Raw genomic sequence first — 57,671 nt, 5'->3', positions numbered from 1 at the left:
GGGTGAATTGGCCGAGCGGGCTCCCGGGTTGCGTGCAGAGACCCTGAAAGCCCTGCAATTGCTGCCCAAGCTATACGGCGGGCCGGAAGTGCTGCAGGAGGCGCGCCGTGAACTCCCTCTGCTGCCGGGTGTCGTGGCTGCGCTGGACGCGCTGCAGTTGGTGGTCGACGCCATGCCCAATGTGGCGTTCGGCGTGGACCTGGCCGACGTGGGCGGCTATGGCTACCATTCCGGCGTGAAGTTCGCGCTGTATGCCGAAGGCTGGCGCGATGCGCTGGTCAGCGGCGGCCGTTATGACGATGTCAGCCGTGCGTTTGGCCGGGCCCGTCCCGCCACCGGCTTCAGTCTTGATTTACGCAAGCTGGCGGCGGGTTTGCCGCCGGCGGAAAGGGCGCGTGCGGTACGTGCGCCCTGGGGGCAAGCCCCCGCCCTGACCGAGGCGGTGCGCCGCCTGCGCCGGTCGGGGGAAATTGTCGTTCAGGTATTGCCCGGTCACGAGCAGGATCAGGACGAATTCGTTTGCGATCGCGAGCTGGCGCTGCAGGATGGCGCCTGGACGGTCAGAACGCTGTGACTAACCCCCTCTCGGCAACGAGAGGGCCGCGGGGAGATTTCCGGATTTCCCGAGAAACTCGATATTGATTCGTAACATGAGCAAGAACGTAGTCGTAATCGGCACCCAGTGGGGTGACGAGGGCAAGGGCAAGATCGTCGACTGGCTGGCGGAATCCGTCCAGGGCGTGGTCCGCTTCCAAGGCGGTCACAATGCCGGCCATACGCTGTGGATCAACGGCAAGAAGACGATTCTCCGCCTGATCCCGTCGGGCATCATGCATCCCGGCGTCACCTGCTTCATCGGCAACGGCGTCGTGCTGTCCCCGGAAGCCCTGCTCAAGGAAATCGAAGAGCTTGAGGCCGCCGGTCTGGACGTGCGTTCGCGCCTGCAGATTTCCGAAATCTGCCCGCTGATCCTGCCGTACCACGTCGCCATCGACAAGGCGCGCGAGGCGCGCAAGGGCGACGGCAAGATCGGCACGACCGGTCGCGGCATCGGCCCGGCCTATGAAGACAAGGTCGCCCGCCGCGCGCTGCGCGTGCAGGACCTGTTCAATCCCGCGCTGTTCGACGAAAAACTCGCCGAAGTGCTGGATTACCACAACTTCGTGCTGACCAAGTACCTGGGCGCCGAGGCGGTTTCCGCCAATGAAGTGCGCGACCAGGCCATGGCGCTGGCTCCGGCCATCGCCCCGATGGTCAAGGACGTGTCGAGCAACCTGTACGCCATGCAGCAGGAAGGCAAGCGCCTGTTGTTCGAAGGCGCGCAAGGCGCTTTGCTGGACGTCGACCACGGCACCTATCCTTTCGTCACCAGCAGCAATTGCGTTGCTGGCGCCGCCTCGGCAGGCGCGGGCGTCGGTCCGCAGCAACTGGACTACGTCCTGGGTATCACCAAGGCCTATACGACTCGCGTCGGTTCGGGTCCGTTCCCCACGGAGCTGGTCGACGAGATCGGTACCCGCCTGGCCACGATCGGCAAGGAATTCGGTTCCGTCACGGGCCGTCCGCGCCGCTGCGGCTGGTTCGACGGCGCCGCGCTCAAGCGCTCGGTCCGCCTGAACGGCATCACCGGCCTGTGCATCACCAAGCTGGATGTGCTTGATGGTCTGGAAACCATCCAGCTGGGCGTCGGCTACCGCGTCAACGGCGAATTCCGCGATGTGCTGCCTTATGGCGCGCATGCCGTGGCGCAGGCGCAGCCGGTGCTGGAAGAGCTGCCGGGTTGGAGCGAATCCACCGTCGGCATCACCGAGTACGACAAGCTGCCCCAGGCGGCGCGTCGCTACCTGGAGCGCGTGGCCGAAGTTTGCGGCGTGCCCATCGACCTGGTGTCGACCGGCCCGGACCGCAATGAAACCATTGTGCTGCGTCATCCCCTGAAGGGCTGACATCGGGTTATTATTCGCAAGGCCGCCGCCGGTCTCATACCGGCGGCGGCCTTTTCGTATTTATTAAGCAGGAGATGCTTGCCTATGAGCACGCCGACCAATGATGACAGCCATCTGTGGGTGACGTGGGACGACTACAACCGCCTGATCGAGCGCCTTACCTTGCAGGTGCATCAATCGGGTTGGAAGTTCGACAAGATTCTTTGCCTGGCGCGCGGCGGCATGCGCGTCGGTGACGTTATGTCCCGTATTTTTGACGTGCCGCTGGGCATCCTGGCCACGAGCAGCTATCGCGAAGCGGCCGGCACCAAGCAGGGCGACATGGATATCGCCCAGTTCATCACCATCACGCGCGGCACGCTGTCCGGGCGAGTGTTGCTGGTGGACGACATGGTCGATACCGGCAAGACCTTCAGCAAGGTCTACGATCACCTGAAAAGCCAGTTTGCCGACATCACCGAGCTGCGCAGCGCGGTGCTGTGGTGGAAGGGGCATTCCCAGGCGACGCCGGACTACTACGTCGACAAGCTGCCGACGAACCCCTGGATCCACCAGCCTTTCGAAGACTACGACAGCCTGCGTCCGCACCAGCTCGAGGCCTGGATCCGCAAGGGCTCCAAGAGCTGAGCATGGCGTTTCGGCAGGAGAGGGCATTCTGGCCGCCCAGGGCGCCAGACTGTCCCTCCAGTAGTCAAAACAGCCATGACCATGCTAGAATCGCTGGTTATCGCTAAACCGAACTTGGCTTGTTACTCTTTGGGTAGTCTTTGGGTAACGGAAACAGCCAGCGGAAATCCGGGATGGGTCTGTGGTTCAGGGCTGCCAAGCAGCGCTGAAGCCGGAGTCCGGCGCCTGGATTGCGCTTTCAAGGTTCCCCGTTCGCGGTGCCTGCCTCTGTTGGTATGATTTTGGTATCCACGAGGCCGTTTACGCGTACCTGGACCCGCGCAGCGTTGCTGGTAAGCAAGCCAGGTTTGTCATCAACTTTTGTTACCCTACAAGCAGGCCAATCACTTTATGCCTATCGTTCGACTGAAGGAAAACGAACCGTTTGAAGCCGCTCTGCGCCGCTTCAAGCGCACCATCGAAAAGACCGGTTTGCTCACCGAGCTGCGTTCGCGCGAGTTCTATGAGAAGCCCACGGCTGAGCGCAAGCGCAAGCACGCCGCCGCTGTGAAGCGCCACTACAAGCGCATCCGTAGCCAACAACTGCCCCCGCGCCTGTATTGATTTTTGATTCCCGAATCTATTGATTCCAGAATCATTCATCCAGGATTTGCTCGCCCGAGTCGACGTCGTCGACATAGTCGGGCGATACGTGCAGTTGAGAAAGGGCGGGGCCAACTTGCTTGGCCTGTGCCCTTTTCATAACGAAAAAAGTCCCTCGTTCACTGTCAGCCCCACCAAGCAGTTCTATCACTGCTTCGGTTGCGGAGCGCATGGCAGCGCCATCACCTTCCTGATGGAACACACGGGCGCCAGTTTCCCCGATGCCGTGCGCACGCTCGCGGCATCGGCGGGAATGACGGTCCCCGAAGAAAATCGCAGTCCACGCCAGCAGCAGGAAACCGCGCGCCGCAAGGCCGAGGAATCCCGCCACACGCAGGTGCTGGATGCCGCTCAGGCGCATTACCTCAAGCAATTGCGGGCCTCGCCCGCGGCGATCCGCTATTTGAAGCAGCGCGGCCTGACCGGTGAAATCGCGGCGCATTTCGGCCTGGGATGGTCGGGCACCGACCGCCACGGCCTGTCGCAGGTCTTCCCGAATTACGAGGCCCCTGTCCTGGTGGAATCCGGACTGGTTATCGAATCCGAAGACGGACGTCGCTACGACCGTTTCCGGGAACGCGTCATGTTCCCGATCCGCAATGCGCGGGGCAGTCTCATCGGCTTCGGCGGGCGCATCATCGGCAAGGGCGAACCCAAGTACCTGAATTCGCCCGAAACCCCGCTGTTCTCGAAGGGGCACGAGCTCTACGGGCTGTGGGAGGCGCGCCAGGCCATACGCCAGGAAGGGCAGGTCATTGTGGTCGAAGGCTACATGGACGTGGTCGGCCTGGCTCAGCAAGGCATCGCCAACGCGGTAGCGACGCTGGGTACGGCTACCACGCCGGACCACGTCAAGAAGCTGCTGCGCGCCAGCGACAAGGTCATCTTCAGCTTCGACGGCGACGGCGCGGGTCGGCGCGCCGCGTGGCGTGCACTGCAGGCTTGCCTGCCCGTGCTGCGCGACGACATTGCGATCCGCTTCCTGTTTCTGCCGTCAGAGCACGATCCCGACTCGTATGTGCGCGAACTGGGCGCGGAAGCTTTCCGGGCGTGCCTGGGAGAGGCCGTGGCGCTGTCCCGCTTCCTGCTGGACGAGTTGGCCTCGCGGCACAACATGAACGAAGCCGAAGGGCGGGCCAGTTGCCTGCACGAGGCCAAGCCATTGCTGGCTGCCATTCCCGAATGCGCGTTGCGCGTGCAGATCGAGCGGGAAATGGCAAAGCTGGTACAGCTGACGCCCGAGGAAATGGCGCAGGTGCTGGCTCAGCAGCCCGCAAAACCCTTCGCGCCCGCGCCCAAGCCGGGCGCCACGGGGGGGGATGCCGGCGCGGTTGCGGCGCCGAGCCACGAGCCGGGCTATACGGACGCTGGCTACGATTTCGCCGGACACGATTTTCATGATATCCCGGCCGACGAGTCCGACTACGCGGACCAGGTTCATCTACCGTCCCAGGGTTCCGACTTTGGTGGCGGAGGAGCTCAGCGCGGCGGCGGAAAGCAGGAGTGGAAGGGCAAAAGCGACTGGAAGGGCAAGGGTGACTGGAAGGGCGGCAAAGGCGGCTGGAAAGGCAAGCGCGACAACGATGTGGGCGGGTTTGAAGGCCGCCGCACCATGCCGTCGCTGGCCAAGCGCCTGCTGGGCTTGCTGCTGGCGCATCCCGAACTGGTCGACTCCATGGGTGATCAGCAGCTTGAAGTCATCGACCACGGCCCCCATCTAGGTCTTGTAAGAGACCTGATCATGCTGGCGCAGTCCAGCGGCGCCCGCCATGTCGGCGCCCTGCTGGAAGCCGCGGAGCCGGATTCGGATCTGGCGACGGTGCTGAAGGGCCTGCGGGCCGACATCCTGTCCCAGGAAGACCTGCCTGATCCGCAAACGGAATGGGACGACGCCTTGAGACGGATCGAATTTGACTCGGCCAAGCTGGAAATGGCCAAGCTCGCTGCGGCGGGCCTGGCCACGGAAGAGGCGCGTAAACGCTATCAGGAGCTTTCCAGCCGCATGGCCGTGCTGAAAGGTGCTGGCGTGCGCTAAATGCGCTAAAATCAAAGGTTGTCCGCTTGCGAAGCGAGTTTTTTTGCGACGGGCGGGACGGGAGTGTGAGGTTGGGCGCGAGCCTGCCTGATAGGTCTGTCTTCTGATGTACGCGGATTGTGGCGCTTGCAGTTGATTGCGGCCTGATTCTTGCTGAATTTGGCGCTAGTCCTCGTGCCACGAGGCGTGAGCAACAAGAAATGCATTCGGCGGGCGGAATCTATTCCGGCAGCCAGAATCTAATGGATGTATAGGGTTTGACGCGGGACCGGCGATCCGGGCGTGGCGGATGCTCCAGAAAACGGAACGTCAGATGCGCAACGGCAGAAATAAAAGCGGATGCGCGCGTCAACTTTGTTACATGGTTAATTAATATAGCTAAGCGGTGAATCAAGCAGTTCGGCGGTGGTTATCTCCGGATGGCGTTAGTGGTTTGGGTGCTGTGTCTACTCAGCTGCTTGGGGCAAAGGCCCGATAAGCAAGCAAAGCCTATTTATAGGCAGGCAGCCCCCCCGACGCCCGGGAGCCTACGCAGGATGAGGTCATGCACGCAACGCGCGAGTACGGTATTGCACCGCAACGGCGCCAAGCGGGCTCGCAAGAGCCGGCGCTGCGAACAACGCAGCCGCGTGATCTCCGCTGATTCACCAGATTTACCCGTATAACCGCCGCGTTGGACCGCTGTCCAAAGCGGCTTCATGCGGTGCAACATGCCCGAACGGGTTGCGACGACCACGGAAGCGACTATGACCAAATCCACCGGCAAATCCTCCTCTGCAATTGATGCGGCCGAAACCAAGGCCACCACGACCAAGCGCGTCGTAAGCATGGCAGCGGAAAAGGCGCCCGCCAAGACGGCGGTGAAGGTCGCCAAGCCCGCAGCCAAGACGGCCGCCAAGAAGACGGCCAAGGCTGCCGCGGCTGACAAGCCCGAGAAGGTGACCAAGGCTCGCGCCAAGAAGGCCGAAGACAAGCTCGCCGACCTGGTGGGCAGCGCGCGCCCCGCGCCCAGCGGCCGGCGCCCGGGACGTCCCGCCAAGAACGCGAACAACGATTCCGACGGCTTTGACGACACAATGGACGGCGACGGCGAAGTTCTGCCCGACCTGAAGCCGCCCAAGCGCGGCGGCAAGCGCGGCAAGGCCGATCCCAAGGATCTGATCGCCCGCGGCCCCGTCACGCCCGAAGAATACGAAGCGCGCCGCAACCGCCTGAAGCAGCTGATCAAGCTGGGCAAGGACCGCGGCTACCTGACCTACGGCGAAATCAACGATCATCTGCCCGACGATCTGGTCGACGCGGAAGCGATCGACGGCATCATCAGCACGTTCAGCGACATGGGCATCGCGGTCTACGACCAGGCGCCCGATGCCGAAACGCTGCTGATGAGCGAAAACGCGCCGGTCGCGTCCAACGACGACGACGTCGAAGACGAAGCCGAAGCCGCGCTGACGACCGTGGACTCGGATTTCGGCCGCACCACGGACCCCGTGCGCATGTACATGCGTGAAATGGGCTCGGTGGAACTGCTGACGCGCGAAGGCGAAATCGAAATCGCCAAGCGCATCGAAGACGGCCTGAAGCACATGGTCATGGCCATCTCGGCCTGCCCGACCACGATCAACGAGATCCTGGCTCACATCCTGCGCGTGCGTGAAGGCCAGGCCCAGATCGACGAAGTGGTCGACGGCCTGGTCGATCCGGAAGACGGCGAGGAATACGCCGGCGCCGGCGTCACCGCCGAGGAAGACGAAGGCGACGACGGCCCCGCCGGCGGCATGTCCAGCAAGCAGCTGGAAGACCTGCGCGTGAAGGCCCTGGCCAAGTTCGACGAAGTCGGCAAGCAGTTCGAAAAGATGCGCCACTCGTACGAGAAGGACGGCTACAAGTCGGACGTCTACGTGCGCGCCCAGGAATCCATCCAGAATGAACTGATGGGCATCCGCTTCACGGCCAAGATGGTCGAGAAGCTGGCGGACACCCTGCGTCAGCAGGTCGAGGAAGTGCGCCAGCTCGAACGCGCTGTCCTGCACACGTGTGTGGACCGTGCCGGCATGCCGCGCACGCACTTCATCAAGGTGTTCCCGGGCAACGAAACCAACATGCAGTGGGTCGTCGACGAAGTGGCTGCCGGCCACCCGTACGCCGAAACGCTGGAGCGTCAGATTCCCGCGGTGCAGGAACTGCAGCAGAAGCTCATCGACCTGCAAACGCGCGTCGTGCTGCCGTTGAAGGACCTGAAGGACGTCAACAAGCGCATGGCCACCGGCGAAGCCAAGGCCCGCAAGGCCAAGCGTGAAATGACCGAGGCCAACCTGCGTCTGGTGATCTCGATCGCCAAGAAGTACACGAACCGCGGCCTGCAGTTCCTGGACCTGATCCAGGAAGGCAACATCGGCCTGATGAAGGCCGTGGACAAGTTCGAGTACCGTCGCGGCTACAAGTTCTCGACCTATGCGACCTGGTGGATCCGTCAGGCCATCACGCGTTCCATCGCCGACCAGGCGCGCACCATCCGTATTCCGGTCCACATGATCGAAACGATCAACAAGATGAACCGGATCAGCCGCCAGATCCTGCAGGAAACCGGCGCCGAGCCGGATCCCGCGACCCTGGCGCAGAAGATGGACATGCCCGAGGACAAGATCCGCAAGATCCTGAAGATCGCCAAGGAACCGATCTCCATGGAAACGCCTATCGGTGACGACGACGACTCGCACCTGGGCGATTTCATCGAAGACACGTCCACGCTGGCGCCTTCCGACGCGGCTTTGCACGGTTCCATGCGCGATGTGGTCAAGGAAGTGCTAGACTCTCTCACCCCGCGTGAAGCCAAGGTTCTGCGTATGCGTTTCGGCATCGAAATGAGCACGGACCAGACCCTGGAAGAAGTGGGCAAGCAGTTCGACGTCACGCGCGAGCGCATCCGCCAAATAGAAGCGAAAGCGCTGCGCAAGCTGCGTCACCCCAGCCGGGCCGATAAGCTGAAGAGCTTCCTGGAAGGGCAGTAAAAGTTTTTAGGGCCTCTAGCTCATGCCTGGTTAGAGCAGCGGACTCATAATCCGTTGGTGCCGAGTTCGACTCTCGGGGGGCCTACCAAGAAAGTCCTGTTAATTCAGGCACCTACAGCCGCCAGCAATGGCGGCTGTTTCTTTTCCGGCTCCGATATTGACGTAATCTTGACGTTCTCGGCGTCGCTTGGTTCGTGCTGGGCGCGTTCCACGGCCGGGAGGTGGCCGAGTTGCGTGCTGTCCAGGCCATTGAGCGGGATGCGCAATCCCAGGCCGCTGTTGCCGCTGTTGAGGCGGCGAGAACCGAAGAACGACGACGCACTGCCGCCATGGAGCATGCCCGCGATAATGCCCAGAAAAAAAGCCGCTGTCGCGGTCGCTGATGCTGCTGGCACTCGTGTTGAGCGTGACCGGCTGCGTGCCCGCGCAAACACGTTGGCTCGCGCCGCAGTTGCCGAACAGCCCGCCCTTGCCGACGCAGGCCCGTCAGGAGCCGCTGCCGTCGATCTGCTCGCCTACATGCTTGGCCGCGCTATCGATCGAGCTGAAGCGCTTGCGGGCGTTGCAGATCGTGCCCGCATCGCGGGACTGACATGCGAACGGGCCTACGATGAGGTGCGAGACCCCAACGGCCAGGGTGGGGGTTGAGTATTGCGACCATGTGCGGCCACATGGAACTGCTAATATCCGCAAATTCCGGCAGTTCGGCCATCATTACGGGAAAACTGGATGAAGCGCGCTCCCTGTCTTGCCCTTGTGTTTGCGGCCCTGGTCCTCATCGCTGCGCGTCCGGCGGCGGCGGAGCAGGGATGCGGCGATGGTTACACCATGTCCACCCAGGGGCCGGCCCAGTGCATCCCCATCCCTGGCCTTTACCAAGTGCCGCAGGGCGGTGGCGTGCCGCCGCCGCCGCCGCGTCCGCAGGGGCATTGGGAAACCCGCTGGGGCGCATTCGCGTCCAGCAAGGAAAACCTGGTCGGCATGGCGGGCAACCGTGGCAGCGAGCGCGAAGCGACCAAGGCGGCCATTGCTCACTGTGTCTCGAAGGGCGGCACCGACTGCAAGACGGCGATGACGTTCTACAATCAGTGCGCGATCGTGGCTTCGGGGGCGGTCGGCAATGGCCAGTACTTCACCATGTTCCGCAAGCACTACACCATCGAGCAGGCGACCGACGACGCCATGGACATCTGCAAAGAGAAGAACCTGACGGAATGCACTGTCCATTTCTCCAATTGCAGCCAGGCGGAGTTCATACAATAGGCCGCTGCGGGTCCCCTCCCGCTGTCTCTGCTGTATGGGGTGTGCGCGGCGCGCCATCGGGCGATAGTCGGCGTTTGACCCGCTGTCCGGCCATGATCTAACGTCATCTGCAAGCGCCAAGTACCCACGGCCTGCCGTCACCCCGGAACTTTCGTGTCAGCCCTCGCTCTGATCTCCTTTTGTGCAAGACAGCAATGGAGAACTCCGATGAAATCCAACGTCCTGCCTGGTACTGCCCCAGGCCCTCTGGCTTTCGAGGCGGAAGCCCTGGCGTGGAGCGGCGCTCGCCCAATGGCGTCTGACATCTCAATGATGTCTCCCGGCGAGTTGATGAGGCATGCCTTGGTAAAGCTGGAAAATTCGTCCGTTCACCAGACTCCGGAGAAAGCAGCCGCGATCCAATACCTGACCAGCGCATTGAGCATGGTCAGCGTTGTCACATGTAGCTAAGCGGGATCAAGCAACTGTGTCTGCCGCGGGCAAGGGAACAGCGTAGGCAACGCATCAGTCGATGACTTCCGCGCAAGCATCCGTCGGCGCCGCCGCGACGTCGCCGACGACCGGCACGATCTTGATGGCGGCAGATGCGATACGGCACGGGGCGGCGACGACACCGCAGCCGGACGCGAACATGCATAGCATTGAGACCAGGATCCACTTCATCGGACGTGCTCGAAAATAATTGGTCAAGGCGCTGCCCGAGGAAGGGCTGACGGTGTTGCGCGGCGTCGATGCCGATCATGTTCAGACGCGGATTTCCATCTGAAGAGAATGTGCACGATGCATGGCGGAAGCGGCATTCTGCTTTGCGTCTGCACGGCAATTAGTGGGGAAATGCTGGCCAAGTGTAATGACACTTGCTCGTCCTGGAACAGGAAGTAACGCAGATCCCGCTTGTATGGCGCCAAGGCCGGAAAATCCCAGGTAGGATGGTGGCGTTCTCCTTCCGGGCGCGCCTGGAAGGGCGTCCAACAACAATAAGGAGCGCTACATGCTTGATACTCTCCCCAAGGCAGGTCGGGCCGGCGTGCTCGCAGCGATGCTCGGCGTGGCCAGCCTGGCGTTCACCGGCTGCACCACGACCACCGCCCAATCCTCGGCCACGGCTGCGGAAAAGCGGCAGGAACTCGATACCGCAGCCGACGCGACCCTGACCAAGCTTTATCAGTCCTCGTCCCAGGCCAAGCAATTGGTGGAACGCGCGCGTGGCGTGCTGGTGTTTCCGGGCGTATTGAGCGCGAGCTTCATCGTAGGCGCGCAGCATGGAACGGGCGTGCTGCGCGTAGGCGGGTCGGATACCGGCTACTACAGCATCACGGGCGGCTCCATCGGCTTGCAGGCCGGTGCGCAGTCCAAGGCGATGGTGGTGCTGTTCATGACCGACGGCGCCCTGGCCAAGTTCCGGGCCAGCAGCGGCTGGACAGTGGGGGCGGACGCGACGGTCGCGGTGGCCAATGTGGGCGTCAACGGCAGCATCGATACCTACACCGCGCAGCAGCCCATCGTCGGCTTCGTCTTGAACAACGGCGGCCTCATGGCCGGGGTGTCGGTGGACGGCAGCAAGATTTCACCGCTGCTGCTGTAAGCGGCCCGCACCCTTACAGCCCCATTGCCTTTTCCCAAGGCAATTGCGGCGGCAAGGCCTCTGTCATCGCATCCACGAAGGCCCGGATGCGCGGCGACAGGTGCCGGTTCGGCAGATAGACCAGCTGGACCGGCGCGCCGGGCGCCATCCAGTCCGTCAGCACCAGCTTCAGGCGTCCGTCCCGCACGGCGGATTCCGCGATGAAGCTGGCCATGCGGGCGATGCCCGCGCCGGCCACCACGGCGTCCAGAATGGCTTCCGGATGATTCACGTTCAGATTGCCGCCGGGCGTGATCGTGTAGCGCTCATCGCCTTTCTGGAAATCCCATTCGTGATATCGACCCGTCTGCCATTGGACATAGGCCAGGCAGTTGTGCCGTTCCAGCTCATTGGGCGTGGCCGGCGTGCCGTGTGCGGCCAGATAGGCGGGGCTGGCGCACGTGACGTAGCGCAGCCGGGACAAGGTCTTGGCGATGACGCGCGAATCCGCCGTGACGCCGATCCGTATGGTGGCATCCAATCCTTCTTCGGCCAGATTGGGCATGCGGTCGCTGAAATCGGCATTGATCGATAGCTCCGGATAGCGCGCGGTCAGCGACAGCAGCGCGGGCATGATGACCTTCCTGCCCAACCCGACCGGTGCATGCACGCGCAGCTTGCCGCGCGGGCTCACGCTGGCGCCAGTCACTTCGGCCTCGGCGGCTTCCACTTCCAGCAGGATGTGGCGGCAGCGCTGCAGCAGCAATTCGCCATCGTCGGTCAGCGACAGGTTGCGCGTGGTGCGATTGAGCAGCTTCACACCCAGCTTGGCCTCAAGCAGCGAGACGCTCTTGCTCACCGATGCGGTGGAGATGTCGAGCCGGTGCGCCGCGGCCGTGAAGCTGCCGCTGTCTGCGACGCGTACGAAATTCAGAACATGCTTGAGATGGTCTATCAGGATGTACATGGCGGTCGGACTGATGGGTGCACGCCATCTTAGCCATTCCCGCGCGCAAAGTTAAAGGTGATTTGCCCTCGGGTCCGTTTATCTGCCGCACGCCTGTCCCTACACTGAGCCGCAATGTTGGCAGGTTCAAAAAGACGACAGGAGACAAGGGTGGAGATCCAGAGCAGTGCGCAGGCAGCGGGCGGACCCGAGCAGGTTTATCTGGAGGGCCTGGCGGCAGGCCGGTTTCAGATCCAACGCTGCGCCGATTGCAGTCAGGCGGTGTTCTATCCGCGCTGCGTATGCCCCCATTGCGGCGGCGCGGCATTGGATTGGTTCAGCCCCGCGGGCGAGGGCGTGGTGTACGCCAGCACCACCGTGTATCGCGATGCGGAGCAGGGCGGCGACTACAACGTGTGCCTCGTGGATCTGCCGGAAGGCGTGCGGATGATGAGCCGTGTCGCGGAGATCGCGCCTGGACATGTGCGGATCGGCATGCGCGTCAGCGCCAGGATCGTTGGAGACGGCGAGGCGGCGAAAGTGGTCTTTGTGCCTATGGGAGCAGTGGCATGACGCTGCGCGATTTGAGGGGCAAGACTGCCGTGGTGGGCGTGGGGCAGGCCGGGCTGGGTCAGGCCCGCGGTTATACCGAGCAGGAGGTGCTGGCGCAGGCCGCCATGGCTGCGATCGCCGATGCGGGCCTGAGCCTGAAGGACATAGACGGCATTACGACATGCAGTTCCCTGTCGCCGATGTGGGCGATGTCGGTGGTCGAGTATCTGGGCATACGGCCGACCTTCCTGGACAGCACCATGATAGGCGGCTCCAGCTACGTGGCGCATCTGCTGCCCGCAATGCACGCGCTGGCGTCCGGGCAATGCAATGCGGTCCTGGTCTGCTACGGCAGCACCCAGCGCACCGCCAAGTTCAACCGCGCCGATCTGACTCGCGCGCGGAAATCCCTTGACCCTCAGCCCTACGAAACGCCCTATGACCCGCCTTTGCCGGTGGCGGCGTATGCGTTGGCCGCGAGCCGCCACATGCACCAGTACGGCACCACGCGCAAGCAATTATCGGAAGTGGCGGTGGCCGCGCGGAAATGGGCGCAGTTGAACCCCGAAGCCACCATGCGCGAGCCGCTGTCGCTGGCGGATGTGGAGGCTGCGCGTCCGGTTTGCGAGCCCTTTACCGTTCGCGACTGCTGCATGGTCAGCGATGGCGCGGGCGCCTTTGTGCTGACGCGCTCGGACCGGGCCCGCGATTGCGCCAGGAAGCCGGTGTACGTGATGGGCAACGCCACCGCGGTGTGGAACCGGCAGGTTTCCTCCATGCATGACCTGGCGGTGACGGCGGCGCTTGAATCGGGCAGGCGCTGCTACGAGATGGCCGGCGTATCTGCAAAGGACATGGACCTGGCCATGTTGTATGACGCCTTCACCATCAACACCATCCTGTTCCTGGAAGACCTGGGTTTCTGCCAGAAGGGCGAGGGCGGCGCGTTCGTGGACGACGGCGCAATCGCGCCGGGCGGGCGGCTGGCGGTCAATACCAACGGCGGCGGCTTGTCCTGCGTGCATCCCGGCATGTACGGCGTATTTCTCATGGTCGAGGCCGTCAGGCAGTTGCGCGGCGAATGCGGAGAGCGCCAGTTGAAGGATCCGAACCTGGCTCTGGTGCATGGCAACGGCGGGACCTTGTCCAGCCAGTCCACCGCGATCCTGAGCGCCTTGCCTGCGCTCTGACCGTCCGACAAGTTTGCGGTAGAGGCGGAACGACCGCATCCATCGCCATGGGGAAAGCAATGTTGAACAAGATCGTGCCTACTTTGGAGTCCGCCGTGGCCGGGGTGGAGGATGGCGCCACACTGCTGATCGGCGGGTTCGGCGCATCCGGCGTGCCAACGGAACTGTTGCAGACGCTGCTGGAAACCGGCGCGCGCGAATTGACCATCGTCAACAACAACGCCGGCAATGGCGAGCCGGGCTTGAGCCAGTTGATCCGTGCGGGGCGGGTGCGCAAGGTGATCTGCTCCTTCGCCCGTTCCTCCAATCCCAGGAAGCCCAATGCCGCCGCGTTCGGCGAATGGTATGCGGCGGGCAGGATCGAGCTGGAGGTGGTGCCGCAGGGCACCTTGGCCGAACGCCTGCGCGCCGCTGGCGCGGGCATGGGACCTTTCTTCACGCCCACGGCCTATGGGACGCGGCTGGCGCAAGGCAAGGAAACGCGCTCCATCAACGGCCGGGGGTATGTGCTGGAAGAGCCGTTGCCGGGCGATGTGGCCTTCGTGAAGGCCCAGTACGGCGACAGCGCGGGCAATCTGACCTACCGCTACGCCAGCCGCAATTTCGGACCTGTGATGTGCATGGCCGCAAGGCTCACGGTGGCTCAGGTCGACCAGGTGGTGCCGCTGGGGGCGTTGGCGCCGGAACAGGTCGTGACGCCCGGAATATTCGTTCAACGCATCGTCGAGTGCCCCAATGAGCATCAATAGCCTGTCCCGCGCGCGCATGGCGCAGATCGTCGCCGACGACATTCCGCCCGCTTCGTACGTCAATCTGGGCATAGGCATGCCGACGTCGGTGGCGGATTACCTGAAGCCGGAGCGCGGCGTGGTGCTGCATAGCGAAAACGGCATCCTGGGCATGAAAGGCCTGCCGCCAGGCGCCGAGGTCGACGGGGATCTGCTCAACGCCAGCAAGGAGCCCGTCGCGCTGGACATCGGGGCGTCGATCACCGATCACGTCGTGTCCTTTTCGATGATGCGCGGCGGCCATATCGATCTCACCGTGCTGGGCGCCTTCCAGGTGTCGGCCGACGGCGACCTGGCCAACTGGGACACGGGGCGCGAAGACTCGATACCGGCGGTCGGCGGGGCCATGGATCTGGTGGCGGGCGCCAAGCGCATCTTCGTGATGATGCAGCACGTGGATCGCGACGGCCGGCCAAAGATCGTGCCCGCATGCACTTATCCCCTTACCGGCAAGGCCGTGGTGGATCGCATCTATAGCGATCTGGCCATCCTGGACATCAGGCCGGACGGGCTGCATGTGCGGGCGATGGTGAGCGGCCTGGATTTCGCGGCGCTGCAGGCGCGGACCGCGGTGGAACTGACGCTGGACGAGGCGTGGATCGAACTGGCGCCCTGAGTTTCAGGCTGGCGCCGTCATGGGAGGAAGCAATGAGCTGGACGCAGGAATTGGACGAACTGGCGCGCCGCAAGGCGTTTTCCCTGCGCATGGGGGGCGAGGACAAGGTGAAGCGTCAGCATGACGCAGGCAAGCTGGACATCCGCCAACGGATCGAACGGCTGGTCGACGGCGGTTCGTTCGTCGAAGTCGGCGGATTGGCCGGCAGCGGCGAATATGACGAACAGGGCCGCCTGGTCCACGTGATGCCCTCGAACGTGATCATGGGGCGCGCGGCGCTGGACCGTAAAAACGTCGTGGTCGTGGGCGACGACTTCACCGTGCGCGGCGGCGCGAACGACGGCGCCGTGGGCGACAAGATGATATTCGCCGAGCAGATGGCGTTCGATCTGCGCATTCCGCTGGTGCGCCTCATCGACGGTACGGGCGGCGGCGGCTCGGTCAGGAACATCGAGAAGATGGGGCATGCGCTGCTGCCGAAGATGAAGATCTGGGCCTATGTGGCGCGCAACCTGGCGCAGGTCCCGGTGGTGTCGCTGGCCCTCGGATCGGTGGCGGGCCAAGGGGCTGCGCGCGTGGCGGGCAGCCACTATTCCGTCATGGTGAAGGACACTTCGCAGCTGTTCATCGCGGGTCCACCGGTGGTGGCCAAGATCGGCCAGAACCTGGGCAAGAACGAACTGGGTGGAAGCGCCATCCATACGCGCAATGGCGTGGTGGACGACGAGGTGGATTCCGAGGACGAGGCCTTCGCGGCCGCGCGGCGCTTCCTGTCGTACATGCCCGCCTCCGTGCACGATCTTGCGCCCAGGGGCGAGATCCCGACCGTAGCTGCGGACCAGGACTGGCTGCGCACGGCCATCCCGAAGGACACGCGCAAGGTCTACAAGATCCGGCCGATACTGGAAACCTTGTTCGATCCCTGCAGCGTGTTCGAAATCGGCCGGCATTGGGGCAAGGCCATTGTCGGCGGCCTGGCCCGGGTGGATGGCTGGCCGGTGCTGTTCGCCGCCAGCAACCCTTATCACTATGGCGGCGGCTGGGACCGGCATACCGCCGAGAAATTCACCCGCCTGGTCGATCTGGCCGAGACCTTCCATTTGCCGGTGGTGAACCTGGTCGACATCGCGGGTTTCCAGATCGGTCTGGAAGCCGAGAAGGACGGCGTGATGCGCGCAGGGGTGAAGGCGCTGACGGCGGTCGCGCAGTCGACGGTGCCCTGGTTCTCGCTGATCATGCGGCGCGCTTTCGGCGTGGCAGCGGGCGGCCATCAGAATTCCAGCCGCTTCAACTTCCGCTATGCCTGGCCGTCGGCGCAATGGGGCTCGCTGCCCATCGAGGGCGGCCTGGAGGTGGCGTACCGGTCCGAGATCGAGGCGGCCGCCGACCCGGAAGCCAAGCGCGCGGAGATCGAGGAAAGAGTGCGGGCCCTGACGTCCCCGTTCCGCAGCGCGGAGGCCTTCGTCATCGAGGACATCATCGATCCGGCCTGCACGCGAGCGCGCCTGGTCGAGTTCGCCAATCTGGCCGCGCCGCTGCGCCGGCCCGGCCAGGTGACCACCGGATACCGGCCCTGAGAGGATGCAGATGAAGAAGATCCTGATTGCCAACCGGGGGGCCGCTGCCGCACGCATCCTGCGTGCCGTGAAGGCGCTGGGCCTGCAATCCGTGGCGGTGTACTCCGAGGCCGATGCCGACCTGCCGTACGTGCTCCAAGCCGACGAGAGCTACTGCATCGGGCCCGCGCCGGCGCGGGCCAGCTATCTCAACCAGGACCTGCTGCTTGAGGTCATGGCGCGCTGCGGAGCCGATGCGCTGCATCCGGGCTACGGATTCCTTTCCGAGAACGCGCAATTCGCACGCAGAGTGGAAGCGGCGGGGCATTGCTTCATCGGACCTTCGTCCAGGTGGATCGATGTGCTGGGCAACAAGGCGAGCGCGCGCGAGTTGATGCAACGGCATGGCCTGCAGGCAGGCGGCAGCACCGGCATCCTGCCTCGCGACGACATGGTCGCGGTACGCCAGGCCGCCGACGCACTCGGGTATCCGGTGCTGATCAAGCCTGCGGGCGGTGGCGGAGGCATAGGCATGATCCCCGTCCACGATCCGCAATCGCTGTCCGACTGCTGGAAACGCGCCAGCGGCATGGCCGAAAAGGCGTTTGCCAATGCCGCGCTGTACCTGGAGCGATTCGTGCCGTCGCCGCGGCATATCGAATTCCAGTTCCTGGCGGACAGGTTTGGCAATGTCCTGTCCCTGTTCGAACGGGACTGTTCCACCCAGCGCAGATACCAGAAGGTGATCGAGGAAGCGCCGGCGCCGGCCATCGACCGCCAGGCCGTGGCTGGCATGGCCGAACGGCTGTCGGCGATCCTGGGGAAGATCGGCTACGACGTTATCGGAACGGTGGAGATGCTGTACACGCCGGACAGCGGCTTTTCGTTCCTGGAGGTCAACACGCGCCTGCAGGTCGAGCACGCCATCTCGGAAGCGGTCACCGGCGTGGACATCGTGCAGGCGCAAATCCGCCTGGCTGCGGGCGAAAAGCTGTCGTCGGTGATTGACAGGCCGCCTGCCGTCGCGGGACATGCGATCGAGGCGCGCCTGTATGCCGAGGATCCCGTGCGTTTCCTGCCATCTCCCGGCGTTCTGAAAGCGTTCGAGTTGCCGCCGCCTCGCCCAGGCCTGCGGATAGAGACGGGCTACGCGCGGGGCAACCGGGTTTCCAGCCATTACGACCCCATGGTGGCGAAAGTCATCGCGCATGCCGATGATCGCGCCGCCGCCATCCGCGAGTTGACCGGCGCGCTCGGCGCGATGCGGATAGAGGGCATCAAGACCAACATTCCCATGATTCTTCAGGTGCTCGCGTCGGAGCGGTTCCAGGCCGGTGCGATGACCGTTGACGGCTTGCAGGCAGTGATTTCAACAGAGTCGGTAAAGGAGCTGGCATGAAAAAAATCGTCTCCAACGTGGCAGGCCGTGTGGTCGCGTGTTGCGTGGAAGAGGGGGCACGGATTCAGACGGGCGACGAGGCCTTCAAGGTCGAGTCCATGAAGATGGAAATTCCCGTGGAAAGCGAGGCAGCAGGCCGTATCGCGCAGATTCTGGTCGCGGTCGGCGATGAAGTGGAGGAAGGGCAGGATCTTGCTGTGCTGGATTGAGGCGGACCGCCTCTGAACCTGGATAAGAAAAGCGAGGAGACTATGTTCAAGACAATCAAAAAAGACGCGCCCGCAGCTTCTGCGCGCAAGCGTCCCCTGACGTTCCTGGCGTTGCTGGGAGTGGCGGCGCTGCTGGGCGCCGGCGCGGCGGGCGCGCAGACGGCGCAGGGCTTTCCCAACAAGCCGGTGACGATAAACGTGCCGTTCTCGGCGGGCGGCACGACCGATATCCTGGCACGCGTGATAGGCCAGCGCCTGAGCGAACACTGGGGCGTGTCCGTGGTGGTCGAAAACAAGCCCGGCGCGGGCGGCAACATCGGCACCGCGCAGGTGGCGCGCGCCGCGCCAGACGGCTACACGCTGGTGATGGGCACGATAGGCACGCACGCCATCAATCCCAGTCTCTACAAATCCATGCCCTACGACGCGATCAAGGACTTCGCGCCGATCACGCGTACCGCCATGGTGCCGAATGCCCTGGTGGTGCCCAAGAACGCGCCATACGACACCGTGAAGGAGCTGATCGCCTACGGCCGCGCCCATCCCGGCAAGCTCACCTTCGGCTCTTCCGGACACGGAAGCACGCTGCACATGTCAGGCGAGACGTTCAAGATGATGACCGGCGTCGACATGGTGCATGTGCCCTACAAAGGCAGCACGCCGGCCGTGACGGATCTGCTGGGCGGCCAGATCTCGATGATCTTTGACAACCTGCCTTCGGCGTTGCCGCATATCAAGGCGGGCCGGCTGAAGGTGCTGGCAGTGACCTCGGCCCAGCGCAGCGACCAGCTGCCCGACGTGCCCACCGTGGCGGAGGCGGGCGTGCCCGGCTACGAGGTCGTGTCGTGGTTCGGCCTGTGGGCGCCCGCCAAGACGCCGGACGCCGTCGTGTCGGAGATCAACAAGCAGGTGGTCGCCATCATCCAGACGCCCGACATGCAGAAGCAGATCCGCGACCAGGGAGCGGTGCCCAATCCCGATACGCCCGCGGAGTTCGCCGCCTTCATCGGCAGCGAGGGCAGGAAGTGGGCCGAGGTGGTGCGCCGCGCCAACGTAACGACCGAGTAGGCAATCGACAGTATCGGGTCTGCCGCAGGCAGCCGGCAGGCCCGCTTTGAGGAGACACAGGCATGGAACGCATGATGGAAGGCAAAGTGGCGGTGGTGACCGGGGCCGGGGGCGGCATCGGCCGAGAGATAGCTTTGCAATTGGCGGCCGAGGGCGCCAAGGTCGTGGTCAACGATATCGGGGTCGCGCTCAATGGCGATGACCTGTCCGCCGCGGTGGCGCCTGCGGACGCAGTCGTCGCCGAGATCCGCGCCGCGGGCGGGACGGCCGTCGCCAACTTCGATTCAGTCGCGACGTACGCGTCCGCCAACGCCATCGTCCAGTGCGCCATGGATCACTTCGGCCGCATCGATGGCGTGGTCAACAACGCGGGCAACCTGCGCGACCGCTCTTTCCACAAGATGAGCGAGGAAGAATGGCGGGCCGTCATCGCGGTGCATCTGGATGGCACATTCTTCGTCAGCAGGGCTGCTGCCACGCACTTTCGCGAACAGGAGAGCGGCGCGATGGTGCACATGACCTCGACTTCAGGGCTTATCGGCAACTTTGGCCAGGCCAATTACGGAGCGGCCAAGCTGGGCATCGTGGCCCTGTCCAAGATGATTGCGCTGGATATGGGGCGGTATGGCGTGCGCTCCAACTGCATCGCCCCTTCGGCCTGGAGCCGCATGACCAGTTCCATCCCCACCGATACGCCGCAACAGCGGGACCGCGTGGAAAAGCTCAAGAAAATGGAGGCGGGCAAGATTGCGCCGATGGCCGTGTACTTGCTCGGCGACGCCGCGCGCGAGATCAGCGGCCAGATATTCGCAGTGCGTGCCAACGAAATCATGCTGATGAGCCAGCCGCGGCCCTTGCGCTCCGTCCATTTCAGCGAAGGCTGGACGCCGCAGCGCATTGCCGAGGTCGCCATTCCGGCAATGCAGAAGCACTTCTATCCGCTGGAGCGTTCGCCCGACGTGATGAGCTGGGATCCGATCTGAACCGGACGCCGTGGTCATGGATGTGTCTTCGGGACCAAAGGGAGAAACGTCATGCGCTTGAGCCATGAGCAACTGATGAGCTACGAATTGCCGGAAATCAGGCAGCGCTACACCGAGCGGGATGTCATGCTGTACGCGCTGTCGGTGGGCTTGGGACAGGATCCTGTGGATGCCTCCGACCTGGCCTACGTGGGCAGGCGGCATGATCCGCTGGTGCTGCCCTACATGGCGGTGGTGCTGGGCTATCCGGGCTTCTGGCTGGATGCGCCCGATATCGGGGCCGATACGGTGCGCTTGCTGCACGGCGAACAGGGAATGGAACTGTTCCATCCCATACCCGCCGCCGGCGAACTGACAGGCAAGACCCGCGTCGTGGAGGTTGTCGACAAGGGCGAGAAGGGGCTGTTGCTGTATTCCGAAAAAACGTTGACGGATGCCGGCACGGGGCAGCTCATCGCACGGACTTTCGCGACCCACGTGCTCAGGGGCGATGGCGGCATGGCGAACGCGGGCAGGCAGGCGCGCCCGGCGCACGCCATGCCCGGCGGGCCGCCAGACTGGACCGTGCAGGCGCGCACCCGGCCCGAGCAGGCGCTGGTGTATCGCCTTAATGGCGACTACAACCCGTTGCACTGCGATCCGCAGGTCGCCCAGGCAGCCGGCTTTCCCCGCCCCATACTGCATGGCCTGTGTACGTTTGGCCTGGTGTCGCACACTGTCGCCAGGCAGTTGCAGCCTGCGGGCAACGGGGCGGTGCGTTCCGTGTCGCTGCGGTTTTCCGGGCCGATGTATCCCGGCGAGACGCTGAGCGTAGACGTCTGGCGGGATGGCTCCTTCCGGGCGAAAGTCATCGAGCGCGACGCGATCGTCATTGACAATGGGGTGTTGCGGGTCGCTTAGCGCTGGGTAGGGCGGGCGAGTCCGGGCTGTTGTCCCGAGGGGGGCATGTGCGCGCCGCAAAATGGAAGAGCGCCCCAGCTCAAGGTGAGTCTGAGGCGCTCCTGCCCGGCTTCGCACGCGATGGGTGTCAGACAGCCCGGCAACTCAAATCTACTGCTGAGCCATAGGTCGAACAATAGGGAAAACCCTTGAATATTAAAGGGTTACAAGATTCATGCCGTTTTGCGCGGTGGCCAGCCTGGGCGGGCCGCCGCCGCCCGTGCACTGTCAACGGACCCGTGATCACTTTATCCGCCTCGGCATCCGCGAATGGCGAGGCCGGGGGCAGACGCCGACACTGAAGCCTGTCTTCACAGTGCCGGAGAACGGATATGTCAGGGTTGCGGAAGCGTCAGTCGGGACAGGGTATGACGGAATACGTGGTGGTCGTGGCCTTGGTCGCGGTGGCGGCCATCGCGGTGTACCAGTATTTCGGCCAGGTGGTGCGATCGCAGACCGCCGCCATGGCGCGTGAACTTGCCGGCGAAGACGGCGGTGCGCAGAGCCGCGCGGCACAACAGGCGGCGCAAAAAGCGGCGGCGCAGACCAAGGCCCGTTCGCTCAAGTCCTTCACCGGCAATGCCACGGACGCGAAGTGAACGCGCGTTCTTGCGCACCGCTTGCTCAACAGCGCGGCCAGGCGCTGGTGCTGGGTCTGTTGATGGCGGCGGTGGGAGGCATATCCCTGGTCGTGCTGTACAACCTGGGGCAAACCGTGGGAGCGCGGCAGCGGCTGACGCATGCCGCAGACGCGGCCGCCTATAGCGGGGCGCTGGAGCAAGCGCGCGCGCTCAATGCCCTGGCCTACATCAACCGCACACAGATCGCGCATCAGGTCGCCATGGCGCATCTGGTCACGCTGGCTGCCTCGGCGCAGTACGCCCGCACCATGCAGTCGCAGCGCGACCGCCGCAATCCGCCCGCTGGGCTGATCGCCATGTTGTTCGGCCCCGATGTGGGGGCAGCCTACCAAACTGTGCGGGCAGTGCCCGACGCCGAGCAGAGGCTCGCGTCGGCGTTTGGCGAGCACGACAGAGTGGTCCACCAGGTTCTGGAAGCAGCCGCGGCGTCCGCTGTTTCAGGCTTGGCGGCTTCGCGCGAACGCATCATGAAGAAAGTGCTGTCCGCCAATCTGTCGGACGATGCTCCGTTGCCCGATGGCGATGCCGCGCATGTCCGGGGCCTGAGCCTGCGGCTGCTGACCGATGGCTGGCCCGGATACGTGGGGCGTCGCCTGGCCACGCGCGAGGCGGGGTTGCGGCCCGCTGTCGAACAAGCGGCGGAACGGTACGGGTTTCTCCACCGCCGCAACGTCACGCGCCGCAATCCGTGGATGGTCCATCCGCTGTGCCCTTTGCATCGCCACGAGTTGCGGCGCCGCGGTTCCACCTGGTTGGGGCCGGATGGACGTTGGGGCGCTCTTGATACCCAGTCCTACCATGCGCTGCGCTTCAACCGCTGGAGGGGCTGCTACTTCCGCGAGTACGCCGTGGGCTGGGGCACGGCGCAAGGCCAGAAGATCAAGGCGCCCGAAGGCCTGGAGTACGTGGAAGAGCCACCGCTCGATTTTTCCGAACAGGATTTCTGGCGCTGGGTGGAGCAGTCGACCAACTGGGATCTGCTCGACGGCTTCACCAATCCCATGGCCAATTCGTACGCCATGGCTGCCGCTCAGCGCTGGCCGGGGCGGGGCCTGCCAGCCTATCGCGACATCGCCTTGCCACGCAGCGGCGATCCCCTGCGTTTCGCGGTGACCGTCCGGCTTGCCGGCGCATCCTTGAAAACCACGGATGGCGACAGCGCAGTCCGGACACCCTTGGGGGCGTTCCGCTATGCCGCACTGGGACCGGAAGACGCCGTCACCGTCACTTCCGCGGCGGAAACCTATTTTGCACGGCCGGAACGCCGGGCCGATGGCCGTGATGAACTTGCCACGCTTTTCCGCCCTTACTGGCAGGCGCGCTTGTCCGCCGTCAGCGCCGCAGAGGCCGCGCAGGCAAGGCGGGCGCCATGAACCGGACCCCCACGCGCCAGCAAGGGCAGGCTCTGGTCGAAGCGTTGCTGATGTTGCCGCTGCTGGCCCTGCTGCTGTGGGCGGCGTCCTGGATTGGCGGATTGCAATTCGCAGCGCAGGAAATGTCGCAGGCCAGCCGCAAGACCGCAATGGCAGGCGCCCTGGGACAACCCATGCGGAATTTGCCCGCGTCGGGCGGCATGGCGCTCTCGGGCAAGGCCAGCACCTTATCGGGTATCGCACACGCGCAGGTCAACGCCTTGCAGGCCGAATGGTTCGGCGCGGATCTGCGACTGCTGTCGGTGACGGCAAGCGCTGCGCGATTCGATCGGGACAGCGCGGCCTGGTTGCGCATCGCCCGCCGCACGCATGTGGCAAGCGGCGCCGGCTATGCGGACGGCGATGCCGACGCGCAGCGCCGGATCGGCCGGGCGCCTACGTCCTGGCACAGGGCGGAACGCGCCTCGGTGGCCGAGGCCCGACGCTTGAAGCCTGTTGTCGATCGCCTGGACGGACCCTGGCGCAGGCCCGGCCTGTCGCTGGACTGGTTGTCTGAATGGGCGGATGTGGTGCCTGGGGAGCGGCTTGCCAGCCGCAAGGGGGCGGGCAAATGATCGGCCTGCGCTTTTCGGCGCCCCTTGCGGGTTTTGCCCCATCACGGGAAGACGGCTGGCGAACCGTGGCTATGACAAAGACGCTGCGTCTGTTGATGGCCGGCGCCGTGGCTGTTGCGGCCGTAGGGTGGCGCAATGTCGCCGCAGCTCAGCATCTCGTGACGAGCGGCGGGGAGGCCGGCGGGAGCAGGCCAGGCGTTACCGCGCTGGAGGCCTTGCGTCTGCCCGCAGGTTCGCGTCGCGGATTGTTAGGGGAAAGCATCTGGTTGCATGGAATCCCGGCGCGTGTGCTGGTGTTCGATGCGCCGCTCAGTACGGCGGAGCTGATCCGTTACCTGTCTGCCCAGCAGCCCGCCCTGGTCAATCTCAACGTGTTGTCAGGTCAGGCGATTCTGTCGGGTAAGGTGGGGCAGGAGCAATGGGTCATCCAGCTGGAAGGCCTGGGCTCCCGTCGGACAGCCGGAAGCATTTCAGCCGTCAGCCTTCTGGCCGTGCCTGAAAGCGCTTCGCCTGCCTGGCTGCCCGCCGGCGGCCGCCTCAGGTTGGACATCGCCTTGATGGAGGACGGCGTACGCGTTTCCGAGCGGATCTGGCAATACGCCTTGCCTCCGGGGCAGTTGGCTGCGCAGCTGGAGCAGCACCTGCTCCGGAACGGCTGGCGTCGCATGCCCGTCTCCGAGGATTCGGCGCACTGGTGGGTCCGCTCCGGCTCCCGCATGCGGCTGTCGCTGGTGCCGCTGGACGGTGGCACCGGCCTTCTGGTCAGCGGAAGAGTGCCATGACGAACTGGATCACCCATGTAGCGCCGCGTCTGCGCCGAATGGGCGTGTATGCCATAGCACTGATTGCGGGTTTGGTATCCGCGTGGGCGGTGCGGGAACACGTGCAGCAGCGGGTCCAGGCGCTGGAGGCAGAGGCGCGCACGCCGATGGTCAGCCGGCTGGTCGCGGCGTACGACCTGCCTGCTGGCACGCAACTCGAAGAGGTGCACCTGGCAGTGCGCGAGATTCCGCAGCTTTGGGTGTCCCGGGCCAGCATCGATCCCCTGGATCTTGCTAGTTTGCTTGGCGCCACCTTGCTGGCCGATGTCGCCAATGGTGAGCCCTTGCTGCGGGGGCATCTGACATTCAGTCCTCCGGCCCCGGCCTTGGCGTCCCGCTTGCGCAGCGGGCAACGCGCATTGACCGTGGCGGCGACGGACCTGGGCGGCCTGGCGGAAGTCCTGCGCGTAGGCGATGCCATCGACATCTATGTGAGTTTTTCGCATCGGCAGCGGGAGATGACGGTGCCCCTCCTGCAAGGCATGCGCGTGCTGATGGTGGGAGGCGACGCCGAGGGCGAAACCAAGGGCGGCAATATCACCTTGGCAGCGACGCCGGATGAGGCAATGCGATTCGTGGCGGCGCGGCAGAGCGGGGCGCTGACCGCGATGCTGCGCCATCGCGATGATGCCGCAATGGTCAGCGGCGCCGCGCAGGGCGACCTTGCCACCCTGATCGGATTGGACCTGGAACCCCGGAATGCGCCGGGCGTGGCCATCCTGTACGGAGACAGGCTGGACCCCTCGGCAGGCACAGGAGCAATGGATGTGGAAAGTGCAGGCCCGGCTCGACTTCAGCGGGGGCGGCCATGAGACGCGCCGTCATCAGCATGTTTGCCTGCATGCTCTGGTTGGCCTATCCCGCAGCGCGGGCGGAGGATGAGGTGATCGAACTTCAGGTGGGTGAAACGCGGATTCTGTCGCACCCCGGGGTCAAGCGCGTGGCGATAGGCAACGGCCAGGTCGTGGGCGCCATCGAGGCCGAAGGGCGCGAGGTCGTGGTCTTTGCCCGCGCCGAGGGTGTTTCGTCACTGCACATCTGGGCAAACGCCGGGCGCGCCAAGGCCTATGAACTGAGGGTCGTGCCGGCCGGCGCGCCGCGTCTGCGGGCAGAGGTCGAGGCCTTGCTTGCCCGCATCCCCGGCGCGCGCAGTACTGAGGTGGGCGGTCGCATCCTGATCGAGGGCGACGATCTTTCCGACGATGACCGATTGCGCATCACGGCCCTGGCGGACCGCTATCCCGCAGTGCTGGACTTTACCGGCCAAGTGGGTTGGGACCGCATGGTGCAGCTGGACGTTCAGGTCGTGGAGATCCCCACCTCAAGGCTGAGGGATCTGGGCGTGCGCTGGGACGGCCTGTCGCAAGGCGGCATCAACGCCGGCCTGGCCTGGGATGCGGGGTCCAGGGGGCGCATGAACCGTCCAGGCGACGGGATCATAGAAACGGTGGGCCCGGTCTCTTCGGCGGCTGGCTACTTCGGCGTCAATGCGCTGTTGTCGTCCCGGATCGCGATGCTGGCGCAAAGCGGCGAGGCCGTGATGCTGGCCCAACCTCAATTGCTCGCGCGCAGCGGCGCCAGCGCCACCTTCCTGGCCGGCGGAGAGGTTCCTTACTCGTCGACCGACACGCGCGGCAACGCGACCACGATGTTCAAGCCCTATGGCGTCATGCTCAGGATCACCCCTCGCATCGATCGCAACGGGATCATCCGATCCTTGATCGAGGTAGAGGCGAGTTCGGTGGACAACGCGCTGAGCGTGCCGGGCGGACCGGCGCTACGCACGCGCCGCGCATCCACCGAATTCAACGTGCGGTCCGGCGATACGCTGGTCATCGGCGGCTTCCTGTCGCGCGAGCGGGACGAGACCAGCGATGGCCTGCCATGGCTGAAAGACATCCCGGTTCTGGGGGCCTTGTTTTCGTCCCGGCGCTATCAATTGCGGGAAACCGAACTTGCCATATTCGTGACGCCCAAACTGATTACGCAGGCCGAGCCCGCCATGGCGGACCGCGTGCGGCGGGGACGTGGCGTACTCGAAGCGGCTTTTCCCGTGCCGCCCCGCCTGGGCACCGCCGTGCCTGCCGCGGCAGGGTGGGATGCCCACGCCGGCACCGGTTCGCAGTGGGGCTCGCCGCAAGACGGCGCGCCGATTCCTTCTTCGGAAACTCGGCCATGATCGACGTGGAAATGATGTTTGAAGACGCCTCCGTGCACAGATCCACGGTGGCTGTTCCCGCGTTGATAGGAAGGGGCGCGCATTGCGGGGTGCGCATCGTGAACTGGAGAGTGGGGCGCCAGCACGCCCGCTTGTTGCGCGAAGCGGCGGGGATCGTGCTCGAAGACCTGGGTACGTTGGGCGGAACCCTCGTGAACGGCGCGAGGATCGTGCGCCACGCCCCGGTGTTGCCCGACGACGAAATACTGATCGGGCCTTGCCGGCTGCGGGTGTCGCTGGCGGACATCCCGGAGCGCAACGGTGGGGCGGACGGTGCGGCGGCTGAAAGCGTCGCCCGCGACATGGCTGCCGTGCAGGAACCGCCGATGCTGCCCGCGCCGGTGACGCCAGTGCCGGCTCTGCCACTGCCACATCCGCTGCAGGAGCGCCGGCGGCTGCACGCGGCGCTGCTGGCGGCGCTGGATCTGCGCCGCCGCGACGTGGCGGGCATGAGCGACAGCATGCTGCGCGCCGAGGCCGAACGGCTGCTGACGCATATCGTCGCCACGGACACCGACTTGCCTCCGGGGGTTGACCGGGCTGCGCTTTGCCGCGAGGTGCTTGACGAAGCCGTCGGCCTGGGGCCGCTGGAGCCCTTGCTTGCCGCTGCCGACATTACGGAGATCATGGTCAATCGCCACGACGAGATCTATGTCGAACGCGCCGGCCGCTTGTCGCGCCATCAGGCGGCCTTTACCAGCGAGCAATCGCTGCGTTGGGTCATAGAGCGCATCGTCACACCCTTGGGGCGACGCATCGATGAAAGTTCTCCGATGGTGGATGCGCGCCTGGCCGACGGGTCCCGGGTGCACGCCATCATTCCGCCGGTGGCCCTTAGGGGCGCCAGCCTGACCATACGCAAATTTCCACAGCGGCGCCCCGGAATGTCCGATCTGATCGCTGCGGGGACGCTGAGCGGCGCCATGGCGCAATTCCTGGCGCTCTGCGTGAGGATGCGCAGGAATCTGGTGGTATCCGGAGGGACCGGGGCGGGCAAGACCACGTTGCTCAACATCCTGTCCAACGAGATTCCCGACGGCGAGCGCGTGGTCACCATCGAAGATGCGGCGGAGCTGCGCCTGAACCATGATCATCTGGTAGCGCTGGAGGCGCGTCCGGCCAACCAGGAGGGGCGAGGACGCATCGACATCCGCGAACTCGTGCGCAACGCGCTGCGCATGCGGCCAGACCGGATCGTCGTGGGCGAGTGCCGCGGGGCGGAGGCATTCGACATGTTGACCGCCATGAACACCGGGCACGAAGGCTCCCTGACGACGCTGCATGCCAACTCGCCGCGCGACGCGCTGGGGCGGTTGGAATCGATGATCCTGATGGCCGGGCTCGATCTGCCTCTGGCCGCCGTGCGCGAGCATATCGCGGCCAGTGTGGATATCGTGGTGCAGCAGGCGAGGCTGGGCGACGGGCGTCGCGTCGTGACGTCGATAGCGGAGATTACGGGCATGGAAAGCGGACGTATACAGCTGCAGGATCTGTTCCGCTACGACCGCATGGGCGGCTTCACGGGCTGCGGCGCCTTGCCCGGCTTTGCGCGCGAATGGACGCAGGCCGAGGAGGCCTTCGATCCCGCCTGGTTCTCCAACACCGAGCAGGCGGCGCCGGGGACCACCGTTTTTGCGCAAGGAGCGACATGATCTGGCTATCTGCGGGAGCGGCCATGGTATGCGTGCTGCTGCTGGCGTGGCGTGCCCAACACTGGTTTGCGCCAGCGCTGCGCCGCTACCGCGAGGTCTACACCCAGGAGGCGGGCCTGCGTCTGAGCGAGGTGTTCTTGTTCATAGACCCCGCCCAATTGTGGGCTGGCGCGGTGGCTTGCGCGGCGATGGCGGCGGCCTTGGCCTTTGCTGCGACGGGCAGCGGCTTTGTCGCCGCCTTGGCCGCGGCGCTTGCCTCGCGCCTGCCCAGGATGCTGGTGAATGGGTTGCGGCGGCGCCGTGCCCGGCGGTTCGAGCAGCAACTGCCGATGGCGCTGTTGATGCTCGCCTCCGCCCTGCGCGCTGGCGTGGCATTGACCACCGGCCTGCGCCACGTCGTCGAGCAGAGCAGCGCGCCCTTGGCCCAGGAGTTCGGCCTGATGTTGCGCGAGCAGCGCATGGGCGTGCCGTGGGACGGCGCGCTTGAAAACCTGCGTGGCCGCATGCCGGCCGATTCGACCGCGCTCGTCGTAGCGGCCATGCGCATTGCGGCGCAGACGGGAGGCAACCTGGCAGAGGCGCTGGAAAGCATCGCGCAGACCCTGCGCGCCCGCCTGCAGTTGCAGGCGAAGCTGCTGGCGCTGACTTCGCAGGGACGTATGCAGGCCTGGATCGTGGGCGCTTTGCCTTTGCTGCTGCTTGCCGTGCTGGACCGGCTGGAGCCGGAAATCATGGGCCTGCTGTGGCATACGCCCGTGGGTTGGGGCGTGTTGGCGATCGTGGCGGTACTGGAGACCGCAGGCATGCTGCTGATCCGGCGCATTGTCCGGATCGATATCTGACGGGAGCGGATGCGATGTGGCTGTACTTGAGCCTGTTGACGGCCGCCCTGGCTGCGGGATGGTTGGCATGGGTGGTTTTTAAGCCATTGCTGCTGGACAGCGAGGGTGCGTCGTCCGCCTTGCCATGGTGGTGGCGAGCGGCCTGGCCCTGGATTTCCGCGGTGGCGCCCGTGGCAGGGCCTTTATGTTCCTGGCGTTGGCGCATACGGCTGACTCGCGCCATCGAGCGGGCGGCGCTGCCCGCCGGCATCAGCTACGCGCATGTCGCGGCGCTATGTTGGAGCGCGGCCATGGCTGCCGGCGGGTTGACTACGGCGGTCGCCCTCGTCTTGGCGCAGGCACGGTCCTGGGAATGGATTCCCTGGATGGTAGCGTCAGCGCTGGCGGCAGGCGCCGCGCCGGGGCTTTGGTTGCGCAATTTGAGCAGCAACCGGCGGCGCAGCATCGAGCGCGACCTGCCTTTCGTGTTCGACATGATGACCTTGTGTGTGGAAGCGGGGCTGAGCGTGCATGGGGCATTGCAGATGGCCGCCCAGAGCGGACCTGCGGGCATACTGCGAGATGCCCTGGCTGACGCGCTGGCAGAGATGCGTGCGGGGGTTTCCAGGACCGCCGCGATCAAGGCCTTGGCGGAACGCAGCAATAGCCCGCTTGCGCGTAACTGGGCGGCCGCCCTGGCGCAGGCCGAAGGACTCGGGATAAGCCTGGGTCCAGTATTGCGGGCACAGGCGGCGCAAGCCCGCAGCGATCGTCACGTGCGTGCGGAACAGCTGGCGATGCAGGCTCCGGTGAAGATGCTGCTGCCGCTGATCGGCTGCATCTTTCCCTGCACGTTCATCGTGCTGGCCTTTCCGGTCATGGTGCAATTGCTGCAGAGCGTGCAATGACTGGCGGTCAGCCATCGGCGCGGCGCGGCGGACTCAGGCTACTCAAGGTCGCCAGCTGCTGCGGCCGCGCGCGCGGCTTGCTGGGACGCAAGCCGCCGGGGCCGCGGTCCGGCATCTTGCTGATGCATTGCGCCGCGGTGCATACCTTTGGCATGCGCTATGCCATCGACGTGGCATTCATATCGCGGCAGGGAAGGGTGCTTGCGGTGCGCAGGGCGCTGGCGCCCTGCCGCGTGGCGTCATGCCTGGGCGCCGTTGCCGTCGTCGAGATGCGCGCCGGCGTTCTCGATACCGAATACGGAGGTATAGGCAGGATAGAAGCTGCAGTACAGCACGCCACCCGCGGCGATATTGAAGGGAATCTGCAGCGTGCCGGCAAGCTGGGGCGACAGGCCGATGGCGACCAGGAGGCCGGCGCACAGGTCGATGAAAAGAAACACCAGGATCCAGGTGGCGCCGTAGACCAGGAACGGCAGCTTGTTGCGCCAGCAGGCGATGCCGGAGAAGAACAGCGCCTGGACCAGGCGCAGTCCATGCCAGGCGACCAGGACGGGGGCGTGCCAGAACAGCGCGGCGATCACGACATACACGATCGCGAACAAAGTCAGCGGAACGGCCATGGCGGACAGGATGGGCTCCATGGACTTTTCCACGGAGGCAATGCGCATGCCCTCGACCATCGCGTCCGTGAATGGCAGGAAGATGATCAGGCCGGTCGCAATGCAGAGCGCCGCGTACAGCAGCCCCATCAAGAACAGTTTCCTGAATACGCCAGGCTGCTTGAGCGGCTTGGCCCACATCGAGGGCAGCATGATGCGGTCGGCTTCGACATGCTTGCACGCCGATAGCGTCATCAGCGTGATGATGGGCATCAGCGCCACCACCAGTATGGGTCCGACCGGCGGCGTCGCGGTGGCGAAGATGACCAGAAGGCTGATGGCCATGGCCCAGGTGAACATGGCCAGAGGTTGCTTGCGGAACAGACGGAAGCCGTCTCGGACCCATTGCCAGCCGGATGTCGCGGGGAGGAATGCTGCTTGCATGGCTCTTTAAAGGGGGGAGATCTCTCAAAAAGGGACGCGCTATCCCCATTATGGGGGGAGCAACGGTTACGGCAATATTGGCAGGCCAGGGCGGTGGCGCGCTTGCAACACTCTTTCGAAATGCCGGGGGTCGTGCGGTTTCAGGGTCTGAGCCGGCCGCGGCAGGAAAAAGTCATACAGGCGCGATATCCAGAAGCGCAGCGCGGCGGCCCGCAGCATCAGCGGCCAGACCTCGCGTTCCGCGTCGGTGAACGGGCGCACGGCCGCGTAGGCTGCCAACCAGGACTCGACCAGTTCGGGCACGAATTCACCCGTGTCGCGTTCGATGCACCAGTCGTTGACGCTCACCGCCACGTCGAACAGCCAGGTGTCGCAGCCGGCGAAGTAGAAGTCGATGATGCCGCCCATGAGCGGATCCTCGAAGGTGCCAGCGAACAGGACGTTGTCCCGGAACAGGTCGCAGTGGGCCGGGCCGGTCTGCAATGTCTGCCAGGCCTGCGTTGCGGCGGCGGCCTGCTGGTCGGCCAGCTCCGCCGACAGCAGTTGGGCTTGCGCCGGTTCCAGGAAGGGCATGACCTTGGGTGCCGTTTCCAGCCACCAGGACAGTCCGCGCAGGTTGGGCTGGTGCAGCGGAAAGTCGCGTCCGGCCAGGTGGGCGCGGGCCAGCGTGGCGCCGGCCAGGGCGCAATGCGCCGGGCCGGGAGCGGGTTCGTAGCCGCCGGGCAGGCGTGAAACGATGGCGCAGGGCTTGCCGTGCAGGGTCGTCAGGCGAGTGCCGTCGCGCAGGGTCTGGGGCCGGGGCACGGGAATGCCGCGCTCGGCCAGGTGGTACATCAGCTCGATATAGAAAGGCAACTGGGCCTGCGTCAGCACCTCGAACAGCGTCAGCACATATTCGCCGCGGGTCGTGTACAGGAAGTAGTTGGTATTCTCGATACCCGCCGTAATCCCCCGAAGCGAGACAAACTCGCCCAGATCGAAATGCGCCAGTAGGGCGCGAGCGTCGTCTTCGGAGACAGGGGTGAATACGGCCATTGATGTGCGGGATCTAGGGGTTGACGGGCGCGCGCGCATGCCGGTTTCGGCTGCGGCGGCGCAATTTTAGACCACATGGCGGGCCAGTCTGTCCGACTTGCGGTGGAGCGGATACGGCCGCCCGCCAGACACAAAGCCGCCAAGCACCGTAAAATACCGCATCCCCTTGTTTTGTAGAGTGATTCTTGGACTCCCCCGACTGGCGGCTGTGCGTCGCCCCCATGATCGATGTGACCGACCGCCATTGCCGTTATTTCCACCGGCTGCTGGCGCCGCGCGCACGCTTGTACACGGAAATGATCACCACCGGCGCGTTGCTGCACGGCAATGTCGAGCGGCACCTGGACTTTGACGAGGCCGAGCATCCCGTGGCCTTGCAATTGGGCGGCAGCGAACCCGACGCCCTGGCGCATTCGGCCAGGCTGGGAAAAAAGTGGGGTTACGACGAGATCAACCTGAATTGCGGTTGCCCGTCAGAACGGGTGCAGAAGGGCGCGTTCGGCGCCTGCCTGATGGCGGAGCCCGCCCTGGTGGCCGATTGCATGAAGGCCATGCAGGATGCCGTGGATATCCCTGTCACCGTCAAACACCGGCTTGGCCTGGATTACGACGAGTCCTACGCGTTTGTCCGCGATTTCGTCGGCAAGATCTACGACACCGGCTGCCGGGTGTTCATCGCCCATGCCCGCAATGCGGTACTCAAGGGCCTGACGCCCAAGGACAACCGCGAGATTCCGCCGCTGCGCTACGACGTGGTGCAGCAATTGAAGCGCGACTTCCCGGATTGCACGTTCGTGCTCAACGGCGGTCTGGCCGATGCCGAGCAGTCCGTGCGCGCCGCGGGCGATTTCGACGGCGTCATGCTGGGCCGGGCTGCCTGGCACACGCCGCGAGTGCTGTCCGAGGTGTCCTTGCAGCTATGGCCGTCGCTGCGGCTGCCCAGCGATGCGCAGGTGGTGGACGCGATGATGGGATATGCGACGCGGCAGGTCGCGCGGGGCGTGCCCCTGCGGGTGATGACGCGGCCCATGCTGGGGCTGGTGAATGGCCAGTCCGGTGCGCGCCGCTGGCGCCGCATGCTGTCCGATCCGGCCCTGCTGGCCGCGAACAACCCTGAACTGATCTACGATGCCTGGCGCAGCCAGCGGCATGCGCCGGATATGCGCGGCGCCGCGATCGAAGCGGCGCCGGCTGGGGTTTGACGAGGGGCCAGCCAAGCTGGCCGCGGGCTCAGGACTTGGCCGGTTCGGCGCTTTCCGTGGGCCAATCGCGGATATAGGCCTTCAGCATGTTGTTTTCGAATTGCTGGGCCGCCACGATGGCCTGGGCCATGTCGTAGAACGAAATGACGCCCATCAGGGTGGGGCCGTCCATGACCGGAATGTAGCGCGCGTGCTTTTCGAGCATCAGGCGCTGCACTTCGTCGGCGCTGGTGTTGGGGGACACGCTGACCGGGGCATCGTCCATGATGGAACGGATGGTGGTGTCGCCGGCGCCGCCATGCGCATGCATGTGGCGGATGATCTCGCGGAACGTGAGCATGCCGGTCAGCGTCCCGAATTCCATGATCACCAGCGAGCCTATGTCCTGCTCGCTCATTGTTTGCACGGCCTGGGACACAGGCATGTCGGGCGACGCCGTATAGAGCGTATCGCCCTTGACGCGCAAAATCTCGCTGACCTTCAACATCGGTTCCTCCTGGGCGGTTTACGCCCTAATGCTATTTGCTAATTCTTTTTCGCTTCCAGCTGCAGCACGGGAGCGATTCCATTTTCGGTATTTTGCGCTTCTCCGCAGACTTCTTCCAGCGTGGGCGCATTTTGCTGGGAAATCACGGCCGAGGCGACTCGCAATATCTCGGGGTCATTGCGGACCCTGGGCTGGCCGCGGTCCAGCAGAAAACGGTCCACCACGGGTTCCATCGAGGTTTGCCGGGCGTCGCAGGTCAGAACCCAGAGGCCTTCGGGGCTGCGCGTCGCCAAGCCCATTTCAGCCAGGGTTTCGAGGACTTCGTTCAGTTCGTCCTGGTGCAGGCGCAATTGCGCGGCCAGCAGATTGGCGGGCAGTCCGGGCGGATTGGCCGTCTGCGCCTGGCGCAGCGTGCGCAGCGCATCCACGGCGTCCACGAAGGGCGCGCCCGGATAGCGGTTGATTTCCCAGCGGCCCAGCCGGATCAGCGGCGCGCTGGACGCCAGGATGGCTCCCAGCAGCACGGCCAGCCATGACAGGTAGATCCAGAGCAGGAAGATGGGCAGGGTGGCGAATGCGCCGTAAATGACGGTGTAGGTGGGGAAGCGGGTCAGGTAGTAGGCGAAGGCCGACTTCATGATTTCCAGCACGATCGCAGTCACGCAGCCCCCGACCAGGGCATCGCGCCAAAGAACCTCGCGGTTTGGGACCATGACGAACAGCGTGGCAAAACCCAGGGCGGTCAACACCAGCGGGATGAACGACACCGCAACGCTGACGGCTTCGGGCACGTCCCGCACCAGGCCCAGCGATTCGCGCGCCACGAACGAAGTCGCCCAAAGGCTGGCGCCGGCCACGACGGGGCCCAGCGTGATGATGGCCCAGTACACCAGCGCGCGCTGCCGCAGCGGGCGTTGGCGCGTCACGTGCCAGATGTCGTTGAACGCCTTGTCGATCGTCATGATCAGCAACAGCGAGGTGATCAGCAGGAATACGCCGCCGATGGCGGTCAGGCGTGAAGCCTGGCGCGCGAACTGATTCAGGTAATCCATGATGTTGTCCGAGACGGACGGCGGCATCAGGCTGTTGGTCAGGAAATCCTCGAGCGCGACGCGGAATTCCTGGAATACCGGAAAAGCAGTAAACAGCGACAGGACCACGGCCAGCATCGGCACGATGGCCAGGACGGTCGTGAAGGTGAGGCTGGACGCGACCTGCAGCAGTTTCTCTTCGCTGGCGCGTTCGGCGCTGAAGCGCACAACACGTCCGGCCCTCGCGATCCATGAAGAGCGCGAGGTCGAGTGCTCGGTGGCCGCCGGCGTCGCGGCGGCAGGCTCGGCGGGGCGATTCATCAGGCGATAATAGCAGCATGAACCCTGAACTCAACCCCCGCTTGCGCCTGCTGGCCTCGGTATCGCTGTTCGCCCTGATCGTGCTTTGCGTCACCTGGGAAACCGTGGTGGCGCCGCTGCGGCCGGGCGGTTCCTGGATGCTGCTCAAGGCTCTGCCGCTGGCGTTTCCGCTGCGCGGCATCCTGCGCGGCAATCTTTATACCTATCAGTGGGCCTCGATGCTGTCGCTGCTCTACCTGATGGAGGGCGCGGTGCGGGCCATGTCGGATCCGGCTCCGCTATCCGTGTTGATGGCCTGGGGCGAGATCCTGCTGTCGGCCATTTTCTTCCTTAGCGCCATTTTCTACGTGCGGCCTGCCAAACGGGCTGCCAGGAGGCAACGCGCATGAGCGCCCATACGTTGTCCGACCTGCGCGTCGTCAATTCCTTTGCGGCATTGCCCGCAGCCTTCTACACCCGGCTTGCGCCTCAGGCCTTGAATAATCCGCGCTTGCTGCACGGCAATGCGGAAGCGGCGGAACTGATCGGCCTGGACCCGTCGGCCCTGTCCACGCCCGAGTTCCTGAGCGTGTTTTCCGGCGCCCAACCGCTGCCAGGCGGCGATACGCTGGCGGCGGTCTACAGTGGCCATCAGTTCGGCGTCTGGGCCGGCCAGTTGGGCGATGGCCGCGCCCATCTGTTGGGCGAGGTCGAGGGGCCGCAGGGCAATTGGGAGCTGCAGCTCAAGGGGTCGGGCATGACGCCGTATTCGCGCATGGGCGACGGCCGCGCGGTGCTGCGCTCGTCGGTGCGCGAGTACCTGGCCAGCGAGGCCATGCACGGGCTGGGCGTGCCCACGACGCGGGCGCTGGCGCTGGTGGTGTCCGACGACCCGGTCATGCGGGAAACGGTGGAGACAGCCGCAATTGTGACGCGTATGTCCCCCAGTTTCGTGCGCTTCGGCTCTTTCGAGCATTGGTCGTCGCGCCGCCAGCCCGACATGCTGAAGACGCTGGCGGATTACGTCATAGACCGTTATTACCCGGAATGCCGGGAAGCGGGAACGGGCGAGCCCTCGAATGACGTGATGCCCTATATCAACCTGCTGCGCGCCGTCACCCGGCGTACGGCGCTGCTGATGGCGGACTGGCAGGCGGTGGGCTTCTGCCATGGCGTGATGAATACCGACAACATGTCCATATTGGGGCTGACGCTGGATTATGGCCCCTACGGTTTCATGGACGGTTTCCGGCTGGGCCATGTCTGTAATCACTCGGACTCGGAAGGGCGCTATTCCTGGAACCGCCAGCCGTCCGTCGCCCTCTGGAACCTTTATCGCCTGGGTGGCAGCCTGCACGCGCTGGTGCAGGATGTAGAAGGCCTGCGAGCAGTCCTGGAGGAATTTGAGCCGGTCTTCACGCGTGCCTTCCATGACCGCATGGGCGCCAAGCTGGGCCTGGTCGCATGGCGACCGGCCGACGAAGCGTTGCTGGACGATCTGCTCAAGCTGATGGACGCCAATCAGGCGGACTTCACCTTGACCTGGCGTCGCCTGGCCGACGCCTTGTCGGGCCAGCGTAGCGCGTTCGAGGACCTGTTCATCGACCGGCCGGCGGCAGGAGCCTGGCTGGATCGTTTGGTGGCGCGGCACGCGCAGGACGGCCGGCCGATGCAGGATGTAACCGCGGGCATGAATGGCGTGAATCCGCTATACGTGCTGCGCAATCACCTGGCGGAAGAGGCGATTCGGGCGGCCAAGACCGGCGATGCCAGCGAGATCGATACCTTGATGAGGTTGCTGCGCAACCCCTACGAGGCTCAGCCGGGGTATGAGCGGTATGCGGGTTTGCCGCCGGATTGGGCGGGCAGCCTGGAGGTCAGCTGTTCGTCTTGAAACCGGCCGCCAGCCGAACAACCGGGACATTTACGAAAGCCGTTTTCCCGCGATTTACGGGAAAATAACCATTTGGACAAGGAATATCGCAGTTTTTTTCATTGCAATCATTCGTTTCCATTGTAAAAGACGTAAGATTGTCGCCAACGGAATACCCGGGGACTCTGCGTCCGCGGGGCATTTGTCGATAATCTTCAAAATAAAGCACTCTAAATATGGCTGGCGCAGATGGTTTGCTGTGTATCGGTCTGCTTGAGGATGACGCCGACTTCCGGGAGGAGTTGGCGTTAGGCTTGGGTGGCTATGGTTTCCGGGTGGCATTCGCCTGTGATAATGCCGCGGCGTTTTATCGCCGGTTGCAGGAACAACCCTGCGACATCGTCATTCTTGACGCCCACCTGCCCGGTGAAGACGGTTTCTCCGTGGCGACCCGCCTGCGCGCCCTCAGCCCCGTCGGTATCGTCATGCTGACAGGTCGCAGCGCGCTGGAAGACCGGGTGCGCGGCCTGGAAGGCGGCGCCGATGTCTACATGACCAAGCCAGTGGATCTGCTGGAACTCAGTTCCGTCATCCGTAGTTTGGCTCGTCGGATGCGTCTTGCGAAGGCGCCTCGGCCGGTGGATGCGGAAACGCGCGCCACCGCGGACACTTCGTGGTCCCTGCAGGACGGGGGCTGGATCCTGGTTGCGCCGGATGGCGCCTCGCTGCATCTGAGCGCCCAGGAACGGACCTTCCTGGTTGCCCTGATGGATGCCGCCGGCAGCGCGGTCAGCCGTCAGGTCCTGGCGGAATTGTTCCTGCCGGACAGCCCGGGCGGCTTCGAATTGCGCCGCATCGACGTGCTGGTCAGCCGTTTGCGCGCCAAGGCGCAAAGCGCGGGCCTGAAGCTCCCCGTGCTGTCGGTGCGCGGCCAGGGCTACGTGTTCGCGGCTTGAACCCGCCAGAGGCGGTCAAGCCGCCGGAGCGCTGGCCGGCAGGGTGACGACGAAGCGCGTGCCTACGCCTACTTCGCTTTCCATGGTCAGTGTGCCGCCCTGGTTCTGACAGATGCGCCGGGCCAGGTAGAGCCCGATACCCATGCCTTGCGTTTCGCGGTGCGCTGTGCGCCGGAAATGCGGTTCGAAGATTTTGGCCTGTTCCTCGACGCCTATGCCCGGGCCGCGGTCGGTGACGGCGACCCACGCCATGGGAATGGCGCCCACCCGGGTTTCGCCGGTTTCTATGCGCACGGGCTCATTCGCCGGCGAATACTTGATGGCATTGTGGATCAGGTTGCGTACCACCACGCTGGTCAGCGGACGGTCGCAGTAGACCGGCAGGGAGGGGCTGGCTTGCACCATCAGCGCATGCGCCGTATCGGGCTGCATGGCGGTGACGACATCGAGCACGAGATCCGCCATGTCCGTTTGTTCGCCGCGCGGCATCCAGGCCTGTTCGCCCAGCCTGTCCTGGTTCAGCAACTGATCCATGAGTTCGGTCATCCGGGCGACCGACCGATGAATGCGCGCCAGGCGGTTGTCCACGGCCTCGCCGCTCTCGGCAAGTATCATGTCCAGGGATTGGGCTGCCGCGCTGACGGTGGCCAGCGGTGCGCGCAGTTCGTGCGAGATCAGTGCGTTCATCTGGCGCTGCGTATCCAGCGCGCCGGCCAGTTCTGCCAGCCGCAGTTCGCCTTGGGCAAGGTGTTCCGCGTCGGCGTGCTCGTGGCCTGCGCGTTTCGACCCCAGTTGCGGGTGGCCGTGCTGATGGATCGCCAGCAGGATCAAGGCGCTAGACACCAGCAGCAGTCGCGCCAATTCGGCGATCGTTCCTGCCGCGGCCTGGGGCAGCCAGGCGTCCTGTCCCAGCAGCCAGGCCGAGATGCCATAGGCGCCGGCCAAGGCCAGCGCGGCCGCTCGCGCTGGCGACGGACTGGCGGCGCGGACCATGAACCAGGTGGCCAGCGGCAGACTGGCGATGGCGCAGGCCCCGGCGATGGCGGCGGACACGACGCCGTTGCCCGGGGCGTATGCGACGATCAGCGCCAGTACCGCTACCAGCGTCAAGGCCAGGCTGGCCCAGCGGCAGGCCGTCGCCAGTTTGTCGGCGGATGCTTCTTTGAGGATGGGCGCCGTGAGCGCCAGCAGGGCGGCATAGGAGCCGGCTTGCAGCGCCGCCGCCGGCAACAGCGTGGGCATGGAGCGGAAAACCCCTTCGATCAACATGAAGGCCAGCCCCGCGCCGAAAATGGCATTGCGGGTGGCCGCCCATGCGACTGCGCAGGCCACGCCACAGGCCGTGGCGACACCGGCTATCAGGCCCAGATGCAGGTCTTCGTGTGAAACGCCTACGCCGTAGGCCAGCGCCGCGTCGGGGCCGAGCAAGGCGCATAGCAGCATCCCCACGCGAGGCAGCATGGCTTGCCGAACCGCGGAGGCGTTACCGGTGCGCCGCAGGCGGGAAGGCCAGCGGGCGCGAAAAAGCCAACAGATGCGAAGCAGCATGCCTTCCGTCAACTGGAAACCCATGGATGATCAGGTGCGATGTCGTGCGTCTGGGCGGAGTTTACGACAGGCCCGCGCATGGCGTGGACGCCCAGGCCCGCCAGGACGTTTTGCGTGGCAATGTCTGGCACGTCCTCGGCGTAGACCGCGATATTCAGCGCGGCCGCGGTGGCCACCACCGTGGCGGCGAGGTGCTGGCTGCCCGGACTGTGGAGCAGGCCGGCGATGAAGCCGCCGCACAGCTTCAGATAGGACAAGGGGAATTCGTGCAGGTGCTCGATGGCGCCGAACTGGTACGACAGTCGGCTTACACCGACGCGGGCGCCCGCAGCCACGACGATGTCGCAAAGCGGGTGCAAGTCGGTTCCCTGAGCGGCCAGGGCCGCCGCGTCGATTTCCACGATCAGGCGCGCGCTCAGGGCGGGGCGGTCGGTCAGCATGCGTTGAAGCCTGGACTGGAACGACGGTTGGGCGATCGATGCCAGCGAAATCGGCACTGCCAGCGCGCCGGAGCGCGCATACAGCCAGTCCAGCCCCAGGCGGATGGCTTGTATGTCGCATTCGGCGGACAGGCCGAGGCGGACGGCGGGAGGCATGAAGATCGAAGCCGGAACGGGGTCGGCGCCGCTGGTATCGTGCAGGGTCAGGCTGGCTTCCTGGTGCAGCAGGCCGCCGGAAAGATCGTGCAGAGGCTGCACGGACAACGAGAACCTGTGTTGTTCGAGCGCAGTGACCAGAGCGTCGTGCCAGCTGTATTCGCCGATGTGCGTGCTGTCCGGCGCGCGGCTGGCCGAGGCTATCTGGTCGTCGTCGGCGCTTTCGGCGCACATCAGCGCGTGATCCAGCCGTGCCAGGATGTCGCTCATGCTGTCTCCTGGCGCGTAGGTGGCCATCGCCAGGGCCCAGCGGCAGGATTCATGCTTGTCCATGGGCACGCGCAGCGAGCGCAGTTCGCGCCGCACCCGCTCGGCCAGCAGGCTGGCCTGAGGCGCCGAGGCGCGGGGCAGCAGCAGCGCAAAATCCGAACCGCTGATGCGCGCGAGCATGGCCCCCGGAGCGCCGAATTCAGCGACCAGCTTGCGCAGCCGGTCCGAAGACGAGCGCAGCCACTGGTCCGTGAACGCGCGCGAGAGGTGCCGGTTGATCTGCGCCAAATCGCGTTGACGAAACATCAGCAGATGGCCGCCCGCATCAGGGTCCTTGTCCGCCAGCGCCAATCTGAATTGGTCGACAAAATACTTGCGGTTGTGCAGCCGGGTGACGGGATCCCTGTAGATCTCGCTCTGTAGCGATTCGATCCGAGCATTCTGTTCCTGGACCGTGGCGGCGACCAGGCGTTGCGCGTCCACCAGCGCCTGGTCGACACCCGCCTGTTCGCTGGCGCCATTCGATGTCTTGCGGTCGCCAGGCGCGAGCGCGCGCTCGCGTTCACGGACGTCGCGCGAGATGCGCGCTTCTATTCGCCGCGCCAGATTCACGCAGAACAGGGCCCACAGCAGGCCCGCGGCCAGCACCAGTCCCAGGACCCGCACGCCGCCTTGCCATAGCGTATCGCGAGCAGTCCGCGAATCTGCTTGCACGGTCACGATGCCTTGTGAACTGCCGTCTGGCGCAGCGTAAGGCCGCGATACGGCGGGTGCGGCCATGTTCAGCCAGGCATCGCGCCAATCGTGCTCTCTGGTTTGTGGGTCGGTTTGGGGCGTTTGCCGTTCGACGACGGGCGCGCCATTGTCGTCCGTGATGCGCACCAGCGCATATTCCCCTCCTGCAAACATGTCATCCACCAGCGCAGTCCGTTCTTCGGGGGCGGCGGCCGCATGCGACAAGGCCCAGGCCAGCGCATTAGCGCCGTCGTCGCTTTGCCGCGCCAACTCCGCGCTCAGATAGCGGTGCGCGGCCAGCATTCCCACCGTCTGTGCGCCGAGCAGAACGAGGCCGATCAGGAGGGCGGTGAAGAAAAGTAGCCGGCGGAATGTGGACATGTATTTGGAGGTTCCCTTCCTGGCCGTTGCGTGGCCTGCACTGAGGACTGCCAGGTGTCCGGATGGAATGGCGTCGGATCGAGATCAGGGCTGGAGGGCCGGGATACGGGTGTGATACGAGTCACTAATACATCAGTGGTACAGCAATTCTACATGTCACAGAACGTGCCGAATATTACTAAATTCACGCCGTAAGACGCCAAGCTGTGCAATTATTTCGAAGCTGTCTGATTTTCAATGACAACTATCGAGACACGGTGTATTAATTTTTCGGGTGTAGCTGTCGTAAGTAGTAGGCGAGCATGGCGCAAGGGCCGGCGCCAGTCTGTCGTGGCTCATCCCAAACCCTCCGTGAGCAACCAAAGTAACCGTAGGAATACAGGGAAAAGAGGTGCGTTGCCTCTGAAGTGTGGCGTTTTTTGCGAAAATAATGCATATTTTAAAAAATGTTACAGTCCTTGGGTTCCCTTTCGAACCGCAACGCCAGGGGCTTATGGATAGGGGGCTTCGTGCGTGAGAGTTACCTGCTCGCACTGTGCCTGACGCTTGCGGGCGCACTTGTAGCGATATGCTGGGTCTTCGTACGCAGGGAACGCCTGCTGCGTCAACGCCTGACGCGCGATGAACTGACCGGGGTCCTGAATCAGCAGGAATTGCACCGGCGCGCCCGTGCCTGGCTCAACGATGCCGAGGGCCGTTCGCGCCGCGGCGCTTTCTTTCTGGTGAGCTTCGAGCAATACGCCGAGATCAGCGCCATGTTGCGCGCCGGCGAAGACCAGGCTCTGCTGGTGCAGGTGGCCAATCGCCTGGGCCTGATCTGCCGGTCCATGGGCGGCATGGTGGCGCGTTCGGGGGCGGATGCGTTCACGGTCTGCGCACCCGACGTGGATGAGGCCGGAGCCGCTCAGGTGTCGGCCAAGCTGCTGGAAGCCCTGAGCGTGCCTTACGAACTCGGCGGGCGTCCCCTGATGGCGATGTTCCGCGTCGGCGCTGCCCTGTATCCCGAGCATGGCCGCAGCGTGGAAGAACTGCAGCGCTGCGTGCAGGTCGCCTTGCTGCCGCTGAAGGAGCGCGGCGGGCCGGGCTGGAACCTGTTCGATTTCCGCATGCTGGCGCGTCAGCGCGACCAGCAGGGGCTGGAGAACGACCTGCGGCTGGCGCTGACCACGCCGGACATGGATCAGTTCGAACTGTATTACCAGCCGGTCTGTGACAGCGGCACCGGCATGGTGCAGGGCTGCGAGGCGCTGCTGCGCTGGCATCACCCCGTGCTCGGCAGCGTCTCGCCCGCGGTGACCATCGAATTGGCCGAGCGCAGCGGCCTGATCGTGCCGCTGGGGGCCTGGATATTGGAGCGGGCATGTACCCAGGCTGCGTTATGGCCGGCGACCTGGCGCGTGCATGTGAACCTGTCAGTCAAGCAGATGAACGAGGATGGCCTGGTCGAACTCGTGTCGAATGCGCTTGCGGCCGCAAACCTTGCCCCGCGCAAGCTGGTGCTGGAAATCACGGAATCCCTCTTCATCCTGCACTACGAACGGCACGTGAAGATCCTGAACACGTTGCGGGCGATGGGCATCGGTGTGGCGCTGGACGACTTCGGCTGCGGCTATTCCAGCCTGAACCACCTGCGCTGCCTGCCGATCGATTGGGTCAAGATCGACCGCAGCTTCATCTCAGCGCTGGAATCCGACGCCGGCAGCCGCGAGGTGGTCTCGGCGCTGTTCGGCCTGTGCCAGGCGATGCATCTGCCGGTGGTGGCCGAGGGCGTCGAAACCGAGGGCCAGCGCGAAATCCTGAAGTCGCTGGGATGCCGGGTCATGCAGGGTTTCCTGTTGGGACGTCCCGCACCGGCCTCCGAAATCCAGGCTTTGGCCTCGGCGGTGTCATAATCGGGGTTGCTTGCAAACCCCACCTGTTGACTCCCTATGCCCGGCAATACCCTAGGTACCCTCTTTACCGTCACCAATTTCGGCGAATCCCACGGGCCAGCCATCGGTTGCGTCGTGGACGGCTGTCCTCCGGGGCTGTCGCTGGATGCCTCCGACATCCAGCTCGAACTGGACCGTCGCCGTCCCGGCACGTCGCGCCATGTTACGCAGCGCCAGGAAGCCGACCAGGTGGAAATCCTGTCGGGCGTATACGAGGGAGTGACCACGGGTACGCCCATCGGCCTGCTGATCCGCAACACAGACGCGCGCAGCAAGGACTACTCCAACATCGCCGACACGTTTCGACCGGGCCATGCCGACTATGCCTATTGGCGCAAGTTCGGCGTGCGCGATCCGCGCGGGGGCGGCCGTTCTTCGGCGCGCCTGACGGCGCCGACCGTCGCGGCAGGCGCCATCGCCAAGAAATGGCTGGCGGAGCAATACGGCGTCAAGGTGCGCGGCTACATGAGCCAGCTCGGCCCCATTGCGATCCCCTTCGTGTCGTGGGAAGAGGTTCCCAATAATCCGTTCTATGCGCCCAATGCCGCGGTCGTGCCCGAACTGGAGGCCTACATGGACCAGTTGCGCCGCGACGGCGACTCCGTCGGCGCCCGGATCGAGGTCGTGGCCGAGAACCTGCCCGCGGGCTGGGGCGAACCGATCTATGACCGGCTGGACGCCGACATCGCGCACGTCATGATGGGCCTGAATGCCGTGAAGGGCGTGTCGATCGGCGCGGGCTTTGACAGCATCGCTCAGCGCGGCTCGGAGCACGGCGACGAAATCACTCCGGACGGTTTCCTGACCAATAACGCGGGAGGGGTGCTGGGCGGCATTTCCACTGGTCAGCCAGTCACCGTTTCGCTGGCCATCAAGCCTACCTCCAGTATCCGCGTCGAGCGCCGCTCCGTGAACCGCGCCAATGACCCGGTCATGGTGCAGACGCTGGGTCGCCATGACCCTTGCGTCGGCATCCGCGCCACGCCCATCGCTGAGGCGATGCTGGCGCTGGTCTTGATCGACCACGCCTTGCGCCACCGCGGCCAGTGTGGCGATCCGGTAGTCTGATACGCTGTTGCTCTTCGAATTGCCTGGGAGGTCTGCCATGAACCGGAAACGTCTTCTGCTGCGCAACGCGGGTGCAGCGCTCGCGCTGGCAGCCCTGGCGGGCTGCACGGGCATGAATACCACGCAGTCGGGCGCCATTGGCGTCAACCGGACCCAGTACATGTCCAGCATGGTGCCTTCGCAGGCGCTGGAACAGGAAGCGACCCAGCAGTACGCCGACATACTCAAGCAGGCGCAGGCCAAGGGCCTGCTGGACCGCGACCCGCAACAGGTGGCGCGGGTCCGCACCATTTCCCAGCGGCTGATCGCGCAGGCAGGAGTCTTCCGGCCTGACGCCGCCAGCTGGAAATGGGAAGTGCATGTGCTGTCCAGCAACGAGATCAATGCCTGGTGCATGCCGGGCGGCAAGATCGCCGTCTACACGGGCCTGCTTGGCAAGATCAAGCCCACGGACGATGAGCTGGCTGCGGTGCTGGGCCATGAGATTTCGCACGCCTTGCGGGAGCACGCGCGCGAACGCGTATCGCAGCAGATGGCCACCAATCTGGGGCTGTCGGTGCTGGCGATCGCCACGGGTTCTTCCGCAGCGTCCGACTTGGGCGGACAGTTCACCAGCGTCATGTTCACGCTGCCCAATAGCCGCACGCATGAAACCGAAGCCGACCGCATGGGCGTGGAGCTTGCGGCCAGGGCGGGATTCGATCCGCGCGCCGCCGTGACGCTGTGGCAGAAAATGGGCGCGGCCGACCAGGGCAGCGCACCGCCCGAGATCCTGTCGACTCACCCGTCCGCCGCATCGCGCATCAGCGATCTGCAGGCCGCAGCCCAGCAGGTGCTGCCGCTGTACGAACAGTCCAAGGGCAAAGCCTCCCGCTGAGGCTCTAGCGGCGGCCGTGACTATTACGGCCGCCTCGATCCGCTGTCTTATGCCGCGGCTGTCTTGACGCCGGGGCCGCGCATGACGGCGATGCCCAGCCTGGCCAGGATGCGTTGGGTTTCGGCATCCGGCACATCTTCTGCATAGACCGCTATCTTCAGGCCGCGCGCGGTTTCCAGCACCGATGCCGTCAACTGCTGGCTGCCGGGGCTTTGGGACATGCCGCCGACGAAGCCGCCGCCCAGTTTCACGTACGACAAGGGCAGGGTGTGCAGTTGCGCAACTGCGCCGAACTGCTGAGCCAGGCGGCGCACGCCGATATGCGTGCCGAACTCCGAGGCGACGCGGGCCAGCGTGGCGATCTGCTCATGGCATTCCACCAGGCCGTGCGCATCGATTTCCAGGTACAGGCGCCGCGCCAGAGACCGGTGTTCGGTCAGCAGCAGCGCCAATTGGCGGAAGAACTTCTGGCCCCGCAACGAGGGCAGAGCCACCCGAACAGCCAATTCGCCAGGGTTGGCGGCCAGCCAGTCCAGTCCCAGGCTCACAGCCTCCAGGTCGCAATCGGCCACCAGATCCAGACGCACGGCCGGCGGGATGAACAGCGTGGCGGGTATCGGCACCTGGTCGGCCGCGGTTCGCAGCATCAGCATCGCTTCGGTGCGGACGGTGCTGCCGTCGGTGGCTTGCAGGGCTTCCGTGGCCAGCTCGAAGCGGTGCTCTTCCAAAGCGGATTGGATCGCGTCCTTCCAGGCGCGTTCGCCCGATTCCGAAGGCGACTGCATGTCGGTCGCGCCAGCGATCACGACATGGTCGTTGCCGGCGCTTTCCGCCCGCATCAAGCCGAAGTCCAGGCGGGCAAGCACCGGCCCGGCCTGGCTGCCGTGGCCATAGTCGGTCATGGCCTGCGCCCAGCGGCACAGATGTCCTTCACCCACGGGGATGCGGGACGCGTGCAGGTCGGCGCGCACCTGTTCGGCCACCATCATGGCCTGCGGCGCCGCGCAGCCGGGCAGCAGCAAGGCGAAATCCGAGCCGTTCAGACGGGCCAGCAGGGGCGATGCCACATGCATGCTCTTGAGCGTGCCGCGGATGCGTTCGCAGGCCGTGCGCAGCCATTGGTCGATGAACTCGCGCGGCATATGGCGATTCAGGTCCGCCAGGTCGCGCTGGCGGAACACCAGGACGTGGCCGCCGTCGATGCTGCGGCCGGTCGTGAGGGCAGGGGCCTCCAGCGCGCGGCGGAACTCGTTGACGAAGTACTTGCGGTTGGGCAGGCCCGTGACTGGGTCCTGGTTCAGTTCCAGTTCCAGCGATTCGATCTTGGCGTTCTGTTCTTCGACGCTGGCATGGATGCGTTCGCGGGTCTGGTTCAACGCCTGCACCACCCCGGAGAGCTCAGGCACGCGCGCCTCGACCTGTTCCGTCGGGGATTCCTGGCCGATGCTGCGCACGTGGTCGCTGATCTCACGCAACAGGCGGTTCTTGATCCAGCCCACCAGCATGAAGGCGAACACGGCCCACAAGATGCCGGCGCCCACCACCAGGGCGATCATTTTGAGGCTGCTGCGCCACAGGGCTTCCCAGGCATAGGCGTCGTTGGCGATCAGCGTGACCTCGCCGATCTGGCGCCAGCCGTCGCTGACGGCATGGCTGGCCGATTGCGTCGTCAAGGGAGCCAGCGCCTGAAACCAGGCGGGGACCGACGCCGCGGTGGCCGTGGATTTCCGTTCGATCAGGACCTTGCCTTCAGGATCGCTCAAGCGCACCAGCGAGAAATGCCCGCCGTCGTACAGCGCCGACACCAGCAGCTCTTGCACGACCGGGTCGTTGTTCGCGGGCTGCGACAGCGACAGCGCCAGCGACACGGCAGCGTCCGTGCTCTGCACTTGCAGTTGGCCGGACAGGTACTCCCGGGCGGAATTCACGCTGAGCGCGAGCGTGCCCAGCAGGATGACGCCGATGGCGAGGGTAACGCTGAGCAATAGCTGTCGAAGTATGGACATAGTCTTATTTCCGGACATCAGGGGCGCACGCCTTCCCGTTCCATGCGTTGAAGTAGATCACGCCAGCGGCTGAGACGGTCAACCGGCGCGGCGGGCTTGCCGTCCACATAGACGCCGTCCGCATTGAAACTGAATACTGGCGTCAGGTCGCGGCGCTGCGTGGCGGGCAAAATGGTCGAGATCAGGTTGTCCAGCACCAGCGGCACGGCGTTGGGGGTTTCGTAATAGCCCAGCACCATGTGGGCGATCTGGGTGCTGCTGGCCGCGCCGCCGATGCGCGCGCGGACGTAGATGAAGCGCAGTTTGTTGGCAGGCACGCCCAGCGCCAGCAGCGTGAAGTACTTGCCGATGACGTAGTCTTCGCAATCGCCCGCGCCCCTGCCCAGCGATTCTAATGGCGTGGCCCAATAATCGGCCTGTTTCCAGATGGTGATGTCCTCGCCGGACATCAGGGAGCGGTTCCAGAAATCATTGGCCTGTGTCAGTGCGCCTTTTTCCTGGGCAGGGGCGGGGCTGCGCATCAATTGCAGCCATTCCGAAACCGCCTTGGAGCCTTTTGCGCCATAGCGGCTGGCCGACAGGCTTTGCAGCCGGTCGGCATTCACTTCCAGGGCGGAACTTCCGCCCCAGCCGCAAGCCAGGCATAGCAAAGCCAATCGGCACAGATTCAGCGTGCGGCGGAAACGGCGGGACGATGGCATGAAACGGATTTTCACATTTTTCCGGGCATCTTAGATGCGCCTTGGGAAAAAATGCGTCATGCGGGGGCGGGAAGAGCTTGGCGCGTCTTCCCTGGAGCTATCGTTCAGGCATGGTCGACGATCAGCTTACCCTTCTGCAGCAAGTCGTTGATGATGGCCTGGTTGTTCATGAACTGGCCGTAGGCATCGTGGGTGAGGTCTACGTTCTCCAGCACGATTTTTTGGTTCGAACCCTGGGTGCCCAGCTTGCCTCGGGTATTCACATCGATGACCGTATCGTTGCCTTCCAGGTGGAAAGCCAGGTACTTGGAGAGTGAGCCGTCATCCTCGCCGACCAGCAATCCTTGCAGATCCAGAATGTCGCCGCCATCGGCGGGCTTCAGGATCGAGAAGTCCTTGATCGTGTCTACGGCTGGCGTGCCTGCGGCGCCTTGGTCGTCGAGTACCCATTTGAACGTATCGCTGTCCGAACCGCCGTACAGAATGTCATTGCCCTTGCCCCCGATCAGAACGTCGTTACCTGCATCGCCAAACAGCGTGTCGCTGCCGGTGCCGCCCGACAGGACGTCATTGCCCTCATCTCCGTGGAGCAGGTCATTTCCACCCTGGCCGTAAAGAATATCGTTGGCCGCGCCGCCATGCAGCTCGTCGTTGCCGCCGCGCAGATCGCCCTGCACGTCGAAAAGCGCGTGGTTGTCCGAGATGAACTTGTGTAGATCGGCGTCGGTCGGTTGGATGCCGTTCTTCAATAGCAGGAACTGCTTGAGCGCGTCGAGGCTGGCCCCGTCGGGAAGACCTGCGGGCCTGGCGGGGTTGCCGTCAACGTTCCACGGCAAGTGATCAGTGTTGATTGCATCACCAAACAGGATGTCCGAGCCCTCTCCACCATGAATCTTGTCGTTAGCGACCGGAGTCGTTCTGTCATAGAGCAAGGCCGCTTGCAGATCCGACGGCCTCTGCAGGAACTGCGAGTTGCCAGTACGAGCAAGGTCACTGTCGATGAGATCCGAACTGTTGTCTGGGCGGCCTGAGTACCACATCCGGATCGTGTTGATAGCGATAGACGCGCCGAAACCGCCATTGCTCCCGCTGATATTGTTGACTATGAACTGGTACCTATAGTCGCCAGGACCGTGGATAAGTGTTTTGGTGTTGGCGTCTGTACCTGCCTCGACTTCTGCCCACGTCGAACCGATCCGCTTTAGCAAGACCCACTTGAACGTGCCAACTTCACGCAATTCTCCCGCATTCACCGTATCGAAGTCGAACGAGACGCCTGCGGAATGGGTCACCGTAATTCTGTCGGCTTCGCGCATGGTTACGGCGAAGGGCTGGCCGTCTGCCGTCGTGTCGGCAATGACCAGGAAGTGGGCGATCTCCGTAAAGGGACCCTCATCCTTCACTGCGTAGCTGCCATAACCTACTCTGCCGTCACCTTCTTGCTGCCAATTCTCGGGATCGTTCGCAGTCAATAGATCTGAATCACCGCCGTCGAACTGAAGAAGATTCTTGTAGTACGTGAATTCGCCGCCGGTGTTGTCATATTTGTCGAGTATGGCGTTATCGAATTTGAAGGTCCCAGAAGTATGAGAAAGGGTGCCAACGCCAATGGCATGCACGTCGCTGATTTCGGCGAGATTGCTGAATTCAGCGTCGCGGTCGTAAGTCAGTTCTAAATCCGGAACGCCATTTGTCAGGAAGTAGGTCAGGTTTTTGTACGGATTGCCGTTGCTGTCAACCGTTGGCTGGCCGTCGAACCAGTCCTTGGTTGCATGGAAGGCCGCGCCATATGGTTTGGTCCAGCTATATGGCTGTAGGCCAAGAAGGGTGTCCACGATTTCGTCAACATTGTCGGGTGTCAGCCCCGAAACCGTCTTCTGCAGCGTGGTTCTGTGGTTCCCGAAAGTGATCAGCGATACGTTGATGGTGCCGTCATGAACCGCCAGTTGAGTCTCCAGCATGGTCTTTAGGGCTGTCTTGACCGTATCGAGTGGTGTTGCCGCGTTGGAATCAACAACCCAATTCATTGAATACGACAGATCCAGAACCAGAGCAATGTTGTAGCTTGTACCCGGCATCACGTTCTTCACCATGCCTCCCTGGTCGCCCAGCAGCACGTCGTTGCCCGAGCCGCCGTTCAAGGTTTCGTCATCGTTGTTGCCACTGACGAATTGGTCCAGATGCAGCTTGAACGTTTGCTGACTAGATGTGTCGTGCCCCCCGTTGGCGGTGCCGCCGGTATCCTTGACCCGAAAGTCGAAGGAGGCGCCGGCGTCTATGCCGGTATTGAAAGCGCCGGGCTCGAACACCAACTTGCCGCTGGCCAGATCTCCGGCACTGATCTCCTGTCCCTGTACCACCGGCTTTCCGTCCAGCAACAGCATGCCGCAGGAGGGCAGGGAGTCGATGATCACGGAGTGCATCGAATCGCCTTCCCCTGAATCGGAGAAAGGAAAGTCGTCGAGACCGAATATGTAGCTATTGCCAGCCGCTACGTTGCCGGTGCAGTCCAGCGAGACGGGGGCGTCATTGACGGACTGGACCTGGAGATCGAGGGTGGATGAGGTCGTCGTCGCGCCGTCCGTCGCGGTGTACGTGATCGGCGGGACATCTCCGTTCCAGTTCGAATCCGGCGTAAAGACATAGCTGCCATCCGCTTTGATGAGGATCGAACCCACGCCAACGAGATTTGCGGTACTGCCTGCGTCGTACTTTGTGTCGTTGACAGTGAAGGTTGTGATTGTCAGCGTGTCGTTGTCGACGTCGACCGCGCCTATGAGCACGTTGCCAGACGCCGAGTGGTCCTCCGATAATTGGTGGACTTGGGCTAGAAGGACTGGCGCGTCGTTGGTTCCGAGGATTTCGATCGTGAGGGTGGCGATGGCCGTGCCTCCCTCGCCATCGGAAACCGAGTAGGTAATCGAACTGTGGGCTTTTTCGCCGATGCCGAGATGCTGGAAGGCAGAGCCAGGGTTGAAGGTGTAGGAACCGTCGGCATTCAGCGTGAAGCTACCGCCATGAGTCCCGGCGATCGCCACGCCGACATTGGCTGCGCTGCCGTTGACGCGTAAAACAAACAGGGTGTCGCCATCCAGATCGCTGTCATTGGCCAGTACACCGTGCTGGGCGTTGACGTTGAGGGTGGTGTCCTCGTCCGTGGTGCCCGTATCGTCGGCAACGACAGGGGTCGTATTGATGACGTTCCAGTGGAATTCCTGGGACGTCGTGGCGCCGGACGCGTCGGTCGCAGTAATGGTGGCCGTATACCTTCCGCCGACACCGCCCTGCGAAGCGGAATGGTCGACATCACCGCCGATAATTCCGGTGTTCGGGTCGATGCTCAAGCCGGGCGGTAAGCCGGTGGCGGTAAAGGTAAGCCTGTCGCTGGTGTCTGGGTCCGAGAAGTGGCCGGAAACGTCGTAGCGCACGCTCGTCTGCGCATCCAGGCTGGAGGTATCGGAGATCGTGGTGGAAACCGGACCGTCGTTGACGCCGGCGATCGTCACGACGACCGTTGCCGTGGCGGCGGCACCGCTGGGGTCCGTGATGGAGTACGAAACGGTACTGGTGGCGGTTTCGCCCGCGGCCAGGTGTTGATGCTCTTTCCCCGGCGTGTAGACGTAGCTCCCGTCAGCCAGAACAGTGAACGTGCCGCCATTGCTGCCCGCGACCGTAACGCCGCTCGAGGTCATGGTCCTGCCGCCGACCGACGTTATTACTAGCGGATCGCCGTCTGGGTCCGTGTCGTTCGCGAGCAGGTTGCCGCGCACCTGATGGTTCTGATCACCTAGTCCTGCATCGTCTCGTGCGGCGGGCGCATGGTTGACGCTGACCGGCGTGGGTGTCTCGTCGTCGTTGCTGATGGCGGCAGTGCTGGACATGCGAGGCAGTACCGCATCGCTGCGACCGGGATTGGAATAGCTCAGATCAAGCGGACTGGTGGTTTCAAGTAGGCGCGCCAAGCGGACGAAGCTGCTGCCACCGGCGCTACCCCCGCCTGCTACCACGGCGGCGGTGGGATCGAGTTCATCGAACAGATCGCGGCCATTGCGCAGGGCTGCCAGCAAACGTTCGGAGTCGGTGCCTTTGGGGGGCGTGACCGCCGCTTCGGACACATCGTCGAGCGTGCCGGTCATTTCGCTGGTCAGCGCGACCTCGCGGCCTTCGCCGATGATGATCGGCATGCCGTTTTCGACTTGAAGGGAAACCGTGGCGCCTGACGCCGTGACGACGTCACTGCCGGCAGGAACCTTGCTGCCGAGGTGCAGTTCGGTCAGGGATCCGTCGCCATGGCGCAACCACGCGCGACCGGAAATTTCGTTGACGATTGCGGGAGACGTATTGGCCATGTTGGTTCCCTCTTCAGGGCGTTATCCAAGATGGCCAGATACTAGATGTCGTTGCCGGGACTAGATACTGGCAACACTTATAGGGTCAAGCAGCAATGCAGATGCTAGGCGGGAAATGCACCGCCGGGAAGGCCGTTGCCGGCCTTCCCGGGGCTTGCTGCTTAGCTGTGGTCGACGTTCAGCTTACCCTTCTGCAGCAGGTCGTTGATGATGGCCTGATTGCTCATGGCCTGACCGTTCGCGTCATGGGTGAGATCAACGTTCTCCAGCACGATCTTCTGATCCGCGCCCTGGGAGCCAAGCTTGCCCTGGGTGTTGATCTCGACGAGCGTATTGTTGGAGTTGGCCGGATCCTGCTTGAAGTTCAAGTACTGCGACAGGTTGCCGTCCTTCTCGCCCACGAGCAGGTCCTTCAGGTCCAGCACATCCCCGCCGTCGACGACCGAGGCCTTCGAGAAGTCCTTGATCGTGTCGATCGCAGGCTGCGCCGTGGTGCCCTGGTCGCCAAGCTGCCACTTGAACGTGTCGCTGCCGCCGTCACCCCACATGGTGTCGTTGCCCTTGCCGCCGACCAGGATGTCGTTGCCGGCGCCGCCGTGGAGCTCGTCGTTGCCGGTTCCGCCATAGAGCTTGTCGTTGCCGTCATCACCCCACAGGACATCGTTGCCGCCCTGGCCGTAGATGATGTCGTCGCCCTTGCCGCCATGCAATTCGTCATTGCCGCCACGCGTGTCGCCAGCCGCATCGAACTGACCCGGATTCTGCTTGATGAACTCGTATATCCGTTCGTTCGTCGGGGCGACGCCGTCTACCGCCTGGAGGTAGTCCTTCAGCGAGTCGAGACCGCCACCATTGTGGGATCCCGCGGGATTGCCGGCCCACGCGAGGTGGTCGGTGTTGATCGCGTCACCGAAGATGATGTCGTTGCCGTCGCCACCGTAGACGGTGTCGTGGCCGACTTCGGCCGGATTGCTCGTGCTGCTGCCTCCCTTGAGAGCGGCCTCCAGGTCGTTGGCGGTGTTGACGATGTCAATGGAGCCAACCTTGCCGGTGACGGTGTCCCAGCCCCAGTTAAACGAGATCTGGCCATTGCCGACAGTGTCCGTATTGTCGAAGAAGCGCAGGATTTTGCTGTCGATGCCAGTCCCGATACCGATGCCGTGGACCTTGCTGGTGCCACTCAGGGCTTTGAAGGCGTCGACGGATTCCTTCATGGTGTTGTAGTCGGTATCGTTACCCGGTCCGTCCACTCCCTTCTTGTCGTTGTAGTAGTACTGCGTCGGGTTTCCGTCGGTCAGGAAGAACGTCAGATTCTCGAACTTCGTACCGCTGGGATTCACTTTGCCCTGATCGGCGAACCACTTCACGGTCGCGTTGAAGGCGGCTTCGTAGTTGGTCCCCGCAGTGTTACCCGTCGCGATAGTCAGATCGTTGATCGCCTTGATCAACTGGTTCAGGTTGGCCTGCGTGAGGTTGTTGAACGTGATCGGATCTTGAGCATGGGTTGCGAAGCCGATCAGCGATACGTTGACGACGCCGTCGTGGTGCTCCAGGTCGGCGGCGAGCTTGACCAGCGCGTCCTTAACCAGTTGCATGCGGTTGACACCGGAACCGGACTGCGCGGACATGCTGCCTGAACGGTCCACCACCAGCGCAATGTTGTAGTTCGTGCCGGGGGTGACGTTCGTGACGTAGCCGCCCTGGTCCGCCAGGATGACGTCATCACCCGACCCGCCGTTCAGCGGCGGTTTGCCGCCGCTGCCGCTGTCGTCATTGCCATGGGTCACCAGGTGATCGGCGGAGATGACGAACTTGTGCTCGGTCGAGGTGTCGTTGCCGCCATTCGCCGTGCCGCCATTGTCCTTCACTTGGAAATTGAAGGAGCTGTCCTGCTTGTCGGCGCCCGGCGTGAACTTCAGCAGGCCTTGTTCGATGGCCGACTTCGGAATCTCCATGCCGGCCGTGACCGGCTTGCCGTTATAGGTCATCGTGCCGCTGGTGGGCGGTTGGGTGATGATGACGCTTTGCAGGCTGTTGCCTTCCGCTCCATCGTCGAAGCGGAAATCGTTCAGCGAGAAGACGTACTGGTTATCGCCAACTTCCAGGTTCGCGGAACCGTCCACGGTCGTGGGCGCGTCGTTGACGCCATTGATGGTGATGGTGATGGTGCTGGTGGCCGAGCCGTCGGCGGAGGCGACCGTGTAGGTCTCGACGATGCTTTCGCCCGCCTTGAGGAACTGGATCGCGGCGTTGTTGACGTTGTAGGTATAGGTGCCATCGGGTTTCATTACGATGACGCCCAGCGCTCCGCCGGCATGCGTGCTGTTGGTGAGCTTGAGGGTGGCGGTGTCGAAGGTCGACTGGCCGGCATCGGGATCCGTGATCGTGACCGCGCCCTTGACGGTGAGATTTCCGCCCGTGACGTTCACATCTTCCGTGACCGACCGGAAGTCGTTGGTCATCACCGGCACGTCATTGGTGCCATTGATCGTGATGGTGATGGTCGTGGTGCTGAAGTCGCCGTCGGAATCGCGGATGGTGTACGAGAACACGTCCGAGAGCTTGTCGCCTTGCCCCAGTGCATTGACGCGCGGATCGGTGTTGTTCAGGGTATAGGTATAGGTGCCATCGGCGTGGATGGTGATCTTGCCGTACACGCCATTGACCTCGGCGTTGACGTTGCCTTCGATCGCCTTGTTCGCGTTGGCCGAACCCTTGGCCACGCCGACCACCGTGGTCACGTCGGCGCCCACGGCGTCCGCACCGGTGCCGGTGATGACGTTGCCGGTGGCTTCCAAGACCTTGTCTTCCGTCACACTGGCCGTGTCCGGCTTTGCCTCGGGCGCCGTGTCGGTGATCTGGATGATCAGGCTGCCGCTGCTGCCGTGGCCGCCAGCATTCTTGGCGGTCACGATGAAGTCGTCATGCACGCTGTCCTTGCCGTTCGAGTGATTCTGGGATTTCCCCTTCTCGGTATAGGTGTAAGTGAGCTTGCCGGTAGCTGGATCGTAACCGGTGATCTTGAGCGTGCCCTTGCCCGTGGTCAGGCTGACGGGGTTGGCATTCGTCGCCTTGGTGACGTCCACGCCATTTACGTCGACGCTCACGATGCCCAACGCCGCGGAAATCTGCATCGTTCCCGTAACGGTGTCGCCGGTGGCTTCCGCCACCTTGTTCGTCGCGTTCGTAACGGCGGATTCCGCGGTGGAGGTCACGTTGAAATGCGTGTTCACCTTGTCGCCGTCGCCATCCGTTCCGGTAACGCCAACCGTGAAGTCCATCGGGCCGGCGGGAACGCTTTCCGTATAGGAGCCGGTCGTGAGGAAGGACATCTTGACGTTGCCGCCCGCGGTGACCTCGATACTATCGAATTGAGAGAACGAGGGGGTGCCCAGGCTCAACATCTCCTTCGTGATGTGGATGGCGCCAGTCGTACTGTTCACGGGTATGGGGATGACCTTGGAAACGCCATCGCTCCATATCGTGACATTGAGCGTGCCGCTCCCCTTGACTTCCGCGACATTCAGCGTGAAATCCGAGAGGGCTTTCTTGAAGTCCATGCGGAAGCTTTCGCCCGAGTCGAAGGAGGTGTTGCCGATCCCGAACGAATTTCCGCTGCCGAACGTGTTGGCATTGAACGTCTTTCCGCCGCCGGCGCTCAGCGTGGCATAGCCGAGGTCATAGGTGGATTGGGGGTTGTTGCTGATCGAGGAGGCCAAGTCGATCGACGCGGTCGTCCCGGGCCGGGCTTCGTGCTGGGTGACGGTATAGCCGCCCTCCGGATTCAGGGTCACCGTGAAGATCTTGGTCCCGTTGGGCGAGAAGATGTCGACCGAAGACTTGTTGAGCGCGCTGGTCGTCCAGTTCTGCGGCAGCTGACCGACAGACGACACGACCAGCGTGGCGCCCACGGCGTCGGCGCCCGTATGGAATTCCAGGGTGCCGGTGGCGCTGGTGGCGGCATTCTCCATCACAGTATTGGAGACGGCGCCGAATTCCGGACTGTCATCCTCGATATTGATCGTGATGGTGCCGTTGCTGGTGGCGTGGCCATCGCTGACCTGCACGCCGATACCCAGCTGGAGCACGTCCTCGACCGAGTTCGTCGGGTGATCCACTTGGCCCGACAGGGTTACGGTGTAGCCACCCGCGTCGGTCATCGTGACAGTGATGACGGAGTTTCCGTGGAAGTCCTTGCCGACCAGGGTGTGGCCATTGTCCGACAGGGTCCAGACGACAGGTTTTCCTTGTGAGGTCAGGGCGTTGTCCGCCGGCTTGACCAAGGTGACGGTATGGGTGTCCTTCACATCCAAATCGGAGATGGTCAGGTTGCCGGAGTAGGTGACAGCGTTCGTCGTATCCGTGGTGCCGTTGCTGTCAGGTATGCCGTGCGGCAGGCCTTCTTCAGACAGGTTGATGCTGGCGCTGCTAATCGAGGGCAGATCGTTCGTGCCGGTGATCGTAATCGTCAGCACGGCCTCGCTCTTGTCGCCGTCGGCATCGGTGATGGTGTAGCGGATGGTCTCGGTCAGCAATTCGCCCGCCTGCAGCCCCTGGACAGCTTGCAGGCTGTTGTTGAGCTGATAGGACCAGGTGCCGTCGCCATTGTCTACCAGCGTGCCGTACTTGGCATCGCCGGTAGTGATGACCGTCGTGACTGCATCGGCGCCGAGCGTGTCGTTGCCCAACAAGTTGCCGGAGATGGGGGCGGTCGTGCCTTCCGTGATGCCCGCCGTGTCGTTCTTGGCCTCAGGAGCGGTGTCGGTGATGAGTACGACCAGGTCGTCGGACTTGACCTGGTTGGCCGCATCGGTGACGGTGACGGTGAACTTGTCGGTGACGGAGTCGTCGCCGGCGGTGTGGTTCTTGGCCGTCCCATCCTGCTGGTAGCTATAGGTGA

Annotated in this window: 50 protein-coding genes, 1 tRNA gene and 2 pseudogenes (1 of these 53 running past the window's edge); 39 read left to right on the top strand and 14 right to left on the bottom strand. The window is 64.1% G+C overall.

The features are described from left to right. The 11 genes from IB257_RS30785 to IB257_RS30740 form a co-directional block, all read left to right on the top strand. Positions 1-574 carry the 3' end of an ATP phosphoribosyltransferase regulatory subunit gene (locus IB257_RS30785; protein WP_054458643.1) on the top strand. Its footprint begins 584 nt before the window's first position, so the window shows 574 of its 1,158 coding nt (coding positions 585-1,158); its start codon lies off the left edge, out of view; it ends in the stop codon at positions 572-574. Positions 575-650: 76 nt separating this feature from the next. Beyond that, positions 651-1,946 (top strand): adenylosuccinate synthase, encoded by a 1,296-nt coding sequence (locus tag IB257_RS30780; protein WP_042792859.1) that lies wholly within the window; start codon positions 651-653, stop codon positions 1,944-1,946. Between the two features lie 84 nt (positions 1,947-2,030). Continuing rightward, positions 2,031-2,573, top strand: coding sequence for a phosphoribosyltransferase (locus IB257_RS30775; RefSeq protein WP_042792860.1), 543 nt, complete (start codon positions 2,031-2,033; stop codon positions 2,571-2,573). Between the two features lie 390 nt (positions 2,574-2,963). Next, positions 2,964-3,176, top strand: a complete 213-nt coding sequence (gene rpsU / locus IB257_RS30770) for a 30S ribosomal protein S21 (RefSeq protein WP_006218592.1) — start codon at positions 2,964-2,966, stop codon at positions 3,174-3,176. Between the two features lie 19 nt (positions 3,177-3,195). Further along, the gene (gene dnaG, locus IB257_RS30765) at positions 3,196-5,250 is read left to right on the top strand and encodes a DNA primase (protein ID WP_192493315.1); all 2,055 of its coding nucleotides are present in this window, start codon (positions 3,196-3,198) and stop codon (positions 5,248-5,250) included. 746 nt (positions 5,251-5,996) lie between these two features. Further along, complete coding sequence (gene rpoD / locus IB257_RS30760; RefSeq protein ID WP_054458639.1) at positions 5,997-8,261, top strand: RNA polymerase sigma factor RpoD; 2,265 nt, start codon at positions 5,997-5,999, stop codon at positions 8,259-8,261. 9 nt (positions 8,262-8,270) lie between these two features. After that, a tRNA-Ile gene (locus tag IB257_RS30755) sits at positions 8,271-8,349 on the top strand. Positions 8,350-8,455: 106 nt separating this feature from the next. Beyond that, positions 8,456-8,644 carry a DUF2514 family protein gene (locus IB257_RS31780; RefSeq protein ID WP_367648238.1) on the top strand — a complete coding sequence of 63 codons (189 nt, stop codon included), beginning with the start codon at positions 8,456-8,458 and terminating at the stop codon, positions 8,642-8,644. Next, the gene (locus IB257_RS30750) at positions 8,598-8,909 is read left to right on the top strand and encodes a DUF2514 family protein (protein WP_367648237.1); all 312 of its coding nucleotides are present in this window, start codon (positions 8,598-8,600) and stop codon (positions 8,907-8,909) included. Before IB257_RS31780 ends, IB257_RS30750 begins: the two co-directional genes overlap by 47 nt. A gap of 81 nt (positions 8,910-8,990) precedes the next feature. Further along, a complete protein-coding gene (locus IB257_RS30745) occupies positions 8,991-9,524 on the top strand; it encodes a DUF4189 domain-containing protein (RefSeq protein WP_119450744.1) in 534 nt (177 codons plus the stop codon). A 207-nt stretch (positions 9,525-9,731) separates the two neighbouring features. Then, entirely contained in the window at positions 9,732-9,974 is a 243-nt protein-coding gene (locus tag IB257_RS30740; RefSeq protein ID WP_192493314.1) for a hypothetical protein, read from the top strand. 54 nt (positions 9,975-10,028) lie between these two features. Here the strand turns inward: IB257_RS30740 and IB257_RS30735 are convergent, their stop codons facing one another. Beyond that, on the bottom strand, positions 10,029-10,187 hold the full coding sequence (locus tag IB257_RS30735) for a DUF6726 family protein (protein ID WP_054458630.1): 159 nt from the start codon (positions 10,185-10,187) through the stop codon (positions 10,029-10,031). 328 nt (positions 10,188-10,515) lie between these two features. On the opposite strand from IB257_RS30735, the gene IB257_RS30730 reads away from it, so the two are divergent. Then, positions 10,516-11,109, top strand: a complete 594-nt coding sequence (locus tag IB257_RS30730) for a YSC84-related protein (protein WP_054458628.1) — start codon at positions 10,516-10,518, stop codon at positions 11,107-11,109. 13 nt (positions 11,110-11,122) lie between these two features. Here the strand turns inward: IB257_RS30730 and IB257_RS30725 are convergent, their stop codons facing one another. Then, the gene (locus tag IB257_RS30725) at positions 11,123-12,055 is read right to left on the bottom strand and encodes a LysR family transcriptional regulator (RefSeq protein ID WP_054458626.1); all 933 of its coding nucleotides are present in this window, start codon (positions 12,053-12,055) and stop codon (positions 11,123-11,125) included. Positions 12,056-12,205: 150 nt separating this feature from the next. Between IB257_RS30725 and IB257_RS30720 the strand changes: the two genes are divergently transcribed. The 19 genes from IB257_RS30720 to IB257_RS30630 all read left to right on the top strand — a co-directional run bounded on the left by IB257_RS30720 (position 12,206) and on the right by IB257_RS30630 (position 30,382). Continuing rightward, positions 12,206-12,607 carry a Zn-ribbon domain-containing OB-fold protein gene (locus tag IB257_RS30720; RefSeq protein ID WP_254593372.1) on the top strand — a complete coding sequence of 134 codons (402 nt, stop codon included), beginning with the start codon at positions 12,206-12,208 and terminating at the stop codon, positions 12,605-12,607. Then, a complete protein-coding gene (locus tag IB257_RS30715; protein ID WP_192493313.1) occupies positions 12,604-13,776 on the top strand; it encodes a thiolase in 1,173 nt (390 codons plus the stop codon). Before IB257_RS30720 ends, IB257_RS30715 begins: the two co-directional genes overlap by 4 nt. A gap of 59 nt (positions 13,777-13,835) precedes the next feature. Next, positions 13,836-14,525 carry a 3-oxoacid CoA-transferase subunit A gene (locus IB257_RS30710; RefSeq protein WP_054458619.1) on the top strand — a complete coding sequence of 230 codons (690 nt, stop codon included), beginning with the start codon at positions 13,836-13,838 and terminating at the stop codon, positions 14,523-14,525. Then, a complete protein-coding gene (locus IB257_RS30705; RefSeq protein WP_119450740.1) occupies positions 14,512-15,180 on the top strand; it encodes a 3-oxoacid CoA-transferase subunit B in 669 nt (222 codons plus the stop codon). Before IB257_RS30710 ends, IB257_RS30705 begins: the two co-directional genes overlap by 14 nt. Before the next feature lie 32 nt (positions 15,181-15,212). Then, on the top strand, positions 15,213-16,757 hold the full coding sequence (locus IB257_RS30700; RefSeq protein WP_192493312.1) for an acyl-CoA carboxylase subunit beta: 1,545 nt from the start codon (positions 15,213-15,215) through the stop codon (positions 16,755-16,757). Positions 16,758-16,767: 10 nt separating this feature from the next. After that, entirely contained in the window at positions 16,768-18,135 is a 1,368-nt protein-coding gene (locus tag IB257_RS30695) for an acetyl/propionyl/methylcrotonyl-CoA carboxylase subunit alpha (RefSeq protein ID WP_192493311.1), read from the top strand. Further along, on the top strand, positions 18,132-18,344 hold the full coding sequence (locus tag IB257_RS30690) for an acetyl-CoA carboxylase biotin carboxyl carrier protein subunit (RefSeq protein WP_054458613.1): 213 nt from the start codon (positions 18,132-18,134) through the stop codon (positions 18,342-18,344). Before IB257_RS30695 ends, IB257_RS30690 begins: the two co-directional genes overlap by 4 nt. 42 nt (positions 18,345-18,386) lie before the next feature. Beyond that, a complete protein-coding gene (locus IB257_RS30685) occupies positions 18,387-19,412 on the top strand; it encodes a tripartite tricarboxylate transporter substrate binding protein (RefSeq protein WP_175214380.1) in 1,026 nt (341 codons plus the stop codon). A gap of 62 nt (positions 19,413-19,474) precedes the next feature. Then, complete coding sequence (locus IB257_RS30680; protein WP_192493310.1) at positions 19,475-20,395, top strand: SDR family NAD(P)-dependent oxidoreductase; 921 nt, start codon at positions 19,475-19,477, stop codon at positions 20,393-20,395. Positions 20,396-20,446: 51 nt separating this feature from the next. Further along, complete coding sequence (locus IB257_RS30675) at positions 20,447-21,295, top strand: MaoC/PaaZ C-terminal domain-containing protein (RefSeq protein WP_054458608.1); 849 nt, start codon at positions 20,447-20,449, stop codon at positions 21,293-21,295. Between the two features lie 371 nt (positions 21,296-21,666). Next, entirely contained in the window at positions 21,667-21,933 is a 267-nt protein-coding gene (locus IB257_RS30670) for a hypothetical protein (protein WP_054458606.1), read from the top strand. Continuing rightward, positions 21,930-23,348 carry a pilus assembly protein TadG-related protein gene (locus IB257_RS30665; RefSeq protein WP_054458604.1) on the top strand — a complete coding sequence of 473 codons (1,419 nt, stop codon included), beginning with the start codon at positions 21,930-21,932 and terminating at the stop codon, positions 23,346-23,348. The genes IB257_RS30670 and IB257_RS30665 overlap by 4 nt, the downstream gene beginning before the upstream one ends. Next, the gene (locus tag IB257_RS30660; RefSeq protein WP_192493309.1) at positions 23,345-23,962 is read left to right on the top strand and encodes a pilus assembly protein; all 618 of its coding nucleotides are present in this window, start codon (positions 23,345-23,347) and stop codon (positions 23,960-23,962) included. The genes IB257_RS30665 and IB257_RS30660 overlap by 4 nt, the downstream gene beginning before the upstream one ends. Next, positions 23,959-24,744, top strand: a complete 786-nt coding sequence (locus IB257_RS30655) for a hypothetical protein (protein ID WP_175162531.1) — start codon at positions 23,959-23,961, stop codon at positions 24,742-24,744. Before IB257_RS30660 ends, IB257_RS30655 begins: the two co-directional genes overlap by 4 nt. Further along, complete coding sequence (gene cpaB, locus IB257_RS30650; RefSeq protein WP_192330994.1) at positions 24,741-25,595, top strand: Flp pilus assembly protein CpaB; 855 nt, start codon at positions 24,741-24,743, stop codon at positions 25,593-25,595. Before IB257_RS30655 ends, cpaB begins: the two co-directional genes overlap by 4 nt. Continuing rightward, complete coding sequence (locus tag IB257_RS30645; RefSeq protein WP_192493308.1) at positions 25,592-26,962, top strand: type II and III secretion system protein family protein; 1,371 nt, start codon at positions 25,592-25,594, stop codon at positions 26,960-26,962. Before cpaB ends, IB257_RS30645 begins: the two co-directional genes overlap by 4 nt. Then, positions 26,959-28,653, top strand: a complete 1,695-nt coding sequence (locus IB257_RS30640; protein ID WP_192493307.1) for an ATPase, T2SS/T4P/T4SS family — start codon at positions 26,959-26,961, stop codon at positions 28,651-28,653. The genes IB257_RS30645 and IB257_RS30640 overlap by 4 nt, the downstream gene beginning before the upstream one ends. Beyond that, on the top strand, positions 28,650-29,495 hold the full coding sequence (locus IB257_RS30635; RefSeq protein ID WP_175162517.1) for a type II secretion system F family protein: 846 nt from the start codon (positions 28,650-28,652) through the stop codon (positions 29,493-29,495). Before IB257_RS30640 ends, IB257_RS30635 begins: the two co-directional genes overlap by 4 nt. A gap of 14 nt (positions 29,496-29,509) precedes the next feature. Beyond that, on the top strand, positions 29,510-30,382 hold the full coding sequence (locus tag IB257_RS30630) for a type II secretion system F family protein (protein ID WP_192493306.1): 873 nt from the start codon (positions 29,510-29,512) through the stop codon (positions 30,380-30,382). A gap of 7 nt (positions 30,383-30,389) precedes the next feature. On the opposite strand, the gene IB257_RS31685 is transcribed toward IB257_RS30630, so the two are convergent. Continuing rightward, a complete protein-coding gene (locus tag IB257_RS31685) occupies positions 30,390-30,536 on the bottom strand; it encodes a hypothetical protein (RefSeq protein WP_225589319.1) in 147 nt (48 codons plus the stop codon). On the opposite strand from IB257_RS31685, the pseudogene IB257_RS31775 reads away from it, so the two are divergent. Then, positions 30,505-30,612, top strand: a pseudogene (locus IB257_RS31775) (DUF192 domain-containing protein); the annotation flags it as partial. The gene IB257_RS31685 and the pseudogene IB257_RS31775 overlap by 32 nt on opposite strands. Before the next feature lie 9 nt (positions 30,613-30,621). On the opposite strand, the gene IB257_RS31675 reads toward IB257_RS31775, so the two are convergent. Next, entirely contained in the window at positions 30,622-31,425 is an 804-nt protein-coding gene (locus IB257_RS31675; protein ID WP_054458588.1) for a BPSS1780 family membrane protein, read from the bottom strand. A 66-nt stretch (positions 31,426-31,491) separates the two neighbouring features. Continuing rightward, entirely contained in the window at positions 31,492-32,460 is a 969-nt protein-coding gene (locus IB257_RS30620; RefSeq protein WP_192493304.1) for a homoserine kinase, read from the bottom strand. 185 nt (positions 32,461-32,645) lie between these two features. Here IB257_RS30620 and dusA point away from each other — a divergent pair, with 185 nt between their 5' ends. After that, positions 32,646-33,662 carry a tRNA dihydrouridine(20/20a) synthase DusA gene (gene dusA, locus IB257_RS30615; protein ID WP_192330988.1) on the top strand — a complete coding sequence of 339 codons (1,017 nt, stop codon included), beginning with the start codon at positions 32,646-32,648 and terminating at the stop codon, positions 33,660-33,662. Between the two features lie 28 nt (positions 33,663-33,690). Here dusA and IB257_RS30610 read toward each other — a convergent pair whose 3' ends face one another. Beyond that, positions 33,691-34,149 (bottom strand): CBS domain-containing protein, encoded by a 459-nt coding sequence (locus IB257_RS30610; RefSeq protein ID WP_054458582.1) that lies wholly within the window; start codon positions 34,147-34,149, stop codon positions 33,691-33,693. Positions 34,150-34,187: 38 nt separating this feature from the next. Beyond that, complete coding sequence (locus IB257_RS30605) at positions 34,188-35,501, bottom strand: YihY family inner membrane protein (RefSeq protein ID WP_054458580.1); 1,314 nt, start codon at positions 35,499-35,501, stop codon at positions 34,188-34,190. Positions 35,502-35,518: 17 nt separating this feature from the next. Between IB257_RS30605 and IB257_RS30600 the strand changes: the two genes are divergently transcribed. The 3 genes from IB257_RS30600 (at position 35,519) to IB257_RS30590 (ending at position 38,309) form a co-directional block, all read left to right on the top strand. Beyond that, the gene (locus tag IB257_RS30600; RefSeq protein ID WP_054458579.1) at positions 35,519-35,890 is read left to right on the top strand and encodes a DUF2069 domain-containing protein; all 372 of its coding nucleotides are present in this window, start codon (positions 35,519-35,521) and stop codon (positions 35,888-35,890) included. Beyond that, positions 35,887-37,374, top strand: a complete 1,488-nt coding sequence (locus IB257_RS30595; protein WP_192493303.1) for a YdiU family protein — start codon at positions 35,887-35,889, stop codon at positions 37,372-37,374. The genes IB257_RS30600 and IB257_RS30595 overlap by 4 nt, the downstream gene beginning before the upstream one ends. A 215-nt stretch (positions 37,375-37,589) precedes the next feature. Then, positions 37,590-38,309: a response regulator transcription factor gene (locus IB257_RS30590; RefSeq protein ID WP_054458575.1), complete on the top strand. Its 720-nt coding sequence runs from the start codon at positions 37,590-37,592 to the stop codon at positions 38,307-38,309. A 15-nt stretch (positions 38,310-38,324) separates the two neighbouring features. On the opposite strand, the gene IB257_RS30585 is transcribed toward IB257_RS30590, so the two are convergent. Together IB257_RS30585 and IB257_RS30580 are read right to left on the bottom strand one after the other, a co-directional pair. Beyond that, positions 38,325-39,770, bottom strand: coding sequence for a sensor histidine kinase KdpD (locus IB257_RS30585; protein ID WP_225589318.1), 1,446 nt, complete (start codon positions 39,768-39,770; stop codon positions 38,325-38,327). A gap of 95 nt (positions 39,771-39,865) precedes the next feature. Beyond that, positions 39,866-41,839 carry an EAL domain-containing protein gene (locus IB257_RS30580; protein WP_192493302.1) on the bottom strand — a complete coding sequence of 658 codons (1,974 nt, stop codon included), beginning with the start codon at positions 41,837-41,839 and terminating at the stop codon, positions 39,866-39,868. A 509-nt stretch (positions 41,840-42,348) separates the two neighbouring features. Here IB257_RS30580 and IB257_RS30575 point away from each other — a divergent pair. The 3 genes from IB257_RS30575 to IB257_RS30565 are packed head-to-tail and all read left to right on the top strand — an operon-like array spanning position 42,349 to position 45,715. Continuing rightward, the gene (locus IB257_RS30575; protein ID WP_054458572.1) at positions 42,349-43,731 is read left to right on the top strand and encodes a bifunctional diguanylate cyclase/phosphodiesterase; all 1,383 of its coding nucleotides are present in this window, start codon (positions 42,349-42,351) and stop codon (positions 43,729-43,731) included. 36 nt (positions 43,732-43,767) lie between these two features. Continuing rightward, complete coding sequence (gene aroC / locus IB257_RS30570) at positions 43,768-44,838, top strand: chorismate synthase (protein ID WP_192493301.1); 1,071 nt, start codon at positions 43,768-43,770, stop codon at positions 44,836-44,838. A 37-nt stretch (positions 44,839-44,875) separates the two neighbouring features. Then, positions 44,876-45,715 carry a M48 family metallopeptidase gene (locus IB257_RS30565; protein ID WP_054458568.1) on the top strand — a complete coding sequence of 280 codons (840 nt, stop codon included), beginning with the start codon at positions 44,876-44,878 and terminating at the stop codon, positions 45,713-45,715. Positions 45,716-45,762: 47 nt separating this feature from the next. Here IB257_RS30565 and IB257_RS30560 read toward each other — a convergent pair whose 3' ends face one another. The 5 genes and pseudogenes from IB257_RS30560 to IB257_RS31900 form a co-directional block, all read right to left on the bottom strand. Continuing rightward, positions 45,763-47,721: a LapD/MoxY N-terminal periplasmic domain-containing protein gene (locus IB257_RS30560; protein WP_119450725.1), complete on the bottom strand. Its 1,959-nt coding sequence runs from the start codon at positions 47,719-47,721 to the stop codon at positions 45,763-45,765. Between the two features lie 17 nt (positions 47,722-47,738). Next, positions 47,739-48,422, bottom strand: coding sequence for a transglutaminase-like cysteine peptidase (locus tag IB257_RS30555; RefSeq protein WP_175162500.1), 684 nt, complete (start codon positions 48,420-48,422; stop codon positions 47,739-47,741). Positions 48,423-48,526: 104 nt separating this feature from the next. Beyond that, complete coding sequence (locus IB257_RS30550; protein WP_192493300.1) at positions 48,527-52,771, bottom strand: retention module-containing protein; 4,245 nt, start codon at positions 52,769-52,771, stop codon at positions 48,527-48,529. A 161-nt stretch (positions 52,772-52,932) separates the two neighbouring features. Continuing rightward, positions 52,933-57,078 (bottom strand): VCBS domain-containing protein, encoded by a 4,146-nt coding sequence (locus tag IB257_RS30545; RefSeq protein WP_370540141.1) that lies wholly within the window; start codon positions 57,076-57,078, stop codon positions 52,933-52,935. A gap of 159 nt (positions 57,079-57,237) precedes the next feature. After that, positions 57,238-57,498 (bottom strand): annotated as a pseudogene (locus IB257_RS31900) (VCBS domain-containing protein); the annotation flags it as partial. Between the last annotated feature and the right edge of the window lie 173 nt (positions 57,499-57,671).

Origin of the sequence: Achromobacter sp. ACM03 (assembly GCF_014851665.1) — a bacterium.
Classification (GTDB): Bacteria; Pseudomonadota; Gammaproteobacteria; order Burkholderiales; family Burkholderiaceae_B; genus Achromobacter; species Achromobacter aegrifaciens.
Note: the sequence above shows the minus strand (reverse complement) of the source record. Positions and strands in the feature narration are given on the sequence as shown.

Coding starts and splice junctions, on each gene's coding strand:
- IB257_RS30780 (WP_042792859.1), top strand. CDS start 651: ATGAGCAAGAACGTAGTCGTAATCGGCACCCAGTGGGGTGACGAGGGC.
- IB257_RS30775 (WP_042792860.1), top strand. CDS start 2,031: ATGAGCACGCCGACCAATGATGACAGCCATCTGTGGGTGACGTGGGAC.
- rpsU (WP_006218592.1), top strand. CDS start 2,964: ATGCCTATCGTTCGACTGAAGGAAAACGAACCGTTTGAAGCCGCTCTG.
- rpoD (WP_054458639.1), top strand. CDS start 5,997: ATGACCAAATCCACCGGCAAATCCTCCTCTGCAATTGATGCGGCCGAA.
- IB257_RS30750 (WP_367648237.1), top strand. CDS start 8,598: ATGCCCGCGATAATGCCCAGAAAAAAAGCCGCTGTCGCGGTCGCTGAT.
- IB257_RS30745 (WP_119450744.1), top strand. CDS start 8,991: ATGAAGCGCGCTCCCTGTCTTGCCCTTGTGTTTGCGGCCCTGGTCCTC.
- IB257_RS30740 (WP_192493314.1), top strand. CDS start 9,732: ATGAAATCCAACGTCCTGCCTGGTACTGCCCCAGGCCCTCTGGCTTTC.
- IB257_RS30735 (WP_054458630.1), bottom strand. CDS start 10,187: ATGAAGTGGATCCTGGTCTCAATGCTATGCATGTTCGCGTCCGGCTGC.
- IB257_RS30730 (WP_054458628.1), top strand. CDS start 10,516: ATGCTTGATACTCTCCCCAAGGCAGGTCGGGCCGGCGTGCTCGCAGCG.
- IB257_RS30725 (WP_054458626.1), bottom strand. CDS start 12,055: ATGTACATCCTGATAGACCATCTCAAGCATGTTCTGAATTTCGTACGC.
- IB257_RS30715 (WP_192493313.1), top strand. CDS start 12,604: ATGACGCTGCGCGATTTGAGGGGCAAGACTGCCGTGGTGGGCGTGGGG.
- IB257_RS30710 (WP_054458619.1), top strand. CDS start 13,836: ATGTTGAACAAGATCGTGCCTACTTTGGAGTCCGCCGTGGCCGGGGTG.
- IB257_RS30705 (WP_119450740.1), top strand. CDS start 14,512: ATGAGCATCAATAGCCTGTCCCGCGCGCGCATGGCGCAGATCGTCGCC.
- IB257_RS30700 (WP_192493312.1), top strand. CDS start 15,213: ATGAGCTGGACGCAGGAATTGGACGAACTGGCGCGCCGCAAGGCGTTT.
- IB257_RS30695 (WP_192493311.1), top strand. CDS start 16,768: ATGAAGAAGATCCTGATTGCCAACCGGGGGGCCGCTGCCGCACGCATC.
- IB257_RS30690 (WP_054458613.1), top strand. CDS start 18,132: ATGAAAAAAATCGTCTCCAACGTGGCAGGCCGTGTGGTCGCGTGTTGC.
- IB257_RS30685 (WP_175214380.1), top strand. CDS start 18,387: ATGTTCAAGACAATCAAAAAAGACGCGCCCGCAGCTTCTGCGCGCAAG.
- IB257_RS30680 (WP_192493310.1), top strand. CDS start 19,475: ATGGAACGCATGATGGAAGGCAAAGTGGCGGTGGTGACCGGGGCCGGG.
- IB257_RS30675 (WP_054458608.1), top strand. CDS start 20,447: ATGCGCTTGAGCCATGAGCAACTGATGAGCTACGAATTGCCGGAAATC.
- IB257_RS30670 (WP_054458606.1), top strand. CDS start 21,667: ATGTCAGGGTTGCGGAAGCGTCAGTCGGGACAGGGTATGACGGAATAC.
- IB257_RS30660 (WP_192493309.1), top strand. CDS start 23,345: ATGAACCGGACCCCCACGCGCCAGCAAGGGCAGGCTCTGGTCGAAGCG.
- IB257_RS30655 (WP_175162531.1), top strand. CDS start 23,959: ATGATCGGCCTGCGCTTTTCGGCGCCCCTTGCGGGTTTTGCCCCATCA.
- cpaB (WP_192330994.1), top strand. CDS start 24,741: ATGACGAACTGGATCACCCATGTAGCGCCGCGTCTGCGCCGAATGGGC.
- IB257_RS30645 (WP_192493308.1), top strand. CDS start 25,592: ATGAGACGCGCCGTCATCAGCATGTTTGCCTGCATGCTCTGGTTGGCC.
- IB257_RS30640 (WP_192493307.1), top strand. CDS start 26,959: ATGATCGACGTGGAAATGATGTTTGAAGACGCCTCCGTGCACAGATCC.
- IB257_RS30635 (WP_175162517.1), top strand. CDS start 28,650: ATGATCTGGCTATCTGCGGGAGCGGCCATGGTATGCGTGCTGCTGCTG.
- IB257_RS30630 (WP_192493306.1), top strand. CDS start 29,510: ATGTGGCTGTACTTGAGCCTGTTGACGGCCGCCCTGGCTGCGGGATGG.
- IB257_RS31685 (WP_225589319.1), bottom strand. CDS start 30,536: ATGCCAAAGGTATGCACCGCGGCGCAATGCATCAGCAAGATGCCGGAC.
- IB257_RS31675 (WP_054458588.1), bottom strand. CDS start 31,425: ATGCAAGCAGCATTCCTCCCCGCGACATCCGGCTGGCAATGGGTCCGA.
- IB257_RS30620 (WP_192493304.1), bottom strand. CDS start 32,460: ATGGCCGTATTCACCCCTGTCTCCGAAGACGACGCTCGCGCCCTACTG.
- IB257_RS30610 (WP_054458582.1), bottom strand. CDS start 34,149: ATGTTGAAGGTCAGCGAGATTTTGCGCGTCAAGGGCGATACGCTCTAT.
- IB257_RS30605 (WP_054458580.1), bottom strand. CDS start 35,501: ATGAATCGCCCCGCCGAGCCTGCCGCCGCGACGCCGGCGGCCACCGAG.
- IB257_RS30600 (WP_054458579.1), top strand. CDS start 35,519: ATGAACCCTGAACTCAACCCCCGCTTGCGCCTGCTGGCCTCGGTATCG.
- IB257_RS30595 (WP_192493303.1), top strand. CDS start 35,887: ATGAGCGCCCATACGTTGTCCGACCTGCGCGTCGTCAATTCCTTTGCG.
- IB257_RS30590 (WP_054458575.1), top strand. CDS start 37,590: ATGGCTGGCGCAGATGGTTTGCTGTGTATCGGTCTGCTTGAGGATGAC.
- IB257_RS30585 (WP_225589318.1), bottom strand. CDS start 39,770: ATGCTGCCTCGCGTGGGGATGCTGCTATGCGCCTTGCTCGGCCCCGAC.
- IB257_RS30580 (WP_192493302.1), bottom strand. CDS start 41,839: ATGTCCACATTCCGCCGGCTACTTTTCTTCACCGCCCTCCTGATCGGC.
- aroC (WP_192493301.1), top strand. CDS start 43,768: ATGCCCGGCAATACCCTAGGTACCCTCTTTACCGTCACCAATTTCGGC.
- IB257_RS30565 (WP_054458568.1), top strand. CDS start 44,876: ATGAACCGGAAACGTCTTCTGCTGCGCAACGCGGGTGCAGCGCTCGCG.
- IB257_RS30560 (WP_119450725.1), bottom strand. CDS start 47,721: ATGTCCATACTTCGACAGCTATTGCTCAGCGTTACCCTCGCCATCGGC.
- IB257_RS30555 (WP_175162500.1), bottom strand. CDS start 48,422: ATGCCATCGTCCCGCCGTTTCCGCCGCACGCTGAATCTGTGCCGATTG.
- IB257_RS30550 (WP_192493300.1), bottom strand. CDS start 52,771: ATGGCCAATACGTCTCCCGCAATCGTCAACGAAATTTCCGGTCGCGCG.